Annotated in this window: 50 protein-coding genes and 1 tRNA gene (1 of these 51 running past the window's edge); 27 read left to right on the top strand and 24 right to left on the bottom strand. The window is 43.7% G+C overall.

All coding sequences use genetic code 11. The features are described from left to right. Positions 1-80: 80 nt before the first annotated feature. Together Q0081_RS02265 and Q0081_RS02270 are read right to left on the bottom strand one after the other, a co-directional pair. Positions 81-431 carry a DUF5615 family PIN-like protein gene (locus Q0081_RS02265; protein ID WP_298348758.1) on the bottom strand — a complete coding sequence of 117 codons (351 nt, stop codon included), beginning with the start codon at positions 429-431 and terminating at the stop codon, positions 81-83. Continuing rightward, positions 428-655, bottom strand: a complete 228-nt coding sequence (locus tag Q0081_RS02270; protein WP_298348760.1) for a DUF433 domain-containing protein — start codon at positions 653-655, stop codon at positions 428-430. The genes Q0081_RS02265 and Q0081_RS02270 overlap by 4 nt, the downstream gene beginning before the upstream one ends. A gap of 250 nt (positions 656-905) precedes the next feature. On the opposite strand from Q0081_RS02270, the gene Q0081_RS02275 reads away from it, so the two are divergent. Beyond that, positions 906-3,119 (top strand): carbohydrate binding family 9 domain-containing protein, encoded by a 2,214-nt coding sequence (locus tag Q0081_RS02275; protein WP_298348762.1) that lies wholly within the window; start codon positions 906-908, stop codon positions 3,117-3,119. A gap of 569 nt (positions 3,120-3,688) precedes the next feature. On the opposite strand, the gene Q0081_RS02280 is transcribed toward Q0081_RS02275, so the two are convergent. From Q0081_RS02280 to Q0081_RS02290, 3 genes are all read right to left on the bottom strand, one after another. Beyond that, on the bottom strand, positions 3,689-4,816 hold the full coding sequence (locus Q0081_RS02280; protein WP_298348763.1) for an ATP-binding protein: 1,128 nt from the start codon (positions 4,814-4,816) through the stop codon (positions 3,689-3,691). Positions 4,817-5,018: 202 nt separating this feature from the next. Beyond that, a complete protein-coding gene (locus Q0081_RS02285) occupies positions 5,019-5,414 on the bottom strand; it encodes a type II toxin-antitoxin system HigA family antitoxin (protein WP_298348764.1) in 396 nt (131 codons plus the stop codon). Between the two features lie 16 nt (positions 5,415-5,430). Continuing rightward, a complete protein-coding gene (locus Q0081_RS02290; RefSeq protein WP_298348766.1) occupies positions 5,431-5,733 on the bottom strand; it encodes a type II toxin-antitoxin system HigB family toxin in 303 nt (100 codons plus the stop codon). Between the two features lie 321 nt (positions 5,734-6,054). Between Q0081_RS02290 and Q0081_RS02295 the strand changes: the two genes are divergently transcribed. Next, positions 6,055-6,285: a hypothetical protein gene (locus Q0081_RS02295; protein ID WP_298348768.1), complete on the top strand. Its 231-nt coding sequence runs from the start codon at positions 6,055-6,057 to the stop codon at positions 6,283-6,285. Continuing rightward, a complete protein-coding gene (locus Q0081_RS02300; protein WP_298348770.1) occupies positions 6,264-6,674 on the top strand; it encodes a type II toxin-antitoxin system VapC family toxin in 411 nt (136 codons plus the stop codon). Before Q0081_RS02295 ends, Q0081_RS02300 begins: the two co-directional genes overlap by 22 nt. A 503-nt stretch (positions 6,675-7,177) precedes the next feature. Here Q0081_RS02300 and Q0081_RS02305 read toward each other — a convergent pair. The 14 genes from Q0081_RS02305 to tsaD all read right to left on the bottom strand — a co-directional run bounded on the left by Q0081_RS02305 (position 7,178) and on the right by tsaD (position 22,822). Further along, positions 7,178-7,951, bottom strand: coding sequence for an HNH endonuclease (locus tag Q0081_RS02305; RefSeq protein ID WP_298348772.1), 774 nt, complete (start codon positions 7,949-7,951; stop codon positions 7,178-7,180). Beyond that, complete coding sequence (locus tag Q0081_RS02310; RefSeq protein WP_298348875.1) at positions 7,948-8,127, bottom strand: hypothetical protein; 180 nt, start codon at positions 8,125-8,127, stop codon at positions 7,948-7,950. Before Q0081_RS02310 ends, Q0081_RS02305 begins: the two co-directional genes overlap by 4 nt. Next, complete coding sequence (locus Q0081_RS02315; protein WP_298348774.1) at positions 8,093-8,380, bottom strand: DNA cytosine methyltransferase; 288 nt, start codon at positions 8,378-8,380, stop codon at positions 8,093-8,095. Before Q0081_RS02315 ends, Q0081_RS02310 begins: the two co-directional genes overlap by 35 nt. 648 nt (positions 8,381-9,028) lie before the next feature. After that, positions 9,029-10,189, bottom strand: coding sequence for a Gfo/Idh/MocA family protein (locus Q0081_RS02320; protein ID WP_298348776.1), 1,161 nt, complete (start codon positions 10,187-10,189; stop codon positions 9,029-9,031). A gap of 55 nt (positions 10,190-10,244) precedes the next feature. Beyond that, a complete protein-coding gene (locus tag Q0081_RS02325; protein ID WP_298348778.1) occupies positions 10,245-11,279 on the bottom strand; it encodes a sugar phosphate isomerase/epimerase in 1,035 nt (344 codons plus the stop codon). A 166-nt stretch (positions 11,280-11,445) separates the two neighbouring features. Beyond that, on the bottom strand, positions 11,446-12,657 hold the full coding sequence (locus Q0081_RS02330) for a class I mannose-6-phosphate isomerase (protein ID WP_298348780.1): 1,212 nt from the start codon (positions 12,655-12,657) through the stop codon (positions 11,446-11,448). A gap of 82 nt (positions 12,658-12,739) precedes the next feature. Beyond that, positions 12,740-13,786: an aldose 1-epimerase family protein gene (locus Q0081_RS02335; RefSeq protein ID WP_298348782.1), complete on the bottom strand. Its 1,047-nt coding sequence runs from the start codon at positions 13,784-13,786 to the stop codon at positions 12,740-12,742. A 104-nt stretch (positions 13,787-13,890) separates the two neighbouring features. Next, positions 13,891-14,700 carry an alpha/beta fold hydrolase gene (locus tag Q0081_RS02340; protein ID WP_298348784.1) on the bottom strand — a complete coding sequence of 270 codons (810 nt, stop codon included), beginning with the start codon at positions 14,698-14,700 and terminating at the stop codon, positions 13,891-13,893. Between the two features lie 190 nt (positions 14,701-14,890). Next, positions 14,891-15,718: a sugar phosphate isomerase/epimerase gene (locus Q0081_RS02345; RefSeq protein ID WP_298348786.1), complete on the bottom strand. Its 828-nt coding sequence runs from the start codon at positions 15,716-15,718 to the stop codon at positions 14,891-14,893. 213 nt (positions 15,719-15,931) lie between these two features. Continuing rightward, positions 15,932-17,023 carry a ThuA domain-containing protein gene (locus Q0081_RS02350; protein ID WP_298348788.1) on the bottom strand — a complete coding sequence of 364 codons (1,092 nt, stop codon included), beginning with the start codon at positions 17,021-17,023 and terminating at the stop codon, positions 15,932-15,934. 32 nt (positions 17,024-17,055) lie between these two features. After that, positions 17,056-17,907, bottom strand: a complete 852-nt coding sequence (locus Q0081_RS02355; RefSeq protein WP_298348789.1) for a sugar phosphate isomerase/epimerase — start codon at positions 17,905-17,907, stop codon at positions 17,056-17,058. 84 nt (positions 17,908-17,991) lie between these two features. Further along, on the bottom strand, positions 17,992-18,780 hold the full coding sequence (locus Q0081_RS02360) for a DUF1080 domain-containing protein (protein WP_298348791.1): 789 nt from the start codon (positions 18,778-18,780) through the stop codon (positions 17,992-17,994). Between the two features lie 513 nt (positions 18,781-19,293). Then, the gene (locus tag Q0081_RS02365; RefSeq protein WP_298348793.1) at positions 19,294-21,690 is read right to left on the bottom strand and encodes a gliding motility-associated C-terminal domain-containing protein; all 2,397 of its coding nucleotides are present in this window, start codon (positions 21,688-21,690) and stop codon (positions 19,294-19,296) included. A 130-nt stretch (positions 21,691-21,820) separates the two neighbouring features. Further along, positions 21,821-22,822, bottom strand: a complete 1,002-nt coding sequence (gene tsaD, locus Q0081_RS02370; protein WP_298348795.1) for a tRNA (adenosine(37)-N6)-threonylcarbamoyltransferase complex transferase subunit TsaD — start codon at positions 22,820-22,822, stop codon at positions 21,821-21,823. Positions 22,823-22,903: 81 nt separating this feature from the next. Here tsaD and Q0081_RS02375 point away from each other — a divergent pair, with 81 nt between their 5' ends. The 8 genes from Q0081_RS02375 to Q0081_RS02410 all read left to right on the top strand — a co-directional run bounded on the left by Q0081_RS02375 (position 22,904) and on the right by Q0081_RS02410 (position 34,564). Next, complete coding sequence (locus Q0081_RS02375) at positions 22,904-27,505, top strand: translocation/assembly module TamB domain-containing protein (protein WP_298348796.1); 4,602 nt, start codon at positions 22,904-22,906, stop codon at positions 27,503-27,505. 168 nt (positions 27,506-27,673) lie between these two features. After that, positions 27,674-30,298 (top strand): hypothetical protein, encoded by a 2,625-nt coding sequence (locus tag Q0081_RS02380; protein WP_298348798.1) that lies wholly within the window; start codon positions 27,674-27,676, stop codon positions 30,296-30,298. Between the two features lie 71 nt (positions 30,299-30,369). Beyond that, positions 30,370-31,458: a serine hydrolase gene (locus tag Q0081_RS02385; RefSeq protein WP_298348801.1), complete on the top strand. Its 1,089-nt coding sequence runs from the start codon at positions 30,370-30,372 to the stop codon at positions 31,456-31,458. Position 31,459: 1 nt separating this feature from the next. Then, the gene (locus Q0081_RS02390) at positions 31,460-31,969 is read left to right on the top strand and encodes a hypothetical protein (RefSeq protein ID WP_298348804.1); all 510 of its coding nucleotides are present in this window, start codon (positions 31,460-31,462) and stop codon (positions 31,967-31,969) included. 57 nt (positions 31,970-32,026) lie between these two features. Further along, entirely contained in the window at positions 32,027-32,749 is a 723-nt protein-coding gene (locus Q0081_RS02395; protein ID WP_298348806.1) for an ABC transporter ATP-binding protein, read from the top strand. 27 nt (positions 32,750-32,776) lie between these two features. Beyond that, positions 32,777-33,403 (top strand): type II restriction endonuclease, encoded by a 627-nt coding sequence (locus Q0081_RS02400; RefSeq protein WP_298348809.1) that lies wholly within the window; start codon positions 32,777-32,779, stop codon positions 33,401-33,403. Next, positions 33,400-33,645, top strand: a complete 246-nt coding sequence (locus Q0081_RS02405) for a type II restriction endonuclease (protein WP_298348810.1) — start codon at positions 33,400-33,402, stop codon at positions 33,643-33,645. Before Q0081_RS02400 ends, Q0081_RS02405 begins: the two co-directional genes overlap by 4 nt. After that, positions 33,638-34,564, top strand: a complete 927-nt coding sequence (locus tag Q0081_RS02410) for a Dam family site-specific DNA-(adenine-N6)-methyltransferase (protein ID WP_298348812.1) — start codon at positions 33,638-33,640, stop codon at positions 34,562-34,564. Before Q0081_RS02405 ends, Q0081_RS02410 begins: the two co-directional genes overlap by 8 nt. A 9-nt stretch (positions 34,565-34,573) precedes the next feature. Here Q0081_RS02410 and Q0081_RS02415 read toward each other — a convergent pair whose 3' ends face one another. Then, complete coding sequence (locus tag Q0081_RS02415) at positions 34,574-35,968, bottom strand: S41 family peptidase (protein WP_298348814.1); 1,395 nt, start codon at positions 35,966-35,968, stop codon at positions 34,574-34,576. A 79-nt stretch (positions 35,969-36,047) separates the two neighbouring features. Here Q0081_RS02415 and Q0081_RS02420 point away from each other — a divergent pair, with 79 nt between their 5' ends. Next, positions 36,048-37,073 carry a VPS10 domain-containing protein gene (locus Q0081_RS02420; RefSeq protein ID WP_298348816.1) on the top strand — a complete coding sequence of 342 codons (1,026 nt, stop codon included), beginning with the start codon at positions 36,048-36,050 and terminating at the stop codon, positions 37,071-37,073. Between the two features lie 120 nt (positions 37,074-37,193). Here the strand turns inward: Q0081_RS02420 and Q0081_RS02425 are convergent, their stop codons facing one another. Together Q0081_RS02425 and Q0081_RS02430 are read right to left on the bottom strand one after the other, a co-directional pair. Next, entirely contained in the window at positions 37,194-38,990 is a 1,797-nt protein-coding gene (locus Q0081_RS02425; protein ID WP_298348817.1) for a M61 family metallopeptidase, read from the bottom strand. 16 nt (positions 38,991-39,006) lie between these two features. Beyond that, complete coding sequence (locus tag Q0081_RS02430; RefSeq protein WP_298348819.1) at positions 39,007-39,834, bottom strand: hypothetical protein; 828 nt, start codon at positions 39,832-39,834, stop codon at positions 39,007-39,009. A gap of 74 nt (positions 39,835-39,908) precedes the next feature. On the opposite strand from Q0081_RS02430, the gene Q0081_RS02435 reads away from it, so the two are divergent. The 13 genes from Q0081_RS02435 to Q0081_RS02495 all read left to right on the top strand — a co-directional run bounded on the left by Q0081_RS02435 (position 39,909) and on the right by Q0081_RS02495 (position 54,927). Continuing rightward, positions 39,909-40,550 carry a phosphatase PAP2 family protein gene (locus tag Q0081_RS02435; protein WP_298348820.1) on the top strand — a complete coding sequence of 214 codons (642 nt, stop codon included), beginning with the start codon at positions 39,909-39,911 and terminating at the stop codon, positions 40,548-40,550. Positions 40,551-40,561: 11 nt separating this feature from the next. Beyond that, entirely contained in the window at positions 40,562-42,406 is a 1,845-nt protein-coding gene (locus tag Q0081_RS02440; protein WP_298348822.1) for a glycosyltransferase family 39 protein, read from the top strand. Positions 42,407-42,491: 85 nt separating this feature from the next. Further along, the gene (locus Q0081_RS02445; RefSeq protein ID WP_298348825.1) at positions 42,492-43,091 is read left to right on the top strand and encodes a TetR/AcrR family transcriptional regulator; all 600 of its coding nucleotides are present in this window, start codon (positions 42,492-42,494) and stop codon (positions 43,089-43,091) included. 46 nt (positions 43,092-43,137) lie between these two features. Beyond that, positions 43,138-44,445 carry a TolC family protein gene (locus tag Q0081_RS02450; protein ID WP_298348827.1) on the top strand — a complete coding sequence of 436 codons (1,308 nt, stop codon included), beginning with the start codon at positions 43,138-43,140 and terminating at the stop codon, positions 44,443-44,445. 94 nt (positions 44,446-44,539) lie between these two features. After that, positions 44,540-45,514 (top strand): HlyD family secretion protein, encoded by a 975-nt coding sequence (locus Q0081_RS02455; RefSeq protein WP_298348830.1) that lies wholly within the window; start codon positions 44,540-44,542, stop codon positions 45,512-45,514. 221 nt (positions 45,515-45,735) lie between these two features. Next, entirely contained in the window at positions 45,736-46,656 is a 921-nt protein-coding gene (locus tag Q0081_RS02460) for an ABC transporter ATP-binding protein (RefSeq protein WP_298348832.1), read from the top strand. 4 nt (positions 46,657-46,660) lie between these two features. Next, on the top strand, positions 46,661-47,404 hold the full coding sequence (locus Q0081_RS02465; RefSeq protein ID WP_298348835.1) for an ABC transporter ATP-binding protein: 744 nt from the start codon (positions 46,661-46,663) through the stop codon (positions 47,402-47,404). 109 nt (positions 47,405-47,513) lie between these two features. Then, positions 47,514-48,620 (top strand): ABC transporter permease, encoded by a 1,107-nt coding sequence (locus Q0081_RS02470; protein WP_298348838.1) that lies wholly within the window; start codon positions 47,514-47,516, stop codon positions 48,618-48,620. A gap of 107 nt (positions 48,621-48,727) precedes the next feature. Beyond that, a complete protein-coding gene (locus Q0081_RS02475; RefSeq protein WP_298348840.1) occupies positions 48,728-49,849 on the top strand; it encodes an ABC transporter permease in 1,122 nt (373 codons plus the stop codon). A 78-nt stretch (positions 49,850-49,927) separates the two neighbouring features. Then, positions 49,928-50,605: a response regulator transcription factor gene (locus Q0081_RS02480; protein WP_298348843.1), complete on the top strand. Its 678-nt coding sequence runs from the start codon at positions 49,928-49,930 to the stop codon at positions 50,603-50,605. Beyond that, entirely contained in the window at positions 50,574-51,884 is a 1,311-nt protein-coding gene (locus Q0081_RS02485; RefSeq protein ID WP_298348846.1) for a sensor histidine kinase KdpD, read from the top strand. The genes Q0081_RS02480 and Q0081_RS02485 overlap by 32 nt, the downstream gene beginning before the upstream one ends. A gap of 97 nt (positions 51,885-51,981) precedes the next feature. Further along, positions 51,982-54,429, top strand: a complete 2,448-nt coding sequence (locus Q0081_RS02490; RefSeq protein WP_298348849.1) for an outer membrane beta-barrel family protein — start codon at positions 51,982-51,984, stop codon at positions 54,427-54,429. Between the two features lie 57 nt (positions 54,430-54,486). Further along, positions 54,487-54,927, top strand: coding sequence for a GNAT family N-acetyltransferase (locus Q0081_RS02495; RefSeq protein WP_298348852.1), 441 nt, complete (start codon positions 54,487-54,489; stop codon positions 54,925-54,927). Positions 54,928-54,982: 55 nt separating this feature from the next. Here the strand turns inward: Q0081_RS02495 and glgP are convergent, their stop codons facing one another. Then, positions 54,983-56,629, bottom strand: a complete 1,647-nt coding sequence (glgP, locus tag Q0081_RS02500; RefSeq protein ID WP_298348854.1) for an alpha-glucan family phosphorylase — start codon at positions 56,627-56,629, stop codon at positions 54,983-54,985. 317 nt (positions 56,630-56,946) lie between these two features. Between glgP and Q0081_RS31780 the strand changes: the two genes are divergently transcribed. Both Q0081_RS31780 and Q0081_RS02505 read left to right on the top strand, forming a co-directional pair. After that, positions 56,947-57,177, top strand: coding sequence for a GIY-YIG nuclease family protein (locus Q0081_RS31780; RefSeq protein ID WP_409034039.1), 231 nt, complete (start codon positions 56,947-56,949; stop codon positions 57,175-57,177). Between the two features lie 9 nt (positions 57,178-57,186). Continuing rightward, positions 57,187-57,260, top strand: a tRNA-Ile gene (locus Q0081_RS02505). A 140-nt stretch (positions 57,261-57,400) separates the two neighbouring features. Here Q0081_RS02505 and Q0081_RS02510 read toward each other — a convergent pair. Further along, on the bottom strand, positions 57,401-57,671 hold the 3' portion of the coding sequence (locus Q0081_RS02510) for a hypothetical protein (protein WP_298348857.1). 32 nt of this gene lie beyond the right edge of the window; 271 of the gene's 303 nt are visible here — the last part of the coding sequence; its start codon lies off the right edge, out of view — the gene reads right to left on this strand; its stop codon occupies positions 57,401-57,403.

Below are 57,671 nucleotides of genomic sequence, written 5' to 3' on the forward strand. Positions count from 1 at the left end.
AAATGAATGCATGAAATTTGCCAATCGTTCTGGTTCGCTTATTTCTACTTTCTTTTTCATTTCGCAAAATTGCAATTATTTTAGTTTTGATTCCAAGAAGTTCGGTCGTTCTCTATAATAGTGTAAAAACAATGTTCCTCGGATTTAAAATGCTCTTGCAATGTAGCGAGTAAAAATTGAGAAACTGTCTCATAATCAGGTTGATTATAACGAAGTAGGACGACGGAAACTTTTTTGATATTTTGAGCAAAAACAATATCACCGAAATCTTTGTCTTCGGTCAAAATTAACGCGTTTTTGTCAATGGCGATTTGAGTAACTTCTGTATCAGAAATACCCGCTAAATGTTCCCGTATTGAAAAAAATTCGTACCCATTCCCTGTAAGCAGGTTAATCCATCTCTGTGAAAGATTTTCATCACACACAATCATGCGGCCAAGATTAAATCTTCGTTGGCAATCACATCAGCTGCGTATGCAAGCGCCGCTAAGATTTGTTCGTAACGTAAATGTGGATAATCTTCTAACAATTGCTCAATGGTATGCCCTCCCGAAAGTTTTCGGATGATAAGCTCCACAGAGATACGCGTACCTTTCAAAACAGGTTTTCCCAGCAATATAGCTGGATTTCGTTCAATCAATGGGTGATGATTCATGTTTTTATTGGTCTAATGACTACAATGAAGTCGAAATTTAGTGTTTTTCAGTCACTTTAAAAACAGCCTTTACGAAATGCAGCGCATTACAAACTTTCGATTAGTGAGTTCGCACTTAGGCTGCTACATTACAGACGTCAATCCATAGAAAATCGCCCTAAGGCTACGTTTTCCCATCATTTGGGGGAGGGCGATTTGAGAGAGAAATGCTAACTTGCGGCTCCGTTTGTGTTCAATTTCACTTCATCGTATGAACTATACCTTTACCTTGGCGTTTTGCCTGGTCTCGTTTCTTTGTTTTTCGCAAGACGTACTCCTGTTTAAACCCGATTCCGTTCGTAAAGAATTTGAAGCCGTCAGGGTTTCCAACAACCTCAAAATAGACGGATTACTGAATGATAAAGAGTGGCTGCTGGCCAAACCCAAGAGTGACTTTATTGAAATAGACCCCCGCCAAGGCCAAATTCCGCGCCACCGTACCGAAATGCGGGCGCTGTTTAACCAAAATTATTTGTACATCGGCGTGTTTAATTACGACACGTTGGGAAAGAAATCCATTCGGGTCATTGATTTTAAGCGGGACTTCAACACCCGTACGTCTGATTTTGTGGGCATGACCATTGATGGCTTCAATGACCGCCGCAATGCCATGGTATTTACGACCAACCCGCACGGCGTACAGCGCGACTTTTTGGCTTTTGACGCCAATTACATTGATTTGGATTGGGATGGGCTTTGGCGCGTGCGTACGGCCCGCTCAGATTCGGGTTGGGTGGCAGAGTTTGCCATTCCCTGGAAAACCCTGCGCTATGCCAAGTCGGACTCCACTTTTCAAAGTTGGGGCTTCAACCTTAACCGAAGTCGACGCATGACCAACGAAAACTACGCATTTTCGCCGTTTCCGCGTTCATTCAATGTGTTACGGATGGACTACGCGGGCACCCTCAAAGGACTGCAACCGCCCCCGCCGACGGCCAACGTGCGGATACAACCGTTTTTCCTGACTTCCTACGACCGTTACCGCAACATAGACGGACGACAGCCCCACGATGCCGCTGTGAAATTGGGGGGCGAAGTAAAATGGGCCATCAGCTCGCGGGCCGTGTTGGATTTGACTTTTAATACCGACTTTGCGCAAGCCGACGCCGACCGACAGGTCAATAACGTGACGCGCTTTTCGGTGCTTTTTCCCGAGCGTCGGCAGTTTTTCTTAGAAAACGCCTCGCTGTTTGGAATTGGCGTTGGCCCGGCGGCTGACATGTCGGGTGGTTCGATGCGGATTCAGCCCTTTTTCAGCCGACAAATTGGTTTGGACGGAAGCGGAAACCCCATCCCGATTGATGCCGGGGCTCGTTTTGTGAGTCGTTCGGCCAAAACCAATTACGGTGCCATGTACATTCGCCAACGGGGTACCGACTCTTCGCCGGCTACCAACTACTTTGTGGGGCGCTATTCCGAAAATTTAGGAAAACAAAGCCGTTTGGGGACCTTGGTAACGGTCAAAAGCGACTCGGGCAATACGAATATCGTTGGGAATTTGGACGGGTTTGTGCGGTTCAACGAAGCCCATTCGCTCAACTGGATGCTGAACATGAGCCACGACTCCAAAGGCAACGTCACAGGTGTGGCAGGAGCCGCGCAGTACTACTACGCCACCAACCAATGGAAAATCTGGTGGACACAGTCGCTGATTTCCAAATCGTACAATCCCGCCGTAGGTTTTATTTCGCGTACCGATGTGATTGGGACGACGCCGGGGATTTTTTGGTTTTACCGCGGCAAACACATTCCCTTCAAAAAAATCATTCGTTCGTTTGAACCGAGTTTGTTGGTTGAGTTTTATAATCAAGCGAGTACCGGCCGCCTCATTGAGCGCTCGTATGGCCTGAGCCCTTTCTGGATCATGCTTCAGTCGGGAGGATTTATGGGGCATATCATGTCTCCCACCTACCAGTACCTGACCGAACCTTTCAGTCCGCTGGGGGTGAAAATTGCGGCGGGCGCGTACAACTACACACGTCATGCCATCTATTGGGGGAGTGATGGTTCTAAAAAGCTGAGCTTTACGTGGAATGGCGAATACGGAACCTATTACAACGGAAAACTCAATACCACCAACCTGAGCGTTTTGGTTGCCCCGATTCCGCATATTTCCATCACGGGGCGGTTCAATCGGAATGATTTCAGAAAGGTGGGCGTGAACAGTACCACCAAAAATGTAGACCTGTGGGCCGTAGAGGGACGTTTTGCGGCCAACCCGCGCCTCCAACTCATCGGTTTTTACCAACGCAACACCGACACCAAAGCTAACAACTACAACATCCGTTTGTCGTGGGAATATCAGCCGCTGTCGTTTATTTATATTGTGTTCAACAAGCGAGAATTCCAATCCACCACGCGCCTCGATACCCGCAGTCAGGAAGACCACCTGATTGCCAAAATCAGCTATTTGCGGCAGTTGTAGGTTTATACGACTAAGGGAGGGTTTTGATTAAAATATTCATTTATAAATAAGTGAAAGTCAGCATAGAATTGGCATCTTTGTATGAATAATGCAAAACAGAGGCATAGCCATGAACGCAGTATCAGCAAAACATAAGAAAAAAATAGCTAAAAACACCTCGCGGTCCATCTTCGATATAATGAAACGTAAGTTGGAGGATAAGGAAGCTATTGACAGGTATTACAGGGGTGAAATCACCTTAGAAGAATTGTATGCAAGAGGAATTAAGTTCGTACAACCCCTATAAGTACGAAAGAAAGAGTAGTACCAATGCCTTAGATTATACTTTTGTTACTGACTTTGGTATAGAATATTAGGTTTACTTCATTCATTCTCAGGGCGATTTTCCGACACACCCTCACTTAGACAATCAGACGTACACCTTTGGGTTCGGCCCATTGGTTGAGCACTCTACTCCTCTACCGTGTTACAAACACTCTCTTTATAAAAACGTCGAAGTCACCCTTCGGAAGACTTTGACCAACGGGGGGGCTGCGGGGTTACTACTCGCCTGAGCAACTCAAAAAACGTCAGATAAACTCCCAATAGTTAGAGCGATTGATACACTTAAAGTCGGAATTAGGATAGGCTTCCAGCCAAGATTGGGGCGGTTTTGCTGTTTTATCAGAAAATTTAAACTCAAAACCTGCCAATTGGCCATCGGCTTCTTCTATGTAATCCAGTTCGGCACCCGTGTAAGTTCTCCAAAAGTAGGAGTTGACAAATCGCCGTTGGTACGCATTATTTTTCAGGCGTTCAACCACGAGAAAATTCTCCCAAAGTTGCCCGACATCCGTACGGAAATCAAGCGTATTGAAATTGTTGACAAGGGCATTTCGTACGCCTAAATCGTAGAAATAAATTTTATCCATTTTGACCACTTCTTTCCTAAGATTTCGGCTAAAACCTGACAAACGAAACACTACAAATGCCTTTTCGAGTAAATCTATGTAAGACGCTACCGTATCTTTACTCATTTGAAGCGTATTCCCCAATTCATTGAGCGACACCTCCGAACCCGCTTGGAAGGCCAACAATTGCAGTAGCTTTTTGATTTTATCGGGGTGCTTGATTGTACTTAGTTCCAGAATGTCTTTGTATAAGTACGAGCGAGTCAGTTGGGTAAGAAATTGCACTTTATCGGCTTGATTCGGTAACGAAAATACATCCGGATAAGCCCCAAAGCGCAGAAAAGTCTCCAACCCGTGATTCAGTTCAAAAAGATTTTGTTGCTGTCTGAGCTCCGAAAAGGAGATAGGAAAGAGCGAAAAAGTCCAGGTACGGCCCGTCAGCGGCTCTTGGGTGCGATTGGCCAATTCAAAAGACGAGGAGCCTGTTGCAATGATTTTCAATTCGGGCAGGGCGTCGTGTAAGATTTTGAGGTTGATGCCTATGTCTGGGATTCGTTGGGCTTCGTCAATAAAAAGTAACTCGTAACCGTCGGTGAGCATACGCATTTTCGTCAGGTCACGGCTTGAAAAAACATCGTTGTATTTTTCTTCATCCGCATTGATAGACAGGCTTTTATAAGGCACCTGTGAGAGGAGTTGCTTTACCAACGTTGTTTTGCCTACTTGCCTTGCTCCGTAAATAAGGATGATTTTTGAGGAATGATTGAGCTTCTCCAGTAGCTCATCCAGTAAAAATCGTTGTATCATATTCTCCAAATTAGCGTTAATTTAGCTAATGCATTAGCTAAATTAACGCTAATTTGGAGAATAACAAAGTTAAATGATATTACTCACAGAAATTCTTACGAAATAAAACAGCGTTCCCGGCGCTCGTCGTGTTACAAACACGCTCTTTATGGAAAGGTCGAAGTCACCCTTCGGAAGACTTCGACCAACGGGGGACTAAATTTCAGACACCTACAAGCAAATCTGTGGGTATTCTTAGTTCTTTATGAAGCGTTCTAATTTGAGTTAGGGATAACTGCCTCTTTCCACTAAAGATTTCAGAGACACGATTAGAGCCTAATATCCTCGACAAGTCCTTACGGGTTAAATTCAATTGTTCCAAAGCCTGTTCAATTACTTGCGGCAATGTCAACTCGGTTTTATTAAAATTAAAATTCTTTGCTTCGTATGCCTCAATTAAAGTGCTTAAAGCATCAAGATGAGCAAACTTTTTATCTTCCTCCGCCTCATTTTCAAAAAAAATATCGTCCAATTCTTCCACCCATTCGCAAAAACGAAGGTAGGTTATTTCATCAGTGATAGGTGTTATGGAGTATTTAGCACTCGGGAATTTTTTCATTTTACGGGTCTTTGCTTTAAATAGTGGCAATATCCATTATTTTGTCGTATTCGGTGTGTGTCCCAATAAATCGAATATAGACACGCTGCGCTCTGGGGTGAAATCTAAATTTTGCTACCAGCCTACACTTATTTCGGGCAATATTGAAAACAATACGTTCATTACCGACATAATCTGCACTATTGAACATCTGTATCACCTCTTGAATCGTGAAAAAACTATTGGCATTGACCACATCATACCAAAATCTCAAGGAGGCTTGCGCGTCTGGATACTGTTTACAAAAATCTTCCAATCGTCTTTGAGTGATTATTCTCATCGAGCAAATATAAAAAATATTCCCAATTTGGGAAAGAAATACGGTATTTGTTGTACTTTCAGCACACAAAAAGCCATAGTTTTTTCCTTACTTACTTTGTCATTATAAAAGATGATTCTATAAAAGGGCTGTGGGACACAGCCCACGGGGGAGTACCGCGAGGAATTGTTTGCCCGATTTATTCCCATTGCCACCGCCGGCAGCTATTTGGGAGAAGATCCTATTCTGGGAGCGATGGCTCACAACTTGCCGTGATTGAATACTTTTTTTACTATCTTTGGTTGTTGATTTGCCGAGTAAAGTTAAAAATAAAGGATTGCCATGACGGAATTTAGGATTAGTGTTAAAAATGCCAAAACCGCCTCAGCTTTGCGTAAATTACTGAACGAAATGGTAAATTTAGAGGTCGAAGAAATCGACAATGGAAGAATTGTTAGAGGAGAAGGAGATACTTCTGTTATTGCTGCTCTTTGCGGTTCGTGGGAGAAAAATGCGCCCCGCCGTTCAGCTGATGAAATCCGTAAAACAGCATGGCAAAGAAAAGTAAGATAGTAATTATTGACAGTTGCGTTGTATTTGATTATTTGAAGGGCAGCGAAGTAGTACGTTCTGAAATTTTTGAAAAGATAGGAGTGAATAACGCTTTTGTCAGTACCATTACTATTCTTGAAACCTACTATGGAATGTTGAAAAAAGAAGAAGCCGACACGCGCACATTCTTTCGTCAAATCAATCATTTTGTCATAGATAAAGAGACAAGCCAAAAAGCAATTGAGTTAATGGTGGGGTACAGAAGCCAAAAAATTGGTTTACCTGATTGCTTAATTGCCGCTACCTGTATCGTAAACAACGCCCAACTCTACACTTACAACACCAAGGACTTCGACTATATAGAAGGGGTAAAGCTGTATAAACCTAAACAAAGGCAGTTAAAATTGTAGCTAAATTCAACTTGCCGGACGGAAAACAGCGTTCCCGGCACTCACCGTGTTACAAACACTCTGTTTATTTTTAGTACGGAGTCCTCCTTCGGAAGACACCGCACAACGGGGGGGTATTTGTTATACTTTCAGCACACAAAAAGCCATAGTTTTCTCCTTACTCACCTTGTCATTATAAAAGATGATTCTATAAAAGGGCTGTGGGACACAGCCCACGGGGGGAGAAGACTTGGACGAACGGGAGAGAAGGGGAGCTTTTTATCAATTACTTTGTCATGCCGTAGGCATCTAAATCCTTTTTTTTAAATGAAAGGAGAAGGATGCAGCTCATTGAGAAAGAGGCAACTGTAGATAAGTAGAAACTTGATAGTCGTCACGGCTCGGGCCACCCCGTCGAGGGACGCGAGCGACTGCGGGGATATTTGGGTACTTACCGTGTTACAAACACTCTGTTTATTTTTAGTACGGAGTCCTCCTTCGGAAGACACCGCACAACGGGGGGATTATTGCTTAAATCGAACTTCATTATGATATTTTAGAAATTCAATATCAGGATGGAATCTTGAAGGAAGAATTATGTCTTTATTCTCATATTTTAGAAAATAATCCTCAATTGATTTAGATTTTTTCTGTTTTAATAAAATAGGGGAAATTTTTATTTTATAATCAGTTGTAATTGTTATTAAACCTGTCTCAAAAGCCTTGTCATGAAGTGCATTAATAGCTATTCCATTTTGCAGATTTAATCTATTTTTCTCATCAAGACTCCAAGGTTTTATATGACCCGCTATTAAAAATTCGGGTTGCTGAATTCCCGTAATGCAACATGTATTATTATATGAAGCCAAAATAGAGCTTCTAAAAAAAGATTGATTAACTCTAACTTTCACTAATTGTTCTCTCATTTTTCCTTCTCTTGGTAATTCATTTTCTGAAATATTATATAATTTTTCAATAGTTGTATTTTTCATTTTTGCCAAAAGTTTTTCACTTTCAAAAGGCAAATCCTCCCAATGCTCGAAAAACTCTTTCCATATTTCAGCATCTAATTTACTCGCATTTGAAGCCCCTTTAATACCTCTTTCTTTCAAACTTGGGTCAAGACTTGCAAAGTTTACAAGTTTAAAGGCAACAGAGTTTGCAGTCCTACCAATTACGTTGGCAAGACTAATTACATTTGGATTACGTGCATCTAATTTTCCAAAAGGGGTTATACAATAAAGATTTATTGCTAAAATTAACTCCCCTCTTGTCCAGAGTTTTTGCCCTTCTTTCATTCGTCATTATCTTTTTGTATTACAAATTCATAACCACATTTATCTGACAGGCATTTATGGTGTTGAGTTTGCTCTGGTGTTTTAAATAAATCCAAAGTAATTTCAGTTCTTGAACCGCATTTAGGACAAGTTGCTGGCTGGTCAGAAAAAGTATATATTTCCAGATAATCTATCATGCGGCAAGTTTTGCGTTAGGGCTTGAAGTGGAAATCCTTTTGTGAGGTACGAACAAAAATTGAAATGAAAAGCCTGACCTGATAGAGGAACACCCAAATTTTCATTATTTAAAGGTGTTGCAACAGAGTTTTTAAACTGTTTATACGCTTGATTGTCAGAAACTAAAATCAAAAAATTATCGGAAAAACCTTGTAATCTTACATATTCCCTCGGTGTTAAACGTCTTGTGTTTCTGTATTCTTGTGGAATCAAAATCTCTGCACCGTCTATATATAACTCGCACTCATTGTTCTCGAAATACCATTTAAGTCAGTCATAGTTGCTGTAGGTTTGAAGTATTAAGAAACTCCGTTTTGATGGTTTTGAAAGTAATGCGTTAGGTGTGCTAAATCGTTTTCAGTAGTTTTGTTCACCTCAAATTTCAGTTTTACTTTTATGTCAGAATATTTCTTGCTCATCGTATTTTTAAAATTGCTCGAAAATATACGAAATCTTTCCTTAATGTGAACTTTAAATCCTGAAAATTTAGCCGAAAGTAGAGGTTTTGGTTTGTCAGTATATGTTCGACTGTCGCTACTCAGTGGGCTGTGTCCCGCAGCTTTTTATGACACTATTTGTGCTATCAGACCAGAAGCATAGGCTTTAGTCATTATCCAGTCAAATCCACTGGCTATAAGCCTCCAAAGTGGTGAATCAGGATACTAACTACGGCTACTGTCGATTGCCAAGGGTATCTGACAAGTGGATGAGTTGAGTTATGGTGTGAACACTACCTACGGCTTAAAATCTAACAAATCAAGCTAAAATTCGCTTTATAAACAAAAAAGCGCGAGGCAATGCCCCGCGCTTGTGATTAATGGATTTCAATCGAAAATCGACCATCAGCCATCGAAAATAATATTACCCAATCGCTTCCGCGCCCGTATCTTTCCAGCTTCTTGAATTGGCTGAATCAATGACGGCTTCGCATACTTTTTGGGTTTGTAAGGCATCTCTGAACGTGGGGCCGCAAGGCTCGCCGGTTTCGAGGCTTTTGAGGAAATCGGCTACTTGGTGAATAAAGCTGTGCTCGTAGCCGATGCCACAACCCGGAATCCACCAACGATTCATGTACGGTTGGTCGCCGTCGGTGACGTGGATGGAGCGCCAGCCGCGTACGATGGATTCGTCCTTGTGGTCGAAATATTCGAGGCGGTTCAAATCGTGCAAATCCCAACGAATCGAAGCGTGCTCGCCGTTGATCTCAAACGTATACAGGGCTTTGTGGCCGCGTGCATAGCGTGTCGATTCAAAAAGACCCAATGAACCATTCGCAAAATGGCAGTGGAAAAGGCAGGCATCGTCAATGCCAACGGGTTCTACTTTGCCCGAAATTTGGTGCATCCGCTCTTTGATGAACGTTTCGGTCATGGCCGAAACGTCGGTGATGGCGCCGTTGAGCCACATCGCCGTATCAATGCAGTGCGCCAGCAAATCGCCCGTTACTCCCGAACCGGCCGAGGCCACATCCATGCGCCACAAACCCGTACCTCCTTGCGGTAGGTCGGCATTGATGGTCCAGTCCTGGAGGAAGTTAGCGCGGTAGTGAAAGATTTTGCCCAGTTTGCCCGAATCCACAATTTGCTTGGCCAACGTCACGGCCGGAATCCGACGGTAGTTGTACCAAACGGTGGTTTTCACGCCTGCTTTCTCAGCCGCTTCTACCATTGTTTCTCCTTCGGCCAACGTCCGGGCGAGTGGTTTTTCGCAAAGAATCATCTTGCCTGCTGCTGCCGCCGCCAAAGCGATTTCGGCGTGACTGTCGTTGGGCGTACAAATGTCGATCGCGTCAATATCGTCGCGGGCTACCAAGGCTTTCCAATCCGTTTCGTACGATTCAAAACCCCATTGTTCGGCAAACGCCTGAACATTTGCGAGGTTACGTGAGCAAACCGCCTTCAAAACCGGGCGATATTCCAATTCAGGAAAAAAGTTGGCAATTCTGTTATATCCGTTGGAGTGAGTACGGCCCATCAAACCCGTTCCCACCAATCCAATTCTTATTTGTTTTTTAGTTGACATAGTTTTAAGAAGTTTTAAGCCCTCCCCAAAATGGGGAGGGTTGGGTGGGGCCTATTTATGCTTCGTACCAACCATGCGCCTGACGCACCTTGATCATGGCGGCTAAAATGTCGTTCCAGGTTTGCTGATTGTTCATGACGGCGTTCGGGAACATACAGCCATCCCAACAAATGTGTCTGAAGGCTTTAGTCAGCTCGCCGCTTTCGTCGCGCAGCCAAAGACCCGCGTCGTGCGTGATGTCGAGTTTCCCGTTAGGGTCGGTGGCTTGGCAGTGGCGACCCGTTTTATCGTGTGAGCCGGAGCCAAATACCGTTCCGTCGTTTTGAGCTACGTGGAAGTCAAACGTCCAGGGACGAAGCGCCTTGGTTAATGTTTTTAAGGCTTCTAAGAACGTTTCGCGATCACCCCATTGAAAATCTTCGGGTAAGATGCGATGCTCAGGGGCATTATAACCCAACAGATACAACGTAGTATGCGACATATCTGCCTGGAAACCGACGTTTTTGCGGTCCACGGCTTCGAGGGTTTCGAGCATGTATTTCCAGCTGTGCATTCCCCCCCAGCAGATTTCTCCTTCGGCAGCCAGACGCTCGCCGTAGTCAGCAGCAACGTCGGCCGCTTCGCGGAACGTTTGGGCAATGAGTTTGGTGTTACCCGCAGGGTCGACGGCCCAGTCGTGCGGGCTGCTTGCGGAGTCAATCCGAACGATACCGTTGTGACGAATGCCTATTTCACGCAATTTTTGACCAATGATGCAGCTTTTACGCACCATTTCCACAAATTCAGCCCGTTGCTCTTTGGTGCCCATGGCAGGGCCACCCCAAATAGGAGCAACCAAACTGCCGATTTCGAGACCGTGGGCGGCTACTTTATCGGCCAACCGTTTGATGCCGTCGTCAGAAATATCAAGATCGTAGTGAGGGTCAAAAAGGCCTAAATCTACACCGTCAAACTTAACCCCGCCCACTTCGGCAGCGGCGGTCATTTCGAGCATGGTATCAAGCGCAATCGTAGGTTCTGAATCAGGACCTTTTCCCACAATACCGGGCCATGTGGCATTGTGGAGTTTGGGATAATTATTTTCGGGCATGTTGATAAAAGTATTTAAGGTTTATGTTTATGAATTATCAATTTTTAGTTAAAGTGTTTTTAAGGGACACAGAGTAACTCAGAGCGGTCCGTCGCAGCGGTTCATCACAAAGTTACACGGAGTTAAATTCCCGATTAACGATTCAACGAATAACAGTTAACGTCTTTTACTTCACAACCACTAAATCCGGGTTATTTGGACCAAAGTGTTTTAGAATCACGATAGGGTCATTGGCGGATGGGTTGCTGATCGTTACCCCTTCCATTGCCGCTTTCTCGGTGACAAAAAACTCATCATTGGTCAATTGTCCGTAGCGAATCAGCGCGGGCGTTTCGATGTCCCATACGCCGAATTTGCCGTGTCCCTGCATCACAATGATACCGTAAGCGGCACTGTCTTTGATGGTAACGGTTTGTCCCGGGAATACCGTCAACTCTTTGGCACTGAATGCTTCCGAGCGGTAGCACACCCATACTTCGCTGTAACCTTCCGTCGGTTCGGCCGATACGGGAATGGGGCGCATAAAGCGGGTTTCCAACAGGTTCGGGTTGGTGTTCAAATCCCAGTCAATCACTTCCATCAATTGGTCGTAATCGCCGATTCGGTCGGCAGGAGTACCGTTCCACAACAGTTCTTCGGGGATAACCGCCTCATTTACCAACGATTGATACATGGCAAACACGTCCGACGCTTTTTGTGGCTCGTACGTACACAGGCTTCCCGGTGCGTGGAGCATTCCCGGAGGCACGTCCCAGCCTGTTCCTGGAATCAGCGGAAACGCCTGCGAATACATCGTGATTTTATTATCTCCTTTGGTAAAATTCATCAAACACTCCTTGATCTGCTCTTTGGTGGTGCCGGGAGCAATTCCGAAGAACGTATAAGGGAAATCACCGCCGTGGTTGTTGAGTTGCGGAGGATAGTAATAGGCTTCCGGTTTGCCGAGTTGACCGATTTTGGCGGCTTCTTCGTCGTTGTGGTGAATATGGTGCGGCAAGGGACCCATGTTATCAAAAAACTTAGAGTACATCGGCCAGCTTTTGTGCTCGTCCCACAGACGGTCACCGATGATTTCTCCTTTGAGTTCATCAATCACGTCTTTCAGTAAAACTTGCTCCGTTTGCCCGTTTTCTTCGTAAACCACTTTACTCAAACCTTCATGCTCTCCCGTTAAAGGGCCGTTCTTGGCAGGAGTGGTTGACGATAACCAACGCTCATCAATACCGCCGCGTACGCCGCCCAATACGTAATAATCATCGGGGTGAAGTTTAATACGACGCCCAGGTACGCAAAAAGAGCGGGGAACCCAAGTGGGTGCTAAACGTAAAATTCCCTTTCCTTGCTCTACTGCTTTTTCAGCTAAACTTGAATTTGCCATTGTCTCTGTTGGGTGCTTTCGCCTTTGTTAATAGTTATTCGTTTTTGTTTTATTATAGTTGGATGACAGCCTGTCGGTTCTGTCAGAGGATATTGCTGATTACTTTTAATTCCAAATCATACACGCGGCGCTCTCCCGGTGCCAACTGAATAAGCGTGTTTTGTTCGCGGGCTTTTGCCTGTCCAATGGGCGGATTTGTACCCGGTTCGATGCCTGTTACGTATTCGCCTTTGCCCCAATGTTGCCAATTGATCAACCAAGGCAATTGACTTTTCTGAAATCGGAGCGAAACCTCAAGACCCAATCTTGAATTACGGAGTCCGCAATGGCAGATACCGTTCGGGTCGGCATCAATGTCAATAAAAGCGGCTTCTTCGCCACCGCCACTGTGTTCGTCCAGGGGAGCCGGGCAGGTACGAAAATCATTTCCTTCTCTGAAAATGGGGTTATTGGGGTCGCCGTCGCGCGATTGCCACTTTCCCTGCCAAATTAGTTCCGTTCCTTCGTCTACCAACGGCCAGCCAAAGTTGAAATGATACAGCAGCATGTGAGGTGCTACGGTATTTCCCCGATTGAGCACTTCGTCGTGAATTCGGATGGAGGCTTCGCCCAATGTTCCCGAAATCGTACGTCTTAATTCCAACGCAGGGCCAAAAATTCTGGTTTGCTTGATAATGCCCGTAATGCTCATGTCCATCTTGCCCGCGAAAGGGTCGGGTTGGATAATGGACTCAATTTCGGCCGGAATATTACTAATTTGTCCGTGCAGTCCTCGGGTTCCAAATTCATCCGATTCGGGTCCGCCAATGTGCGACAGCCCGCAGGTGGTAAGCAGCCCGCCGCCAAACGTCCGCAGCCATTCAATGCCTTGGTCGGAGAAAGGTTGCGGCGGTGTAATTCCCAAGTGACTCAGCCAAGCCAAACAGTGTTGGTTGTAAAACGCGTCGGCAATGTCCATCGCTCTGTCAATGACCACTTTATAGCGAAGTCCTGTTCCCGTATTTATCCACGCAATGCGCGTTCCTCGTCCTAAACCATTGTCAATGACCGCCGTTTCAATACCACCGAGTTGGGCAGAATTTGATATTTTATTGGTCCAGTTTTGAGTTGTTACATCTCCGCCATTCATGGAAATCGGTCGTTATCGAATTGGAGCAGTTTAAGAAGGCAAAAGCCCTTTAAAAATGCTTTATAATGGTTTAATTCGGCAAAAATTAGTATTTATGAGATAAATCAGTGGCTCAATAGCCAATTTTTGACTCTTGGGTTAAAATCGTCCAATTGTTCAAAGTGAAAGATATGACCGCTTTTTTCGTACAGATACAGTTCGGCGTTGGGTATTGCTCCCGTCACTTCTTCGGCCATCCACACGGGCGTAAAAATATCTTCCTTGCCTCCAATCACCAGTGTTGGTTGTTGTACGGAAAGAAGGTCCGGTAAAGCATTGTGGTTGATACAGGCAGCGGCTTGCCCTTCCAGACCATGGAGAGGTTGCGGGAAGGGGTCAATAGCCGCAGATTTCCGTCCTTCTTCCAAATCCAAAGCCACTTGTTCATTGTCCCACGAAGCTTTGGAATAAATCAGTTGCTGAATGTACAAACTGAACTCTTCGGGCCTGAATCGTGCTTTGCAGTGCATCATGTGCTGAAAAATCGCTTTGGCGGCATTGTCGCACCGCGCCCAAGGACACATCAGCACTAACGATTTTACTTTTTCGGGATGACGAATGGCTAATTGCTGGGCAATCGTACTTCCCATCGAACAACCCACGACGCTTACTTTTTCAATCTGAAGAGCATCCAACAGCCCGGCATAATCGTCGGCCATTTGGGCGGTAGAGTAGGGGCCGACTGGTTTGTCAGATAGACCCACGCCCCGATTATCCCCAATAATGCACCAGAAATCAGTTTGCCAATAAGAAGCATGAGGCTCCCACACCGAACCGGGTGCCGTGATTCCCATGATCAACAGGAGCGGCTCTGCCGAACTCGACCCGCGCTCCTCGTAGTAAAAGTTAATTCCGTTGGTTTGTACAAAAGGCATAGGTACTAATGGTGAATGACGGGGCCGCCCGTGCGGTGAATGAGTGAATTGTGTATGATGAATAATCTGAATGACGAATAATCCAGCTTTTGAATGTATACCCTATTTTTAATAAGACATTTGAGGTTATAAAAACCTGAATAACAAAATTTTATATTTTCTTATATGCCTTATATGGTTCGCAGATAGTTTATTTTAAATTAGGGATTAGATCATTCTGAATCCAGCGACCATCATGCAGGGTGACAAAATCGGGGTCTTCCAAGGCTTCTTCTCCTTCATCTTCACAAATAATCCAACCACCGTAATTGATGTCTTTCAGCCATTGCGTAATGGACAAAAGGTCTACTTTGCCATTGCCCATTAACGTAAATTCAGGATCGCCGTTCCAATCTTTGTAATGCACGTGGTTGATTAGAGGGGCGTATTCTTTCATCTTTCCGAGCGGGTCCATGCCACCGTTAATGATGTGTCCCACGTCGGGGGTCCAGCCCGTTACTGTTGTATCTAACGATTCCAATACCGCTTTGTAATCTTCTTCGGTACGAATAATGGACGTGTGAGGTGAGTTCGGATGGAAACTGCACGGCACGCCTTTGTCTTTTGCCCGGGCCGAAACCGTATTGACGATATTGACCAAACTGCGACGGCGTTCTTCCAAATTATGGCGGCCGGTAGGGATTTGTACGGTATTGAGCACCGCTCCCGGAAAACGTTCCAAGAGACTGATGGCGTTGTTGGCAACGATACGCTCGCTTTGAGATTCTTCCTCTCCGTTCCATTCCAATGCCAAAGCAACTGCCGCTAATTCAATCCCTTGTTCTTTCAATTTAGCCTCTAAACGGTCGGGGTCAACCAATTCGCCCATCCAAGTGAAAATGGGCTGTATTCCCGTGAATCCTGCTTGGGCAATAATTTCAATCATGTGACCCAAGCGCCCCTGATGAGTAGTGCCGTTGCCGCTCATGAACCAGGTGTACACCTCAGAGCCAAAGCGAAATGGAAGTTTTTCTGACATAGGTAAATGAGTAAATTAGTGAATGACGGGGCCGCCCGTGCGGTGATTTAGTGAATGAGTTGCGTACTTACTTAATTTCTCAGTTAAAAATAGAACGCTGATTTTACAGATAAAACGGGTTAGAACAGAATAAATCTGTGAGAATTCGTTCAATCCGTTTCATCTGTGTTCTATCTTACTATTTGTTTAAATGAACAAAATCGTTTTTCAGGTTTATTTTTTCTTTACGACTTCACCGGGCATAATTAACGAATCCCAACCGGCTAAATCAGAAGGTTTTACGTTGGCTTTGTAACCGGTAAAGTTAAAGGTGGTAGGTTTGTAAGGGCCTACAAAATCCACGTTGTTGTTTGCTTTGATTTCTTTCTCCATACCCATTCCCCAAAACATAGCATTGACGAGCATTCGACGAAATCCTTCGTTGAGAATATCTTCTGATGCTCCGTGGGTAGTGGTAAAAGAGCGTCCGCTTTTTCCGGAGGGGACTGTATAATTTTTCACCCAAGCTACGGGTAGCAATTCTTTGGTTTTATCGGGTTTGGCATCGGCGGTCATGCCATTGAGCACCTGTCCGCGGCCTATGACGGTGGCTTCTTTGGGATAGGCCGTGTAGCCGCCCGATTGCACCCACATATCTTTCACCCCTCGCATAATGGGGTGCTCTTTTTGGTTTTCTTCAATGATTATTTTGGAAGATTGCTTGTGGTTGGTGCCGTAGTGAGATACCCACGTCTCTCCCAAAACCAATTCGCCGAAACCGCCTTTCCACTCACTTTTAGGGCCTTTATAATTCCAGCCGTAGTGCTCCCATTTTGGGTCACTTTTGATGTCAAAAGCGTGGGTAGACGTTCGCAGACCTACCACCAGGCCGCCGCGTTTGAGGTAGTTATCGATGTACTGCATTTCTTCATCTGCAAAATGAGCGAAACGCGTAAAAATGAACAATAAGTCGGTATTTTCGAGTACTTTGAGTCCTTTCAGATTTGAGCCTCCCGGAAAAATATAGCCATTTTCGTCGAGCGCGTAGATAACCGTACAGGTAAATCCGTAGCGCTTTGCCAATATCCGTGCCAAGGCAGGAAGGGTTTCTTCGCCGCGGTATTCGTGGTCGGTAGCGATAAAGACAATATTTTTTCCTGCTCCCGGGCCTTTTCCCCCTTTGTAAACAACGCGGTATTTGTTCTGGTCGTCTTCCGTGCCGGCAGTCGCTTTTATGGCGCCGGGGGTGGGTTTGGCTGAAACCGAACTTATTGACAAATAAGAAAAAATGCTGAAACAGAGCATCAAACTCCAAATAGTTTTCATAAAAAAGGGGTAGTAGGAAGGGTTTATGAAAATCAAAGTCCGTGCTTTGCGCCCATTTCTTTGATGAATGTATAGCCCTGCTCGGCAATATGCCAAGGCTCGTTGTATTCACGCCAAACGCCAATAGCGTTGGCAAAATCAGGGTCATTTCTTGAAAATGCCTCAATGGTCAACCAACCTTTGTAGTTGATGCTCGCCAATCCCGCAAAAGCATCATCAAAAGGCACGTGTCCGTCACCGGGCGTACCTCGGTCGTTTTCGCTGATGTGAACGTGGCTCAATAAGGGCGCTATCAGATGGAGTGCCGCATCGTATTTTTTCTCCTCGATGTTGGCGTGATGTGTGTCAAACATCGCCCGCACGTGCGAGTGGTCAGCCAATGTGACCAAGCGAGACAATTGCGACATGGTATTGCACAAATAACACTCAAAACGATTGAGCGCTTCCAATGCCAATACGATGTTGGCCTGAGCTGCGTATTCTCCGGCGGCGTGCAATACTTCGGCACTCCATGCGTATTCTTCATCCAATGCGGGATGGGCGGCAAAGTGCGCATGGGCCGAATGAAACGGACCGCACAAAATCTGTGAATTCAAATCATAGGAACGGTCAATGACCCACTTGATACGGTCAAGACTTTTGGCACGCACGGCTGCGGATTCACTGATAGGATTTTGGTCAGGGCTTACTACGGTCACAGTCGTCACTCCCAAGCCGAGGTCGCGCGTAAAATTACCGACTTGCTTATACGCGGCTTCGTCGGGCGAACCCACAAAAAACTCTACGCCGTCGTATCCGATTTGTTTTAAGCGGTCAATGATTGGGAAAAGTTCATCTGACATTCCCGCCGACCAAGCCAATACATTAAATCCGATTTTATTCATAATTCTTTGTTAATCTGTTGATGCTATGCTTATTGTTAAATCTTTGGGTTTCTGCAATGAAACCCAAAGATTCATTTTTACTCTTTATAATTGTTTTAAACGGAGATTACGATATTGAACTTTCATCGGTGGGCCAACGTGAACCTGGACGCCGAGCAGCCCTTTTGATTTGCCATTAGCCGCGTCATTATCAGTAACATCACTCATCAGAATACCGTTAACGAAGTGTTGTAGACGATTTCCTTTTACAATCAAATGAAACTCGTTCCAGTCTTCGGTTTTAATTTTTGTTTTTAAAGAATCCGAATTTCCCAAAGAACCCGTTACTTTCAATTCCGTCCAGGCATTCTTCTGCACTTTGGCGCGTACTGACTCAGGAGTGGAGGGTCCGGTTTGGGGGTTGATACTGGTGATTTGACCGCGGTAGGCTAAGGTAGTTCGGCCGCGCTCTTCGTAGTTTTGTCCTGTATAGCGATTTTGTCCGTCTATATCGGCTTGATATCCGCGCAAAGCATAAGGTACATCAGCCAATTTCTCACTGCGGTAATTGATACCGGAGTTACCTGTTTTGGTAATGTTAAACTCTCCTTTTAATTCAAAATCACCAGGTTGTCCGCCTTGCCAAACAATAAAGGAATTGGTTTTGAGCAGGGTAGCAGGCGTAATTTCTCCTACTAAATTGCCGTTTTCCACTCTCCAGTAAACGGGGTCGCCTTCCCAACCTTTCAGGGTTTTGCCATCAAATATTTGCACGAAGCCGTCGGGGCGGCCGTCCGCTTTTTGGCCTTGGCTTGTTACTTTACAACCTACCGACAGCAATACCAACGCTAATAATCCTACTTGAAGGAACTTGAAACTGTGTGTTTTTATCATTTGAATTCGATTTTGAAATTGTTTGTTTTTGGTTTCGAGAAGCTTAATTTGAATCGTTTGTGCAGTCGGGTTTGCAAATCAACTTCTAAACAAGAGCCAAATTAATATTCAAATATTTCTAAAAAGCAGATAAAATACTATCCTACACCTACCTGCTTGTTTCTTTTTTATAGAGTCAACAGAGCTTATGTTGGCTATTTGGTGTTGAAAGTCAGTAGATTAGCCGTTCTAAATTCGTTTAAATTTGTAAAGCTCCTATGAGTAAGGGCGTGCGATTCTGTCTATCGTTTGTTTGATAGATACCCAATAGGCGTTAAAATTGAAGTGTTTTCAGCGGAGGCAGATGCCGGGTTAAGCGTCGGATATAGGCTTAAAAGTTTCATTTGAAAGGTGCCGGTTTAATCTAATAATGAATCAGAAAGACTATTTATTTACGTTTTAAAGCACTTTTTGGGCCATTGCTACCCCTTGTTTCTCTCAAAATCGTAAATAAAATACCCGCCGGATTCGCTATCAGCGCAGCACCCATACTTTCCCTCGCTGCGTATCCAACCCTCCCTGTACATGAGGCACAATCATATAGGTGTATTCACCTGGGGCAACGCGGGCTCCCTGATAGCTGCCGTCCCACGGTTTTTGATAGCCTTTTTCCTGATGAAAAATCAATTCTCCCCATCGATTGTAGACAAAGACTTCAGCCTCTGGAAATTTATCTATGTTGCGAATTTCCCATTGGTCGTTCATACCATCGCCATTAGGAGAAAAAACATCAGGTATAAAAAGTAAATCAACGACAGTCACTTTGATGGTTGCCGTGGATTTACAACCGTTGGATGACGTAACTGTGAGGGTATAAACTGCGTTTTGGGGAGCGTTAACGGTTGGTTGCAACGCTGTAGGATTACTCAACCCCAACGGCGGAGACCATTGATAAGTATAGCCAGTCGGGTTGTCCGCTTGCGCATTCAGTGGCATATCAGTATCTCTTAATTGAGTCAAAGATTTGGGCAAACTGACAACCGGTGCCGCTTTGACTTCCAAATAGCGCGTTTTTTCAATGGTGCAACCTCCGCTTAGCAGAATCTCATAGCGTATGGCATGACGCCCAACCCCCGCTTTTTGCACATTAATTGCATTGGTTTCGACGCCATCGCCCAGAAATCGTCCGCCTGTTGGAGTAGCTTTCAGGGAAATAGGAAGCGAATCGTTGGAACAAACAGCTCTTAACGAATCGAAAACTATAGCATTGGAAGTAGCTTGAGTGATTCGGACAGAGTCAGATAGGGCACTACAGCGACCGCTGTAGATTCGGACTTGATAGGTACCTTCCTGTTTTGGATACAACGTCTTTTGATCCTTGGCCATTAGTTGATTCCCTCGGAGCCATTCTAACGAAAAGCCTGCCTGCAATTCGGTATCCAATTTGACCGAATCCCGAAGGCAAAGTACATTTTTGGAGGCAGTTAAAGGAGGCTTAGTAGGGGTGGGAAGCACCATAACCACAACGGTATCGCGAGTAAGACACGTACTGGCCTGAAAACCAACAGCTACACTATAAGTACCCTGTTGTTTGGTGGACAAACTGTTTTTCGTTTCGTTCGGAATTGCAGTGCCGTCTTTAAACCAGTTAAACGTAAAACCAGTCCCTTGAGTAGCTTGAAATGTGGCTGTTTCACCGTTACAGATACGAATCGAATCGGTAGGAGTGAGGCGGGCAACGGGGCCTTTTCCAGCAATGACCTTGACCAACTGAGAAACAGTATCAACCGCACATTTTTTAGCAAAACTTGCTGACACCTGGTAGTCTCCCAATTGGGTTACTTTCAACGTATTTGATTTTTCATTTGGGATATTGGAACCGTCTTTTTTCCATTGATAGGCAATGTCTACCCCTGTTGTAAATGTCAAATCTACCGAACTCCCTTCACAAAGTTCGACTGTGGTAGCGGGTTGAGTAGTATTGGTACTGGTAAAAACGGTTGGAGCCGGCGGGGAGCTTCCGCTGCAATCAATTACTTTGAGCTGGAAATCTCGCCTTACGGAGCCGATTTTTACGCCATTACGGTATTCTTCCACTAAAACTGTAAATACATACAGCCCCAATTGGGTAGCGGTGACGTTCAATAGTCCTGTTTTGGAATCAATGCCCAGGGCGGGTTTGCCGGGAATGATGTTTGATAATCCAAATCCTGTTTCCCACGTAATGCTTGGGTAAGAACTGTGCGACTGACCTAAACCGGTAGTCATTCCTACAACATTTGAAGTATATCCCTGCAAAGGAGTGACCAGTAAGTAACGCAACTCATCGCCATCGGCATCGGTCGCTTTTATGCTCATTTTGAAGGGTTTATTGATACAGATATAATCACCGTTGGGAATGCCGATATCGGGGGAAGAGTTTTTAAAAAATTGCCCGTTTGAGAGCAACGCAGGAAATTCAAGCATAAAAACCATACCAATTCCCGAAGTCTGCTTTTTAAGATTAGTTACCCCGTCTGTTCTGCAACAACGTTCCCAAATGATATAATACCCTTCCGGGTCATTGAAAAGAGCGGGATTTAACGTTATTTCTCTACTATATCGTAGTTCAACAGTTTTGAGCTCCTGCGTTCCCGCACATGCTTCGTTCTGATAAATAATGTTAGTAGTGGGAGGGGACTGTGGAAAAAGCTCCGAAGTGGCCATCTTCACATGATCTTTTTTACGGAAAAAATGGACTTCGACATATGGATCTGTATTATTTACGGTAAGCGTGTTGAAGTCAGCGTAGATATTCAACGTTAGAATATATTTGCCTTGAGTTGAAGTGGCAGCCATACTGAAATCGCCGCCAAAAATATGATTGGCCCATCCGGTACTATTTGTCAGTACAACCAATAGCGAAACAATTGTCACACGCCACGTAGACATTGGAATCATACTTAAAGGATTATGATAGTGAATAAAGGGAAAATAAAAGTAAAAAATATTTGATTATTAAATACGCCGCTTTGTATCAAAATGTTGTAACGCCCCTAAAAAATATCCTTGTCAGTAAATTTCAGAACACCATCCTCGGCAGTGGGCTAACGGTTTGTTTGCAAAAATCTCCTTTTTCGTACTTAAAATGCGCTGCTATCGCAATCATTGCGGCGTTGTCAGTACAGTACTCAAAGCGAGGGATATACACCTTCCATTGTTCTTTTTCGCCCATTTCCAACAGCGTTTTTCTAAGCCCCGAATTGGCCGATACGCCTCCTGCAATGGCAATTTGAGATATACCTGTTTTCTTTGCTGCCTTGCGGAGTTTTAGAAGGAGCATTTTTATCAGCGTGTACTGCACACTTGCGCATACATCGGCCAAATTTTCTTCCACAAATTGGGGATTCTTTCTGGTTTTATCCTGCAAAAAATACAGGATCGCCGTTTTGATACCACTGAAAGAGAAATTCAACCCTGGCATTTCGGAAAGAGGGAATGTAAACGCCAGAGGATTGCCCTGTTGGGCATATTTGTCTATCAAGGGCCCTCCAGGATAAGGCAAATTAAGGAGTTTGGCAGTTTTGTCAAATGCTTCTCCGACAGCATCATCTTGGGTTTCCCCAATGATTTCCATGGATAGCGCATCATGTACCAACACAATTTGCGTATGTCCGCCGCTGACAGTCAGACACAAAAAAGGAAAAGAAGGAGTCGGTTCTTCAATAAAATGCGCCAATACGTGGGCGTGCATGTGATGAACTTCAATCAGCGGAATTTTTAGCCCCAGTGCCAAGGCTTTGGCAAACGAAGAACCTACCAATAAAGCCCCCAATAAGCCGGGGCCGCGCGTAAAAGCAATGGCATTTAGGTCTTTTTTGCTTACTTTTGCCTCTTGAAGGGCTTTTTCGACGATGGGTACGATGTGTTGCTGATGCGCACGGGATGCCAATTCGGGAACGACGCCCCCGTATTTTTCGTGAATCACCTGCGTTGCTACACTATTGGAGCGGATTTTGCCATTAGAGATAACGGCCGCCGAAGTTTCATCACAGGAAGATTCTATGGCTAAAATAGTTGTCATTTGTTTTTAAATTACGTTAATTGTTGTCTGTTAAGGGTTTATTGAAAATACTTTAAAAACCTTTAACCTATAAAACGGCCTATGAAACGTATTCTATGGTATATTGTTAACACGCTTTTTATTCTCTTTGTGGTGGTCATACTGCTGGCAGAGATGATAAGTTTGGGTGTGCAATTTCCATTAATACAAACTGCTTTGGTAGAATATATTACCAAAGAGGCTTCCATCGAACTTCAACATCCCACTACCATAGGCCGGGTCAATATCAAGTGGTTCAATGCCATTTCTCTCGAAGATGTAAAGATTCTTGACCGTCAGGGCCGCCCCATGATCGAGGTCAAGCGCTTGGATGTAAATCACGATTTCTGGTCGCTGATTTGGAGCAAAGATAAAAAGACTTTCGGCACTTACCTCGATGAAGCCACTTTGTACCGCCCTTCGGTGTGGCTCGTTAAGAATCCGAAGACGGGTGATTTGAACTTAGATGATTTCATAGCCCGCATTGAAGAATTGACTGCTAACCCCGATGCACCCGGCGTAAAAGACCAAAATGTCCCGTTTTACATCAGAAAGGTTCACCTCATTGATGGCTCTTTCCGCTGGGACGACCCGCGTGAGAAACGCATGACGGGAAAAGTGTTTGACTACAATCATTTTACCCTCAAAGACATCAACGGAGAAGGTAAAAACTTCATGGTGTTGGGGGACAGCATCGCTCTGAACATTCGTAAACTTCGCACGTTCGATAAACAAACCAACCTCGCTGTGAAGGAGTTGGATACTCGTTTTTTGTATTGCCGCACCAAAATTGAGCTGGCCGATTTGTACACCCGCATTGGCAATTCCGTGATTGGTAACTACATATCGTTCAACTACGATTCTCCCGCGGCTTTTGGCGATTTCAATCAGAATGTTTTGATGCGAGCTCACATTGACAGTTCGCGGGTACGCTCAGAGGATTTGGGTTGGTTTGCCGATTACCTTTTTACCCTCGACGAAACTTGGCGGGTTCACGGCGATTTTGTGGGCATCGTTAACAATTTCAAATTGACAAAAACCGATTTGCAATTTGGAAAAAACAGCCGTTTACGTGGTGACTTGGCCTTCAAGGGTGTAACCGAATTTGAAACTTCGGTTATGAACTTTGCTTTTAATAATACCCGCGTAGATGCCGCGGATTTGTACCAATATTATCCCGAGAAAAAATTTAACGACCTTGTACAAAAATTTGGAGTGGTTGATTTTTCGGGGAAATACAACGGAACCATTGACCGCTTCAAACTCAACGGTGATTTTCAAACGGCTCTGGGACAGGTGAATGTGAAGGAGTTGGAAATGAATCTTGCTCTTCCTGTACCTACCTATGTAGCGGATATTAAAACCCAAAACTTTGAGTTAGGTAAATTATTGGATAATGATGATTTTTCTCAAATAGACCTGAACGGCAAAATCAGAGGAAAGGGTTTTTCCGTCAAAAATGCTTCGCTTGACTTGGACAGCCAACTACCCCGTTTCAGCTACAATGGCTATGATTATAAAAATGTGCATTTGAGAGGCAACCTGCAAAACAAATTTTTTGAAGGATTGGTCAGCGTTCGCGATTCCAATCTGTTAGCTAACGTGGATGGAACGTTTGATTTTTCGGGAGATAAATATTCCTATCATGCCATTGGAAAAATAGACCGAGCCAATTTAAGGGCACTTAATTTTACCAAAGATTCGCTCCTGATTCACACCGAGTTGGACGTGAATTTAGAAGGGAATTCGATGGATGAGATGGTAGGGCGGGCTAAGTTCTTGAATAGCTATGCCACCCTTAAGAAACGGAATTTGGTTGTTGGTACCCTTTTGGTAGATTCGCGACTTTCCGAAGGACTGCGGAGACTCCTTATTTCTTCAGAATTTTTTAATTTCCAAGCCGAGGGAAGATTTGAGCCGACCAAAGCGGCAGTGGATTTGGCTCAGCTGTTTGATGAGTACCAAATGTACTTTTTTGGGGATGAAAATGCGCGAACGGCTTATTATGAAAACAAACAGCTCAAAAAAGCGTTAGGCAGTCGTTACAGCGTGGATTATCGGCTTGGCTTCAAAAAAATGGACCGTTTTCTGGCATTTCTGTATCCTGCCGGTTACGTTTCAAGCGGATCCAAGGCCGAAGGTGTATTTAACGTAGACAATACTTCTATTTTTTCGTTGACGGGACAATTTGATACGCTAAAAATCGGGAACAACAGTTTTTATAACTCAGAATTGGACCTCAATACGTCTAAATTTACCAACAGTCCGGAAGTGTTGGCGTCGGCCATCATTAACTCCGAACAGCAAAAATTAGTGGGAATTGCTCCTACTGAAAAAATGGCGATTGAGGCTGCTTGGGAAAAAGACCACATAGATTTTAGAAGTAACCTGCGCCAACGGAATACCTCTAACCGTGCTACACTCAATGGCGAATTGCGATTTGCGGGTGATTATCTGTATTTACAATTCAAGAAATCAAAACTGCGCTTGCTGAATGATGACTGGAATTTGGATGCCAATAATCTCATTACGATTATGGGGCCAAATGTCACGCTTAGTAACGTGATTCTCAAGCCCAAAGACAAGGATCAGCTTATTTCGCTCAACGGTGATATTTCTACCGATTCACTTCGAGTGTTGGCTTTTGAAACTCATAATTTTGAATTGGCAACGCTCAATCCGGTTTTGAATGTCAATTTGGCCGGAACGGCCAACGGAAGCGTGACTATGCGTGATTTGTACCGTACTTTGATTTTGGACAGCAGGGTGAATGTTCAGAAATTGACGTACAATAATTTTTTAATGGGTAATCTTATCGGGACCGGAGAATGGGACCCTATTGATGCTCACTTGCACGTAGATATTCATTTGGATAAAAATGAAAAACGTGAAGTGTCCGTCAACGGAACGTACACGCCTGATTTGGTAAACAATGAACTGGATTTAACCGCGACTTTTAACGAAACGGACCTCAATTTGCTCGAACCGTTTGCGCGGGGATTGGTATCTAACTTGAGCGGCCGGGCCGTAGGTACGGTGTCCATCAAAGGGCCGCCGATTGCTCCCGTGTTGGATGGCACCGTAGATGTCAAACGCGGTCGACTGACCTTCGATTACCTAAAAGCGGTCTTTTCGTTTGAAGATAAAGTGTATTTTGGAGAAAGCGATATTCGCGTCAAGAACCTGCGGTTGACTGACCCAGAAGGTAATTCGGCTACGCTTCGCGGAGGGGTGTACCATGACGGTTTCAATAAATTCTCGTTGGGATTTGATGCCGACATGCGCAATTTTAAAATTCTCAATACCACAATTCGGGACAACGAATCTTTTTACGGGAATGCCTACGCAACGGGAAAAATGGAAGTGTTTGGTCCCATCAACAACCTCAATATCAACGCAGATTTGACGAGTAATCGTGGTACAAAAATTTATATTCCTTTGGACGGTGCAGCTGAAGTAGCTTCCGAAGATTTTGTGCAGTTTGTTTCGCCAGAAGTAGATACCACAGAGCAGACAATGGCCAAAACGGATAAAATTATCCCTGCTCAGGAAAGCAATATCAAGATGGATTTTCGTCTGAACATGACGCCGGATGCCTACTGCGAAATTCAGTTTGACCGCCAAACCGGAGACGCCATTAAGGCCTACGGGAAAGGATTAATCAATCTTAAAATTGATACTCGCGATGTATTTGATATGACGGGTTCGTATGAAATTCAGAATGGAGATTATCTTTTTACTTTAAAGAACCTTATCAATAAGAAATTTCAAATTCAAAAAGGCAGCCGAATTTCCTGGACAGGGGATCCTTATGGGGCTATTCTTGATGTAAAAGCCAACTACGTTTCTAACGTGTCATTGGCTCCGTTGTTGCAAACGGCCTCTGTTACGACTACACAAACGAACAATGATGGAGTAACCACGCGGCGGTATCCAGTAGAAGTGACCATTTCGTTGAGTGACAAAATGCTGTTGCCGCAGATCTCGTACGGATTAAAATTTAAAGAATATCCTTCTGATCGCTCCTACGCCATTACGGCAGTGGAAGAACGTCTCAAACGTGACGAGCAATACCTGTCTCAGCAAGTGAGCAGCATGTTGTTGTTTGGACAATTGCTTTCGGATCAAAACAATATTTTGGCACAATCGGTCACCGGACTCGGAAACAGCATTGGAGAAATGGTAACGAGTCAAATAAATAAATGGGGGTCTTCCTTGAATGAAAACTTAGAATTGGGCGTTTCCGGTCTGAATTTCAATATTAGTGACCCTTACAATAATGCCCTTAATAACCTACAACTTCGCTTTTCGTATCGGTTCTTAAACGACCGTTTTCGCATTACTCGCGACGGACGTTTGTCATACGGTCAGAACCAATACGATGCTACGAGCTTATTGTTGGATTGGACGTTGGAGTATTGGCTTACCGACGACGGCAGCCAACGACTTCGGATGTACAATCGCAACATTCAGAACCAATTCAATTCTACTACTACCGGCACGCCCAATGCCGTTTCCTACGGAGCCAGTTATTTGTTTACGCGCAGTTTCAATTCATTCAGAGCCTTGGGCCCAAAAGAAACCCGTTCTGAACCTGTTCCCAAAACCAAAACTGATTCAGGACGGTTGACCACGTATCGCAATCAGAGCGAGATAAAGAACTGATTTATAGGAATCTGTTTTCCTATGTCTATTTACTCAACAGTGCCTCAGTTTTATTCGGTAAATATTCCAAACGCTTTTTGATTTTAACCGCAATGAAAAAATAACTTATGAGGTGCAGCGTTTCTAAATCAGCACATTGTAATTTTGCCGTCAGCTATCTAACTTTTCATGACTTCACTCTTTTTTTGGCAACAATGGAACCGTAGCCAACGGTTTTTGTACCTTACTTCTTTAGGATTATTAAAGTTAGGATTGATTACACTTCTATTTTTTCATTTTCGAGGTCTCGAAAATACCGTGCAGTGGCAGGTATTGAGTGAGTTGGACGAAGTACCTGTGCAGTTGGATAGTTTACAGTTGGCCACGGGCGGTTTACAGTCTACAGTTGACAGTTCACAGTCTATAGTAAACAGTTCACAGTCCTCAATAGGCCGTGTTCAGCCCGACAGCAATGGACAATCAACAATTGACAATCGAAAATCGAAAATCGAAAATCAATCAACCATTCCCCTCTTAGGGAAAGCATACCTACTCAAGGAACAGTTTGTGCCCGTACAAATAGACGTGCCATCGTGGCTGGCTTGGGGGTATTTGGGATTTGTGTTGGCAGGGTTGGTGCTTTTATTAAGTGCTGTTTCGGCTTTGCCTCGATGGTGGTACCTGGGTGCTATGGGCGCTTTTATTGGGTTTTTGGCCGGTTCGCATTTGGAGATATTGGAGCTTTTTGGTTCGGATAAAGCCTTTGGTTTTGGCATTACTATCCTTGTATTGGGAGGAGTGAGCTACTATTTGCACGCTTTTCGAGAAGATGTTTCGATGGAAAAGCGCCTCTTTATATTTGCAGGTTTGGTTGGGATTCTCGCCATCAGCTTGCCTTTTTTTACTAAAATTCCCCTTGTGGCGCTCACGGTTACGTCTTACAGTTTGCTGCCGGTAATCGTTTTGGCGGTTGTGTTTGTGGGTTGGCTTTCGGTGGAGATTATTGCGGGGTTTGTGTATGTGGTCACGAATCCGCGAACGGGATTTGGTAAGAACAGTTTGGTTAACTTTCTGTTTTTGGCAGGACTTTATCTTTTCAGTATCCTGCTTCTTTATATGAAAATCACCCGGCAAACCGAGAATAATTTTTGGTTTGTAAGCCCCTTTGTGCTGTATGCAGTCAGTGCTGTTTTGGGCGTGTGGTGTTTTGCCAAACGCACCGAAAGTTATCTACCTTTTCGCGAAATTGGGGCTTGGCTGTATGTTGGGTTTGGGTTAATAACCACAGCGGCGATGGCTTTTGTACTGTTTACCCAAAACAATTCGCTCATTGAGGTATTCGAAGACGCCGTTGTGTATAGCCAATTGGCCATCGGAACGATTTTTACGGGCTACATTGCCCTTAATTTTTGGCCGATTTTTAAACAGGGAAAAGCGGTCTATAAGATAATATATAAACCCATGCGTATTTTGCAGTCGCAAGCATGGCTCATTGGTGGAATGGGTGTGGTGGCATTGTTGGCCCTTAACCGCTTTTTTACCATTGACCAAGCCCGTGCGGGACATTACAATGCACTTGGAGACCTTCATGCCGCTACCAAAGAATACATTGTCGCGGAGCAATATTACCAAATAGCCATTGATTTAGATTACCAAAACCACAAATCAGGTTTTGCGTTGGCATCACTTGCACTGACTCAAGGCGACCGCATGGCAGCCGGCGCTTATTTTCAGCAAGCGTTACACAAAGACCCGAGTCCGCAGGCGTATGCAGGACTGAGTCAGGCGTTGTTGAATGAAAATCTATTTTTTGACGCGATTTTTAACTTGCGGAAAGGTATTCAGGCGTTTCCGAATAATGGGGAATTGCAAAACAATTTAGGGTATCTCTACACCTGGACCACCATTGCCGATTCAGCTTACTATTATTTTGAAGCCGCCCGCCAAAGTATTCAAAACCCCGAAGTACCCGAAACTAACTTGCTGGCGTTTTGGGGGAAAGCATTGACTTTTTCTGACGCGAAAAATCCAACTTCTTCTCTTGGTCTTACCAAAGCGGATTTTAAAGAGACCTATTTGCTGAAAACCCAATCAACTACGCTCTCGCACGAAGCCAATCGTTTGGCCGTTGCGCAATTGATAGGTGAAAAAACGGACGCGAATCAGGTGAATCCGGGATTGTCAAAAGATTCAGCCCTGAGTGTCAATAACTTTGCGTATTTGTACAACTACGGGCAATATACCCGCGATAGCAGTATGGCTCCGTTATTTCATAAATTGGTCAATACCGGTACAAATGGAAATTTTTACCACGAACTTCAATTGGCCGAAGCGTATAGCGAATACGGGCGTGATAAAATAGCTGCCTTAGATATTTTGGCTTCGCAAACTGTGGCTGACACCTCCCAAAAAGTGGCATTGGCGCGGCAAACGTTGCAGTATTGGTTGCTGAAAGAAAATTCGACCAAATCAGCAATCGGACCATTGAAAATAGAAACTGATTTTGTAAATGCACTTGGCCAACATCCGCTGGATATATCGCTTTTACAACAAACTGTAAATTTCTTTAGCAGGCAAAAAAAGCCCAAAGTAGCCTACCAATCTCTGCTCAACGCGCTTCGTTTTCGTCGCGATTCACCCGAATTGCAGAAACTCTATATTCTTCAATGCCTGCATCTGCGCCTTACCGAATTCGCTGAAGACGGCTTGCGCGACTTGTTTTCCATTACTGCCGATGCCGATTATCAAGCATTTTTGAAAACCTATCAAGCCCAACGCGCACTCATCGAAAAAGAGCGTAAAAATTTTCGCTGAAAAGCGTACTTTTACCTATTGGTTTTTTGCCCTACAAACCAATTTATAACCTTATAAACTCACCACTTTTTATGTGGAAAATACTGGCCACTGGCTTAGGAATTTTAGCTGTTTTATTCAGTTGCGTTTTTGCCTATTTTTATTTTACATATTTACGTTACGAAGATGATTTTGTAGCAGAGTACTTGCTCAAGAACCCTAAAAAATGCGCCATTTATTGGGTTCGCAATGATTCCGTTTTAGTGAGCCATCGTGCCGATACGCTGATGCCGTTGGCAAGTACCGTAAAGACCATTATTGCTATAGAGTTTTCGCAACAGGCTGCCACCGGAAAAATTAAATTAGACGAGAAAATCCCTCTTGGGGAGTTATCGCGTTTTTACATACAGGATACCGACGGCGGAGCACATCCGGCGTGGTTGGAAGGTTTGAAAAAAGGGAAGTTAATTCAGAACAATGCAGTGCCGTTGCTGGAAGTAGCCAAAGGCATGATTCAATACAGCAGCAATGCGAACACTGAGTATTTGATGTGGAAATTGGGCCTGAATACTATCAATGCCAACCTCCCGAAACTAGGATTGACAAAACATCAGGCATTGTATCCGTTTGTATCGGCATTGTATGTATGCTCTGACGAACATTCCGCCATGGGGATGAAAAAAATGCCGATGTCGCTTTATCTCCAACGGGCCAATACGTATTTTGAGCTGTTGAAAATAGATACGACGGCAAAGGTGAAATTTAATCTGGCCAATATTCCTTTGCCTGTGCAGCGGGTGTGGTCGGATCGGTTACCTGCCTCTACTACTCGTGAATATGCGGGTTTGATGCAGAAAATCAACAGCCGTACGTATTTTGATGCTCCAACCCAAGCCGTCTTGGACCAATTAATGGAATGGCCCATGCGTATGAATCTTAAAAATAAGCAGGGATTTGCCCACTTTGGGGCGAAGGGAGGTTCCACGGCATTTGTATTGAATTATGCGCTTTACGTCACTGATAAAAAAGGAAACCGGACTGAATTCGTCGTTTTTACGAATAATTTAGGAGTTTTTGATCAAACTCTTTTACAGGCTGAATTCCAGGTCTTTGTAAAGAAAATTGTAGAAAATAATGCTGAAACCCGCGCTATTCAACTCATTTTAAAGCAAATAAAGTAAAATGGACAAATTACCAAGCAAACTCAAATGGGTCAATGAAGCTTTTAGTTTTACAACTCAGGTTATTGATAACAACAAGGTAATAGGGGAACTTAAACGCGAGGCGTTTAGCTCAGACGTAACGGCTTGGCTCTATGATCTGAGACTTCGTTTTGATGTACACGGTTTTTTGCACCGAAAAGTGAATATTTATGACCGTAACGACGATGTCATCGCTACGCTGGAGGTACACATGGGGAGAAAAGCGACGCTGCATTTGCACGGAGAAACGTACTTATTCAGCAAAAAAAGCTTTTTGTCGCGTGAGTGGTTGATTATTCATGATCTTCCCAATACCGATCAAGACCCTGAGATGGTGAATTATACAACGACTCGAAGATTTTTTAAGGACGAAGGAGAAATAAATGTATTGGAAGATTCCGAAGATGAAAAGATATTGATGTTGACGGGTTTATTTCTAAGACGTTATTTCATTCGTCGCAGGCAGAAGGCCGCGGCAATAGCGGGTTAACAAAATAATTATTCAAAAATAGTATATAATTGAACGACAACTACTAATTAAGCAGTCATGAAAATCATCGAAACCTCCCACATTGCCAAACGCTACGTCATGGGCAGTGAAGTCATTGAAGCACTCAAAGACGTAACTATTTCGGTAAACAAAGGCGAATACGTCGCTTTCATGGGGCCGTCTGGTTCGGGCAAATCTACCTTGATGAACATCATTGGCTGCTTGGATACCCCAACGTCGGGAAAATACGTATTGAACAACAAGGATGTGAGTGATATGAGCGAGAACGAACTCGCTGAAGTGCGTAACAAGGAGATTGGGTTTGTATTCCAAACGTTTAACCTGCTTCCGCGCATGACCTCACTCGAAAATGTAGCACTTCCGCTCATTTATGCAGGCTTCACCAAGGCGCAACGTACTGAACAAGCAATGCTTGCGCTCAAAAACGTAGGGCTTGAAAACCGTGCCGGACACCGTCCTAACGAGTTGTCAGGAGGGCAACGCCAACGGGTGGCCGTTGCCAGAGCGCTGGTGAACAGCCCAAGTATTCTTTTGGCCGATGAGCCAACGGGGAATTTGGACAGCCGTACATCCTACGAAATCATGGATTTGTTTGACCAACTTCACTCCAAAGGCAATACCATCGTAGTAGTAACTCACGAAGATGACATCGCCAAATACGCTCACCGCATTGTACGCTTACGCGATGGCTTGGTAGAAACCGATATTATCAACGCGAATCCAACGAAAGTAAAACTGGCAGAACTGAAAGCGGAATAGTAGCTTTGTCGCTAAAATTAAGCGAGCATGACAAAAGACGAACTATTAGTAGCCCTTCAAAAAGAAGTTGAAGGTTATAACAAAATAATAACAACAGAAAAGGGCGATTGGATAGTAAAAGGCTTTATTGACATCTATAAAAACGTCTACACTATTTCTATTGATACAAAAGTCGTTTCGAAAGTCATGGAGCTTTTGCTTATCCCTGCCTTTGAACGCTTTGCCCTGAATAACGACTTAAAACTTGAACTTCCGCCACAACAAAACTTCTATCCTGACCTGACATTTACTTGTAATAAATCAGGAGAACGATTTGCAGTTGACATCAAAAGCACTTTTAAGGATACAGCAAACAAAATCAAAAGCATGACATTGGGTGCTTTCACAGGTTACTTTCGCAACCGTGAAAGTTCAAAAAATACGCTTTATCCGTACGGCTCCTATTCTTCACATTTAGTTTTAGGCGTCATCTACTCACAGATTGATGAGAACCCGAATGAAAAAACGATTTATACCATTGACGAACTGGATAAAATTGAATCGGTTATCAAAGATTTTCAGTTCTTTGTTCAACCCAAATACAAAATTGCATCTGCAAGCCCTGGAAGTGGTAATACAAAAAATATAGGTTCTAAAATAGTATTGACCAATTGACCAAAGGTAATGGCGTTTTTTCAACCTTGGGCGAAGAAGTTTATGATGATTATTGGATGTACTATTTGACAAATGACATGGCAAAAGCCTTGGAAATTCCACGCCCTTATACTAACTTGAAGTCATATCTTGATTATAAACAAAAAGGAATCGCCGTTCTTGAGCAACACAAGGAAGAAATTGAGAAGCTAAGTGCCGAAGATGATTTGCAAGCTCACAACGGTGAAGAAAACGATGAATAAGAGAATAATAATTCCGCCAATAAAAAGTCAGGGCATTAAAACTAAACTTGTGCCTTGGATTATGGAACTTGTACCTGCAATAAGCGGCAAATGGATTGAACCGTTTTTAGGGACCGGCGTTGTTGCTTTCAATGCTAATTTCAAAGAAGCAATATTAAATGATACCAATCCGAATATTATCAGCTTCTACAAGGGCATTCAATCAAAGGAGATTACGGCACCTCTAATGAAGCAATATCTTGAACAGGAAGGTGAGTTACTGAGTGTTGCTGCAGACAACGGCTACGAACATTGTCGCAACGTCCGCTCCCGTTTTAATGACGGAAACTATTCGCCTTATGATTTTATTTTTCTTTCCCGTGCAGGTTTTAACGGCATGATGCGATTTAATAATAAAGGACATTGGAACATTCCTTTTTGCAAGAAACCTGACCGTTTTGCACAAGCATACATAACAAAAATCACTAATCAGGTTTCTATGGTCTCAAACAGTATCAAGCCAGAACCTGCATGGACTTTTCATAATACTTCATTTGCTGATATTATTCCCCTTGCTACAGAAAACGATTTTATTTATTGCGATCCCCCCTATTATGGAAGGTACGTTGACTATTATAACGGTTGGACAGAGCAAGATGAAGAGTTATTGTTTACGTTATTGAGCAAAACAAAAGCAAAGTTTATTCTTTCCACATGGCATCATAATGATTGGCGTGAAAATGAGATGATTAAAAAGTTTTGGAACAAGTTTAATATCGTAACAAAAGACCATTTTTATCATTCGGGAGGTAGTATTGAAAATCGTAAAACAGTGGTAGAAGCACTTGTTTGTAACTTTGACCTTGCTCATATTCAAGAACATAATCACGGGTTAAAAGAAAAAAATAAAGTGGAACAATTGACCTTTGAATGGGTGTAACACTAACCCTCAGTGCGACAGAGGGCGTACAAACATCTCAGTTTCAATTCCTTGCGGAGAGATTCTAAGACGGTCTAACTCGGGGGTTTCTGCGATGCCGCGTCGGGCATTGCGCGTACCCGTAATTTGGAAATAGGCTTCTGAAAACAAAGGTTCGCGCAAATCACCAAAAGCATACAAAGGCACAGAGATATTTTCTTTGACCAATACGTTAGGGCTAAAACCGGCCGTATAGTCCGATTTTCCTGCGGAATTGAACGTTTTCAGAACAATGGGCATCATGCCTTGGACAAAGCGATTTTTTGGGTCTTTAATTACGATGGACCCTACATTTTTGCCAACCGTTACATCTCCAATTAAAAATACCTCCATAAAAGGCTTTAAGGCATTGATAACCAATTCGCTGGCAGAGGCGGTTCGGGTGCTGGTCAGCACATAGGCACGTGACAGGTTTCCACCGATATTTTCTGGTTTTGCTTTGAAATAATTGAGGTTAAACTCTTTTCCCTGATTTTTTTCAAGGTCAGGAGAGACTTTAGAATTGTATTCGTCGCGAGACATGACGGTTTTGTCGGAGACACCCTTGGCAATAAAACTGGCTAAAGTAACCGCAGTAGAAATGAAACCGCCACCGTTGTAACGTAAATCCAACACAAACTCATTGATGCCTGCGGCCTTAAATTTGCCAAAAATTTGGGCCATTTTTTGGTCATACAGGGCTTGGTCGCTGTTGTTGGGCTTGGAATAAAAGCGGTTATACACCAAATACCCAATCTTTTTACTGCCTTTGGTATAAATGCTGTCCAAGAGCATGGGGTCTTCCTGAAGGGCCTGAGCGGTTACCGTTTTCGTTTGGTCGGTGGATATAAACGCTTTGTCGTAACTACCAACGTTATACACATAGTTGGTTCCTTCGGCAAACAGTTTACTATAGTTATCGACTGTTGCGACTTGTCCATCTACGGTGATTTTGCCAAAAATATCTCCGCGTTTGATACCCGCCTTTTGCGCAGGCGACCCGGGCAATACGTACATCACAAAGCCGGCAATGTTATTATTGTTGTTGTATAAAGCCAAACGCGCACCCGTCACTTTACTTTCTCCCGAGAGCGAAGCTTCCGTTTCGGTCGCATTGGTTAAAAAACGGGAAAACCGATCTCCATCCGGGCGGGATTGTGCATCAAAAGGATACAAAAGTGAGTTAAAGTAAGCTTCGGGAGCCAATGCTTTATTGGAATTTGGTGTTACTTTATCTCTCCAATAGTACCAATAATCCATGTTGACCGCAACGAATTCGTTGACCAGGGCATCGCCTGTAGCAACATCCTTAGTTCGACATGACCATAATAAGCCTGAGCCCGTTAAGGCAATGAAAATGACGGATTTTAATACGATTTTACGCATAGCTCTTTAAGTTTTCCTTTATAAAAACGTTACAAACAGCCTTTTGTTTTAACTATATTTACGACAAATATAATTCGCAATGAAATTACTATTTCAACTTTTTTTCTTCTTAATCATCTCATTTGTCACATTTTCTCAATGGATACCCCAAAATAGCGGGACAGATGCTCATTTTCGTTCTATTTCGGCCATTAATGAAAGCGTTGTATGGGCAGGAGGCTCCAAAGGTACCGTTTTGCGTACGGCTGATGCCGGTGCAAATTGGGAAGTAATCAAAGTGCTGGGGGCGGAAAAATTAGATTTTCGGGGCATTAAGGGAATTGACGAAAAAACAGCAGTTGCTGTTAGCGCGGGCTTGGCTGAAGAAGGACAGGCGCGAATTTATCGTACCGAAGATGCCGGAAAAACGTGGCAGCAGGTATGGCAAACGGACCAAAAAGGTGTATTTTTGGATGGCATCGCATTTTGGGATAAAAAGAACGGAATTATTTTTGGTGACCCTATGGATAATCATTTGTATCTGCTCAAAACCTCCGACGGTGGAAAAACGTGGGAACGTCTTTCGCCTGCGGGTTTAGCTGCTAATTTGCCGAATGAGGCTTCTTTTGCCGCCAGTAATTCTACAATGGTGGTTCAGGGCAGTAAAAATGTATGGATAGGGACAGGAGGGGCAGATCATGCACGGGTGTTTTATTCTTCTGACCGTGGCCAATCGTGGCAAGTGGCCAATACGCCCATGAAAGCCAATGCCTCTTCGGGGATTTTTGGCCTGAGATTTTGGGATGCGAGCCACGGCATTGCCGTAGGCGGTGATTATAAGGCAGACAAAGAAGCGTTTGAAAATGTCATTGCGACCCAAGACGGAGGAAAAACGTGGAAAAAGACGACTTCTACTAACCCCACAGGTCTGAAAGAAGCAGTAGTCAAACTGAAAAATGGAACTTTGGTAGCCGTTGGTCCCGCAGGAACTTGTTTGTCAAAAGACGAAGGACTTTCTTGGCAACCGCTTACGGGTGCGGCCGCGGGTCTTCATGCGCTTACTTCGGTTGGAAATACGTGTTGGGCGATTGGTTCGAAAGGACAAATTGTGCGATTCTCCAACTAAACCGAAACTTTCTGAATCCAAAATAAATGACGAGTAACGAATGACGAGTGAACGAATAAGTTTGCTTATAACTATTTACAGCCTGAAGCTTGCGTCAAAATAAATTCAGTTTATTAATTTTCAATGTACTTTAGACCAGTTTTGAAAAATTTGCTGTTGCAAGGCAGTTGGATTGGGAAGGTGTGTTATTGGAAAACTCCGTTCGGACTTTTGTTTGGTTGGGACTGATTTTTGATTTTGGAGTTTGTTTCGCAAATAAACCAGTTCGAGAGTTGCACCTACCTGCTTGGCAAAAAGCACTTCTTTCAACGTGTTTGGCGTTGGTTTTTGGTGGTCTATTTCAATTAACACATCATTTCTTCGTATTCCGGCCTGCCACGCGGGCGATTCATAATCTACCTCAGAAACAAAAATGGAATCATTTCGGGTTCGTGTTGAAATACCGACCCAAGCTCCTGGCAAAAGTTTCGAATTTGTATCTACTGCAAGACCTGCGAAGGCCAAATAAGGGGTATAATCAATTTCTTTGGTGGTGGAAATGTACTCAAAGAAGTCAGTTAGAGGAATACTGGCAATTTTCTCACAAACTTCTCGAAATTCACTCTCGGTAAATCCTCTTTTTTCCTGTAAATAGTATTTCTGATACAGTTGGCGCATTACATCATCCAACGATTTTTGATTGTTGGTGCTGTTTCTGATTTTGAAATCCAGCAACAAACCCATTACTGGACCTTTATCATAATAAGAAATGGTTTTGTTGAATTCATCTCCGGTTCGGCCAAAAGGCCCATCGGACCATGTTTCGTAACTTGCCTGTACTAAGGATTGGTACAATCGGCCCGGTTTGTTTTCAAAAGCGACGATATTGGAGCGAAACGAATTCAGCAACTGCTCATCGGTCGTAATACCTGCCCGTTTCAGAATCAAGTATTCGTAGTACACCGTTAACCCTTCCGAGACCCAAAGTAGATTGGTGCGATTGCCATTTTCATAGTCAAAAGGTCCCAACTCAACAGGACGAATGCGTTTGACATTGTAATGATGGAAGTATTCATGCGCAAGGAAATTCAACAGTCGAATGCGCCCTTCCAGTGTGTTTAGAGCAGAGCCATCAAAGCTGATGGTTGTCGAATTGGAGTGTTCAATTCCTCCCTGTCCCGGACCGATAGCGATAAATGTATAGTGTTTGTAAGGAATATCCCCGATAATCGCCGCGGCTTCGGTAACCATTTTTTGCAGGTCATTTACAAATTTCTCACGGTCAAAATTGCCGAGTTTATACCCAATGAAGCGATGAGGAATACCTTTCACCGTAAATGCAGGAAGCTCCTCCAGATTGCCAACAAGAAAAGGACTGTCGTAGAGCGTATCATAGTCGGGAGCAAAGTATGTATTGGGCTTACCAGTTATTTTATCCAGGCCAGTGGTGACGGTATTCCATTTTGAATTGGGAAGAATGGTAATTTCAACCGAAGATTTCAGTTGATTGGCGGGATACATAAAAACACTCGTTGGAACAATATAGCCTCGATCTTCGTCTAAGTAACTGTTAGCTACGAATTTACGATTGGCCAATACGTCGTAGCTGACCGTTAGTTCAGTTGCTTTTCCAGTTTCAATCGTCCACGTTGTATTATTGGTATGCGCCCATGGGAGGTCTTTCCCGTTTTTATCTGTTACTCGAAAATTGTCAACATTTTTAGGATAATTCATCCGTTGGTAATACCCGGGCGACCAGTTCGGCATTTTTAACTCAACGGTGCCTGCTTTCAAGGCTTCATACTGAAGCTTTACCTGAAACTTCTGAATGGCAGGATTATCCATCGACACCGTAAATGCAAGTTTTTGTGCATGTACAGTGAGATTAATAAACAGTAAACAAAAATGGAGGATTGGAAGCCGGTAAAATGATTTCATACGTTAGGAGAATCCGCTACTTTTTGGCGGGAATTTCTCCTAAATCTAAATGATTTTTGTCTTTGTTCCAGTAAAGACGGTACTTTTTCCCTGAATCTATTTTGTATTCTTCGGTCACTTTATCAAGGGTGCTTACTCGCATATATACCTGTGTATCAGCCAGCTTAAACTCGGCTTTCTTTTTGGTCGGCAAGAAAAACGATTGCCAATTCGTACGGTCACCGCTTATTTCATACGACACTACATCACTGAGTTCGTTTTGAATGGAGAACGGAAAGCGGTCATTGATGGGGTCTTCGATGACGTCGGCCAAAGCCACGATTTCTACTTTTATAGAGCCTAACTTGCCTTTCCCAAGGGGTTTCACGGCTACATAGACCGTTTCACCGCGACAGCCGGTGATTTGGCCCACGCTGCTTTTGGTACTGTCTATTTTGAAACAGGGACTTCCTTCTTTTCCCTCCAAAAATTTTTCTGCTGAGGAGGCATCGTTAAAGAATTGTACCGAAACGTTGAAGTTTCCGTTGGTTTCTAACAGATGTTTGTTGAAATCATAGCCTTCTTTCAATAAGGTATCGGGATTGACCAATCGGATCGACTCGTAAAAGCGAGTATAGGTATTGACTTTCTCGGGTTGAAATACCGTGACTCGGTAATAAGCCGCGCTTGTTCCCTTTAAAAGCGATACTTTAATGGGTTTATTTTTCGCCGTTATCTTATTCACCATGTTTGCGGGAAGCAAATTGACGTAGTCCACAATTACTTCTTGCAGCATTTTTTGGGCGCTTGCATTGAGTGTTACCAAAAAAGCGCTTAACAAAATCAGGATGGATATTTTTTTCATAAAACAGTGTAGTTATAAACGCATACACAACGTAAAAATAGGGATTTTATTTTCCGACACCCTATCTTTGCACCATGAACTTTCTCAAGTTGCTTCGTACCAATTGGCCTTTTGTGCTCCCGTATGGGGCGCTTTTATTCGGGTTGGGCGTTTACCAAATTCTTTATCGGCAGGGTATTATCCTATTGGAAATCAATCGGTACTATAGTTTTCAGGCCGATGTATTCTTCAAGTACTTCACTCATTTGGGCGATGGGGCTTTTTGTATTTCGGTTGGAATTCTGTTGATGTTTTGGTCGCGAGCCAAAGGCATCCTGATTTTGATTTCGTACGCGGTTTCGGGTATTTTGGCCCAACTGATTAAGAATTTCGGTTTTCCAAGAGAACCTCGCCCTGCGGAGTATTTCTCAAGAATGATGAACTTGCTGCACACGGTGTCGGGGGTAGAATTGAGTCATTGGAACAGTTTTCCTTCAGGACATACAACTTCGGCTTTTGCCTTTTTTGCCCTGATTGCCGTTTGGGTCAAACATCCGATGTTGAAATTCCTTTGTTTACTGTGTGCCGTAACGGTTGCTTTTTCACGAATGTATTTACTTCAACATTTTTTAGTGGATGTGTACGTAGGTTCGTTGCTGGGTACCATAACGGCTTGGGTACTTCTTATCAACTATATGCCTGCCATTGAAAAAATAAAGATGCCTCTGCTTAAGTAAAAAGAAAACAAATGCAAAAAATAAAACTGGAAAGTCCGTGGGTGGTGGCTGTGCTCGCCCTCCTATTTTTTATCCCTTTTCTGGGAAGAGTTCATTTGTTTGATTGGGATGAAATCAACTTTGCGGAGTCGGCGCGTGAGATGCTGGTGACGGGAAATTATCTTCGGGTACAGATTGATTATCAACCCTTTTGGGAAAAACCTCCGCTGTTTATCTGGCTACAGGCGCTTTCGATGAAAGTGTTTGGTATCAACGAATTTGCAGCCCGTTTCCCCAATGCAGTCATTGGTGTGATTACTCTTTTGACTTTCTATTATTTGGGCAAACGTCTCATGGACGCCCGATTTGGCTTATTATGGGCTTTGGTTTATTTAGGCTCCGTGACGCCTCATTTGTATTTCAAGTCAGGAATTATTGATCCATGGTTCAATTATTTCATGTTTTTGAGCGTGGTAAATCTTGTTTTGCCCGATAAAAAATCGAGCGGGAAAAGCTTTTTTTGGGCAGGACTGTTTGCTGGTTTAGCGGTTTGGACCAAAGGCCCAGTAGGAGTGGGAGTGCCTACGTTGGTGCTGGGAGCTTTATGGGTTATTAATTATTTTCGGTCAAAATCGTTGAAAGCGTCAGTCGGTTTTGAACGGCAGACGCCCAGTTCGACTGACGGTTCGCCCATTACCGAAAATTTTACCTTGAAAAACCTGCTTATTTACGGATTTACGGCAGGTTTGCTCACATTAGGTTGGATGTTGGCCATTATTTTAGAAAGCGGTTGGGCTACTTTTGTGGCTTTTCTGGAATACCTCTATCGCTTGGGGTCTACCTCAGAAGCCGATCACGGCCAACCTTTTTATTATCATTTTGTCGTAGTACTGATTGGCTGTTTTCCTATTTCAGTCATTGGTTTGCCGTTTGTGAGTCGTATTTTTCACCCTTTGCTTCGGAGGTTTAGAAAGCGAAGGAGTGGGATTACAAATCCGGAACAGCCGAAGCACGGGATTGCAAATCCCGCGCAGCTTCCTGACCGCGCGGCGGACCGTTCCTCACTCCTCACTCCCGGCCGTGCGACGGACCGTTTCTTCAATTCGATGCTCTGCCTATTTTGGGTAGTAATGATCGTGTTTTCGATTGTGAAGACCAAAATCGTGCATTACAGCTCCATGGCCTACTTTCCGCTGTCGTTTTTGGCGGCCTTGTGGCTTTATAAATGGCTTAAAGGAGAGATTGTTTGGCCTCGATGGATGACGGTCCTATTGGTAGTGATTGGTTTTGTATTGTCGTTGGTGTTGACGGCTTTGCCATTGGTAGGAATGTATGCTGCTGAATTTATTCCTTACATTGATGATACGTTTGTCGTGGCCAATCTTCAGGCACCCGTCGAATGGGCAGGCAATGAATGGTTGTACGGAGTGGTTTATTTTGGAATGATTGTTTTTGCAATGATCATCTGGAAGCGTCGAAAAGAGTTGGCAATCAGAATGTTATTTTTCTCAACGGCGATTCTGTTGTTTTTTTATACTTGGGTGGTGGTTCCTAAAATAGAAGGATATACCCAACGGGCGGTGATTAATTTTTATGAATCCAAACGCGGTCAGGATGTGTACGTGTGGCCGATTGGCAACCGAAGTTATGCTCAGTTTTTCTACTTTAAAAAGCCAATGGGTGTGCGTCCTGAGGCAAGCGACGAAAATTGGTTGCTCAATGGTCCCGTGGATAAACCTACATTTCTGATTTCTCGCATTGACCGTGCGGAAGAGTATCGGAAAAACCCCAATTTGGAACTCCTGAAAGAAGAAAATGGCTTTGTGTTTTTCCGAAGAAAACCGGATTATCAAAAGATTTCGGAGTCGCTGAAATAATTTTTTTCAAATCATTTGGAAATTAAAAACACAAGTTGTTGTTTTGTCTTAGATTTAACCAGATGGTTAAACTTTTTAGTTAAATATGGAAGAAGGAATATCCACCGAAGAGAAGATTTTAAAAGCAGCGGAAGAAGTTTTCATACGTGACGGCTACGACGGGTCGCGGATGCAGGACATTGCCGATGTGGCGGGTATCAACAAAGCGTTGTTACACTATTATTTTCGTTCAAAAGACAAATTGTTTGAAAAAGTATTTGATGCTAAAATTCAGGGATTCTTTCCGCAGGTAGATGAAGTTTTTAATCAGGACATTCTCTTTATTGACAAAATCTATTTTTTTATTGAAGGCTATATTGAGCTGCTCCGTAAAAATCCCTACTTGCCTCTGTTTGTGCTGAATACTGTTAATAGCAAAGACAAATCGGAGTTTATAAAAAAATTGCCCATTCAGTTGAGTCGCAAAGTGGCGGAAAGCTATCAAACTGACCTCAAAAAAGGAAGGGTAAGGATGCTAAACCCTGCCCAATTTATTATTTCGTTGATGGGAATGTGTATTTTCCCCTTTTTAGCAAAACCTATTTTACTGGATATGTTCCAAGCTGACAATGTAACATTTGATGCCTTAATGCAAGACCGCATTCAGGAACTTAAAACGTATATAAAGCTGATTTTGCAACCCTAACTATTTTTTTGTCTCATTTTTAACCAATTAGTTAAACCATCAGGTTATGCGAAGTTGTATCCTATACGTTGGCTTATGGATGGTGCTTCCGTTTATTGGTCGTACTCAAACGCCTTTATCACTGGAAGAGTGCTACCGACAAGCCGAAACCCACAGCCCGCAAGCAGGGCAAACGCGCTTGATTCAGGAAGCAACCGACCTTCAAATCAAGCTGTTGAATCGCAATTATGTGCCCCAATCACGCCTCAATGGACAGGCTACCTGGCAGTCTGACGTAACGAGTGTGCCGATTAAGTTGCCCAATTTTGAGATTTCACCGCCCCCCAAAGACCAATACAAATTGACCTTGGACGTGACGCAATCGATTTGGGACGGCGGACTAACCGAAAAACAAAAATCGGCAGCGTTGGCCAATCAACAGGTCGAGCAACAAAGAGTAGTGGTAGATTTGTACCAGATTCGGGAACAGGTCAGTAATCTGTACTTTGGGGCACTTTTTGCGGAGCGACAACTGCGTAATTTTGAAATTATTCAAAAAGAATTGAATGCTAAACTCCTCAAAACCAAAGCTTCGGTTCAGAACGGTATTGCAATTCGTTCCAATGTGTTGTCATTGGAGGTACGAATCTTGGAAATAGAACAGCAATTGCTGGAAACCCAAAAACGCCGTGCCTCGGCCTTGGAAGGGCTTTCGTTATTGACAGGAACGACAATTGATACGAATACAAAATTTGTGGAAACGCGCGTAGAGACGCAACATCTTGCGTCTCTACAAATTGTGCAAAATACGGCGTCCCAACAGGCAGAAATTACCCGCCCCGAATTGCGTTTATTTGATGTCCAAAAACAAAACTTGGCAGTGAATGAACAACTTATCAAAGCAAAAAACCTTCCTAAATTATCGGCCTTTGCTACGGGAGGTTACGGGCGTCCGGGACTTAATTTTTTGGCAACGCAGTTTAAAACCTATTTTATCGGGGGAGTCCAATTGCAGATTCCGCTGACGCATTTGTACACCAATAGTCAAGGCTTGGAAATTCAACAATTACGAGTCAATCAGCAACGCATTGAGCGACAACGCGAAAGCTTTTTGTTGGCGACTCAGGTGCGTTTGGCAAGTCAGCGACAGGAAGTGGGTCGCTTGCAGGCATTGGTCGAAAGCGACCGAAAACTGATTGACATTCGCGGTACGATTCGCAAGGCTTCTGAATCCCAATTGGACAACGGAATCATCACCGCCAGCGATTATCTTACTGAATTGGACAACGAAGATACCGCCCGCCAAAATCTCATTTTACACGAAATTCAACTCCTTCAAGCCCAAAATAATCTGAGAATTACTTCGGGAAATTGAAAAGATAAACGATTGTAGATTTTCGATTGAAGAAAATTCACAGAACGATTAACCAATAACAGATAACGATTAACGACCATTAGCATTTATAGATATGAAACGTACCTATTTTTCTCTTTTCTTACTCATTAGCTTGACGGCGTGCAAAGGCAGCGACCAAGAATTTGACGCCAGCGGTGTTTTTGAGGCCGATGAAGTGGTCATTTCTTCGGAAGCGGTTGGAAAAATTCTCCGATTTGAAGTAGAAGAAGGCACTTCTCTGAAAGCAGGCCAAGTCATTGGAAGCGTTGATTGCAAAAACCTTTCCCTCCAAAAAGCCCAAGTAGAAGCAAGTATTGGTGCTCTTGGCCAAAAAACCAACGATGCCGCTCCGCAAACGCAGATTTTGCGCGAACAACTCAATTCCCAACAACGTCAGATTGCCACTCAGCGCGAGCAGTTGCGAGTACTTGAACGTGAACGCAAACGTCTGGATAATCTGGTAAAAGCGGAAGCGGTTCCTGCCAAACAATTGGATGATGTGGAAGGACAAATAGATATTTTGAAAAAACAGATTGAAACCACGGAAAGCCAATTGGCTGTGGTGAATCAACAGATTAAGTCGCAGCAACAGCAGGTTTCGATTCAAAACCGCGGCGTATTGAGCGAGCGGAAGCCTTTGGAAGAACGCATTGCGCAATTTGATGATCAACTCCAACGCTGCAACATTACCAATCCGATTGAAGGTACAGTGTTGGTGAAATACGCTACTGCCGACGAAATGACTGCTACCGGTAAGCCTTTGTACAAAATTGCCAATCTTTCCACCCTCACGCTGCGTGCTTACATCACAGGCGACCAACTCAGTAAAATAAAATTGAATCAGCCTGTGAAGGTGTTTGTGGACAATGGAAAAGACGATTACAAAGAAGTAAGCGGTACGGTAACCTGGATTGCGAGCAAGGCAGAATTTACGCCCAAAACCATTCAGACCAAAGACGAACGCGCCAATTTGGTCTATGCGGCCAAAATAAAAGTTAAAAACGACGGCTATTTAAAGATTGGAATGTACGGTGAAGTGAAGTTGTAAAAAGAAAAAAGTCCTTGTGCGTTTAGAAACTTTTGCCAGCGTGACGGTCGGCCGCTGCCGTGCGCGTAAAGTTTGTGCAAAGAAGCATTGGCAAAAGGCCCCTTTTCTTTGACGGTCCGCCGCGCGGTTCGTTTCTTTTGGGGAAGCAAAAGAAATGAACGCGCTCACCAAACAATAAATTGCTGTATCGTTGCTCCGAAGCAAAAAAGGAAATAGTACACATGGCAACAGTCCACGTAGAAAATATAAAAAAAACGTACGAAAAAGGAACCGTCACGGCGCTGGAAAACGTCAGCTTTGACGTAAAATCGGGCGAGTTGTTTGGACTTATCGGCCCCGATGGTGCGGGTAAAACCTCCCTTTTTCGGGTGCTTACTACACTGCTTTTGCCCGACGAAGGGCAGGCACAGGTGGCAGGCTTTGACGTGGTGAAAGACTTTTGGGAAATACGTCGTATTGTTGGGTACATGCCCGGGAAATTTTCGTTGTATCAGGATTTAAGCATCGAAGAGAACCTCAACTTCTTTGCGACTGTTTTTAACACCACCCTTGCCAAAAATTACCACCTGATTGAAGAGATTTACGTTCAGATTGAGCCCTTTAAGAAGCGATTAGCGGGTAAACTTTCGGGCGGAATGAAGCAAAAATTGGCCCTTTGCTGTGCACTCATTCACGAACCTAAAGTACTGTTTTTGGACGAACCCACCACGGGCGTTGACCCCGTGTCGCGTAAGGAATTTTGGGATATGCTCGACCGCCTCAAATCCCGAGGCATTACGATTGTAGTTTCCACGCCTTACATGGACGAAGCGAGTCGTTGCGACCGCATTGCACTCATTCAGAAAGGAAAAATTTTGGAACTGGATACGCTGGATAAAATCTTGGGTCGATATACCCAAAACCTCTACGCGGTAGATGCTGACAATCGCTATCAGTTGATGAAAGACCTCCGTATGCCGGCCGAAATTGAAAGTTCATTCGCTTTTGGGGAAGAACAGCATGTAACGCTCCGCACTCAGGAAAACGGGGAACGCTATCTGACAAATTACCTGACGGAACGCGGTCATACGAGTATTACAGTCCGTCCGATACTACCCAACATTGAGGATACTTTTATTAAACTCATGCTCGAAAATCAATAAAACAATGGCACAACCGGTGATTCATACGCATCAACTAACCCGCAAATTCGGTGATTTTGTGGCCGTTAATGCCATTTCATTTGATGTACAGCCCGGGGAAATATTTGGGTTTCTGGGAGCCAACGGTGCCGGGAAAACCACGGCCATGCGGATTTTGTGCGGGTTGCTTTCTCCAACTTCGGGCGAGGCAACGGTAGCAGGCTTTGACGTTTATCGCCAAAACGAAGAAATTAAAAAGCACATTGGCTACATGAGCCAAAAGTTTTCTTTGTACGAAAACCTTACCGTTCGAGAAAATATTCAATTTTTTGGCGGGATTTACGGCCTTTCGCGTCAGGAATTAAAAGAAAAAACCAACAATCTCATCGAGCGTGTTGGCCTCCACGACGAAGCCGACAAATTGGTCGGTTCGTTACCGTTGGGTTGGAAACAAAAGATTTCCTTTTCGGTAGCGATTTTGCACCGCCCTAAAATCGTGTTTTTGGATGAACCTACGGGCGGCGTTGACCCCATTACCCGACGTCAATTTTGGGACATGATTTACGATGCTGCCCACGAAGGTATCACCCTATTTGTCACCACTCATTACATGGACGAAGCCGAATATTGCGATCGCGTTTCCATCATGGTAGATGGTGCAATTGCGGCCTTAGATACCCCCGCCGGTTTGAAAAAACAATTCAATGCAACCAATATGGATGAGGTATTTCTGCAATTGGCAAGGGGCGCAAAACGGAGTGACGGGTGATAAAAGTGTAGAGTGGAAAGTGCAGAGTGTCGAATGAGATTACCTTAGCTAATCCTGATTTTGACTACAGCGGATTTGTAATCCACAAAGCGTACTAAAACATAGGAGCATGAAAACCTTTTTAGCTTTCATTACAAAAGAATTCAGGCACGTGTTGCGCGACAAACGCAGCTTGCTGATCCTCTTGGGATTACCCATCGTTATGATGATTTTGTTTGGCTTTGCGCTTTCGAGTGAAGTTAAAAATTCTAACGTGGCCGTACTTGACTATGCTCAGGACGACGCTTCTCATTTATTGATTGACCGAATCAATCAGAGTCAGTATTTCAGCGTGCAGCAATACCTGCATTCCGAAGCAGAAATTGAGCGTGTTTTTCGGCAGGGGAAAGTGCGATTGGTGGTCATTTTTCCACAAAACTTTCAGGAAGATTTGCTGCACACCAATCACGTTCAGGTACGACTCATCGGCGATGCTTCCGATCCCAATACGTCCAATATCGTGGTCAATTATGCGTCCAACATTTTTAGGGATTATCAAAATGAACTTTCGGATAACAAAAAACTGCCTTACAGTATCGAAACCGAAACACGGATGCTGTATAACCCACAGTTGAAAAGTTCTTACAATTTCGTTCCGGGTGTGATGACGCTGATTTTGATGCTGTTAGGTGCCATGATGACCTCGGTTTCCATTGTAAAAGAGAAGGAAATGGGGACAATGGAAATTCTGTTGGTTTCGCCCATGCGTCCGTTGTTGGTAGTGTTGAGCAAAGCCGTTCCGTACATGGTGCTGTGTTTTATAGATGTAATTATTATTCTGTTGTTGGCCGTTTTTCTGTTGGGAATGCCCATTCGAGGCAGTTTATTGCTGCTTTTGGCCGAAAGTCTGTTGTTTATCATCACCACCCTTTCATTGGGTTTATTGGTTTCCACCATTGTGGATTCGCAACAAACGGCTATGTTTTTGTCGTTGGTAGGCTTTCTGATGCCTGCGTTGGTGTTTAGCGGCTTTATGTTTCCGATTGAAAACATGCCGTTGCCTTTACAAATCATCAGCAACATTGTGCCTACCAAGTGGTATTACAGCATCGTACGAGCTATCATGGTCAAAGGATTAGGGTTTTCGTACGTCATTAAACAAACCCTGATTTTGGTCGGAATGACCGTCTTTTTTCTGGGCGTAGCCATCCGCAAATTTAAAATACGTTTGGCATAAATAGCCTCACCCCCGCATTTCCTTCCTTTCAGTACGGAATGCGACCCCTCTCCAATTTGGAGAGGGGAACGAGCGAAGCGAGGGGGTGAGGCTCAACCACTATAATCATGAGAAACCTTCTCTTTTTACTCCAAAAAGAATTTCGGCAAATTTTCCGTAATCCCACCATTTTACGGATGATTCTGATGATGCCGATTATTCAACTCATTGTCATTCCGTTGGCGGCCGATTACGAAATCAAACAGATTTCCATCAGCGTTGTGGATCAGGATCATTCGCCTTATTCGCAAAAACTGGTTCATAAACTGACCGCTTCGGGTTATTTCCAATTGGTTGAATACACCCAATCGTACGCCCAAGCCTCCAAAACGGTCAACAACGGAAATACAGACCTCATCCTGACCATACCTCAACATTTTGAACGCGATTTGATTAAATCCAACAAAGCACAATTGCACTTAGCGGCCGATGCCGTCAATGGCGTACGGGCCGGCTTGGGCACTGCCTACGCTGCGCAGATGATCGGTGATTTTAACCGCGAAGTGCGGGAAGAATGGATGCTGTTGCCAAAGTTCAACGAAATCCCGCAAATCGAAATCACTTCTGCCAATTGGTTTAATCAACACTTTGATTACCATTTGTTTATGGTGCCAGGTATTTTGGCGATTTTGGTCACGATGGTGGGCTGCTTTTTGACTGCGCTCAACATTGTAGCCGAAAAAGAAGTAGGAACCATTGAACAAATCAACGTATCGCCGATTAAAAAATATGAATTTATTTTGGGAAAACTGATTCCGTTTTGGGTGTTAGGAATGGTCTCCATTACCCTAGGAATGGTGTTTGCTTTCCTGATTTTCAGAATTATACCCGTAGGTTCTTACCTGACCATTTATGCTTTTTCGGCGGTGTATCTGTTGGGCGTTTTGGGGATTGGGCTGCTCATCAGCACCTTTGCCGATACGCAGCAACAGGCGACGTTGTTTTCCTTTTTTTGCATGATGGTTTTTATTCTGTTGGGCGGCCTCTACACGCCTATCGAAAGTATGCCAGAGTGGGCACAGTGGCTGACTCGTATTAACCCGCCAGCTTATTTTATCAAGGTCATTCGGGCTGTATTTATCAAAGGAAGCAGTTTCTCTGACCTCATTCCCGATTTTTTAGCCATGATTGGTTTTGCGATTTTGTTTAATGCGTTAGCGGTGTTCAATTATCGCAAAAGAAGTGCGTAAGTTGTTTCTGAATCAATACGTTTGGTATTCACCACAAAATTCAAAATTCCTTCAAAATCATTCGCGTAACTTCGGCGAATGAAAATCATAATCATTGAAGACGAACCTGAATTGGCCAAAAGCATTGCCGACTACTTAGCCAGCGAAAACTACCTGTGTGAGTTTGCGACCTCCTTCCACGAAGCGCTGGAAAAAGTAACGACCTACGAATACAACTGTATTTTGCTTGATTTGATGCTTCCGGGCGGCGATGGAATGAGTATTTTGGAAGAACTCAAAAAGCAAAATAAGCAGGACGGAGTCATTATTATTTCGGCCAAAAACGCCTTAGACGATAAAATCAAAGGCTTGCATCTGGGGGCAGATGATTACCTGGCCAAACCCTTTCATTTGTCCGAATTGGCCGCCCGGATTTACTCGGTCATTCGTCGCCGACAGTTTGCCAATGCCAATATTATTCAACAAAATGAGCTGCAAATTGACCTGTTGGCCAAAACCCTGCTGATTCATAATACGCCCGTTGTCCTCACCAAAAAAGAGTTTGGTTTATTGCTGTTTTTTATGGGCAACAAAAACCGGGTTATTTCTAAAAATGCCCTTGCTGAACATTTGTCGGGCGACTTGGCCGATATGCTCGACAATCATGATTTTGTGTATGCGCACATTAAAAACCTGAAAAAAAAACTGACCGAAGCAGGCTGCGAAAATTATCTAAAGACCGTCTATGGCACAGGCTACAAATGGGAAAATGACTAAATTACTGAATACGCCCCTGAAGGTGTTTACGCTCTACGCATTGGTGGTGTTGGCGGGCAGCATTCCTGCGTATTACTACATTGTCAATCGGATTTGGTTGAGTGAAATAGATATGCACAATAAATTTGTAAAAAGGAAAATTGAAAAAGAGCTGAATACAATAGCTATCAACGATACCATTCTTGCCCAGAATATCCGTCTTTGGAGTCATATTGAGCCAGGAATTAACCTCCAACCCGTTGCTGAATCTACGAGAAAAAACGACAGTCGTTACACCGTCATGAAAAGTACGGTTCTACATTCAAAACGGCTTAATCGTTTTCGCGGGCTTTCTTCTTATCTCACCATCAACGGAAAGTGGTACCACCTTACGGTTGAAACCAACGTCGAAGAAACCGATGAGGTTATCAGTAATATTGCTTTTGTAACGATAGGATTTTTTATTCTGTTGGTCATCGGATTTATTGGACTTAACCAACGTATTTCGGCCAAATTATGGCAACCGTTTTACAACACATTGAACCAAATCAAGACCTTTGATTTGAGCAGTCGAGTGCCGATAGCGTTTGAAAAAACCAATATTGTTGAATTTGAAGAACTGAACAACAGCCTTCAAAAACTGATTGACAAAAATAGAGCTACTTACCAAGAGCAAAAGGAATTCACGGAGAACGCTTCGCACGAATTACAAACGCCCTTGGCCATTATCCAATCCAAACTGGATTTGTTGCTCCAAAGCAAATCGTTGACCGCTAACGAATCCGAAATCATTGAAGCTGCTCACAAGGCGTTGGCGCGAACTTCAAGAATTAACAAAAATCTGCTGTTACTGTCCAAAATAGAAAACCAACAATTTGTAGATACTGAGATGATGAACGTAAGCCAATTGGTCACAGATAGTCTTGCGTTTTTAGCTGAACACAGTGAGACAAGAAACATTGTGATAGAAATGCGGGTAGAAGAATACGTCTATATGGAAGGCAATCGTATTCTGCTCGAAATTCTGATTAACAATCTGTTAATGAATGCTGTACGTCACAACAAAGATAATGGTCTTATACGAGTTGATTTTTCTAAACAGGGTTTTATTGTTGCAAATACGGGCATAAGCAACGCACTGAATGAAGCAAGCCTGTTCAAACGTTTCAGTTCGTCCTCTTCTCAAACGCCCGGCAGCGGCTTAGGATTGGCAATCGTTAAACAGATTTGCAGTCGCTATCATTGGCAAATCGGGTACAGTTTTGACAATGGATTTCATACTTTTTCTACTTCCTTTTAAAATTCAAAATTTCTTCCAAATCAGACGATAGCTTTGTTGCCTGCTATCACCCCTGATAGAAATAAAAGCCCACAAAAACCATTATTCGATTTGCTTTATGTTGAAAAACCTGCTTTTTAGTATTTTTTTAGTAACCACCGGTGCAGTAGCCCAGCTTTTGCCTTCTCCCAAAAATGGAAAAATAGTGGGTAAAATCATGGATGCAGCCACCAACCAGGCATTGCCGTTTGCGACGGTCAGTGTTTTTAAAATTCAAAATAACACTGACTCGCTCGTTGGCGGAGTGACTACCTCCAAAACGGGAGAATTTGTGGTTAATAATCTCCCTGTGGGTAAATTGACGGTAAAAGCTTCGTTTATCGGTTATCAGACGATAAGCCAAATTGTTCAACTGACCGAAAACCCTCTTGATTTGGGAGTCCTCAAGTTGCTTCCCGATGCCGCGATGCTTAAAGAAGTGCAGGTAAAGGGTGAAAAAGATCCGATTTCGCTGGGAATGGACAAGCGGGTGTTTAACGTAGGAAAAAACCTGACGACCATTGGCGGAACGGCGGAATCACTTTTGAGAAGTATTCCCTCCATCAACATTGACGAAAACGGCAATGCAAGTTTACGGAATATGGCGACCACCATTTACATCAACGGCAAACCTACGCAACTTACACTGGCACAAATCCCTTCCAATCAGATTGAATCCGTTGAAGTAATTTCAAACCCTTCGGCGCGGTACGATGCCTCTACTTCGGGCGGAATTGTGAATTTGGTGTTGAAGAAAAACCGTAAAACGGGCTATAACGGCACGGCAAGCATAGGAGTGGGAAATAATGCCCGCTTTGACGGGGCACTGAATCTGGATTACCACGAAGGAAAATGGAATGTGACGGCGCTCTACAACATGAACTCGACCAAGAATCCGCTGACGGGCTACGTCAATCGTATCAATTATGCCAATGGTTCTCCCGTCAGTTATTTCAATCAAAATACCGATATTAGTCTGGACAATATCTTTCAGAACGGTCGTTTGGCGGTCGATTATACGCCCAACAAATACAATACTTTTTCGGTGGCAGGTAACATGGTAGGTGGTAGCTTCAATACCGTTACAACTCAACAATACAACTACCAAAATGCCCAACAGGGCATTACAAGTTTCGGGGGGCGCACCACGCTGCCGGCCAATGCGTTTACCAACGTCGGGGCGGAATTTGACTGGAAACGTACCTTTGCCCGAAAAGGTCGAGAGTTGAATTTGGTTACCTCTTACACCCGAAATAACGTCTCAAACGCTGCCGATTGGCTTACTACTTCCCAAAATGCCGATGGTACCAACCAAGCGGGTTTTCCCGAAAAAGACAAGATAACGGGACGCCAAATTGGGAATCAATATTTGTTTCAGTTGGATTATATTCATCCTCTCAATGATTCTTCTAAAATTGAAATGGGCGTGAGGAGTTATACCTTCGGGCGCGACCAGCAATACCTGTTCAACCAACTCAGCAACGATACCCAAGCTTATAAATTATTGGTCAATTATTCGCAGGATGCCGATGTGTTGGAAACCGTCAACGCGGCCTATCTTCTTTATAATCACCGACTTCGCAATAAAGTGACCATGGAAGCAGGCCTGAGAGTGGAACAATCTTTCTTACACGGACTTTCCCGATTCGACAACTCTACCTTTGGCTACAATTACCCCTCATCCGATGGCAAAAATTGGTTTCAGGCGTTTTTTCCATCGTTTTCGTTGGCTAAAAAATTCAGCGAAGATTCTGAAATCGGCTTTAGCCTGAGTCGCAAAGTGGGGCGACCCAATTTTCGACATCTGTTCGTTGGGATTCAGGCCAACGACCGTCAAAATATCACCATCGGTAATCCCAAAGTACAACCGGAATTTATCAATACGGCCGAGTTGAGTTATAACCAAAACATCGGAAAATTGAGTTGGTTGTCGTCGGCGTATTACATTTACGAAGACCACACCATCAAACCCTTCGTGCAACCGTCGGCCACCGATCCTACTATTTTGGTCACTACGTTTATCAACGTAAAAGCGGATATTCAGTACGGGATTGATAATACCCTGAAATACGCAGCGGGGGCGTTTACGGCCACGGCCAATGCCAACGTGTTTAATTTCATTTTGCAAACCACTACGCTCCACAAAGAATTGATTACGGTACGGGCAAAATTGAACCTGACCTATCGCTTGCCTGCTAATTTTTCAACGCAGCTTAACCTGAACTATGACGGTCGCTCGCCTGCTTTGCAGGGGTTCAGATTGCCCGTAAAAGCGGCCGATTTTGCCCTTCGGAAGGCATTTATGCAAAACCGGGCGAGTTTGGTCTTCAGCATCAACGACATTTTTAATTCCCGTAAGTACGTGACCACCTTTGAACAGGCCAATACGACCTATCAGTCCACCATGAATCGTCGGGAAGTACGTTTCTACAAATTGACATTGCAATTGCCGTTGGGGAAACCCGATGCAACGTTTAAGCATAAAGAACGTAAATTGGAAAAACCGGATGTGGATTTCAGTAATTAGCCACGAATTTGTGAGAATTTTGTTGTCCGAGAACCGGGCTGACTGTAGATTTGTAGTATGAACATTATTATCAGAAAAGGAACGCCTGAGGACTTTCCTGCCATTTTTAAGCTGATTCAGGAATTTTCTGTCTTTCAGAAAACACCCGAGAAAGTAATTATTACGCTCGAACAAATGCTGGAAAATAAAGAACTTTTCCAGTGTTTTGTGGTGGAGTACGAAGATACCTCCATCATTGGATTCGCCTCTTTTTTCATGGCCTATTATTCATGGTCGGGCAAAGCGCTGTATTTGGATGATTTGTATGTGAAGAAAGAATACCGAGGGCATCAAATCGGAACCCAATTGCTGGACAAATTGATTGGTTATGCCAACTTGGAGCAGTGTACCAAAGTTCGTTGGCAAGTCTCGAATTGGAATAAAGAAGCCATTGAATTTTACAAAAAAATGGGCCCCAACGTAGATGACACCGAAATCAATTGCGATTTGTATTTGTAAATTCGCATAAATTTATAAAGTCTCCCCCATTTGGGGGAGATTTAGTGGGGGCTGCTTATTTATAAACCTTCTCGTAATATTCCGTTACCATACGGTCAGAATTGAAAAATCCACCGACTTCGGTCATGCTCCGCAATACGGTCTCGTACCAGTCGTTTTTTCGTTCGTAGTACAAAGGCAAAATTTCGTTTTCCAACACGTCTAACATATTGGAAATATCTTCCCCATCCCGATTTTCTTCTGAAGCTACCGGAACAATGAATGAATTCTCGCCGTGGCGAGAAAACTCACACACCCAACCATCATAAGTAGAAAAATTTAGACTTGCGTTCATGGCCGCTGTCATGCCGCTGGTGCCCGAGGCTTCACGCGTCACAATGGGTGTATTGAGCCAAATATCCGAACCCTCCTTCAACTGCTTGGAAAGCGCCAATTCGTAGCCCGTCAGCACTGCCATGTTGGGGTACAGATGACTGAAATAAAATAATTGATTGAATGTATAAATCGCTCCTTCGTCTTTGGGGTACGGTTTTCCTGCCCAAATAAACTGAATCGGAAAATCTTTGTTGTGCATGAGTCGGTCAAAACGCTCACGGTCGCGCGTCAGCAATTCGGGACGTTTGTAGCCGGCAAATCGTCGAGCCCAAACAACCGTCAGGATGTTGGGGTCAAACAGTTTACCCACCTGATCGGCCACTGTTTTGAACAGTTGACTTTTCAACTCTTTTTTCCGTTTTTCAATGCCATTCAAATCTCCAGCTATACGTGCCTGTTCCAATTCTTTGTCAGCCCAAGAGGCTTTGTGCTGCGAATTAGTGACGTGAGTGATGGGGGCAATATCGTTAGCCCAACCCCACATTTTACGCGACACATCTCCATGAAGTTTAGAAACGGCATTAGATTGATGGCTCAACCTCAAAGCGGCCAACGAATGGTTAAAAACGGTATCCATAATACCGGTAACCTTTCGGACTACAGGGAGAGGAACCCCCGAAAAGAAACTCAATTCGTTCAAGAAGTTAATGTCGTGCTTTTCATTTCCCGCTTCTTCGGGCGTATGGGTCGTAAAAACAATTCGTTTTTTGACAGAAGCGGCCTTTCCCAGTTTTTTGTAGAGATGAAAAACCGACGATACCGCATGGGCTTCATTAAGGTGATAAATTTCCGGTTCGTAACCGAGTTCGTCCAAAAATTTCGCCCCACCAATTCCCAACACCATGCACTGCATAACTTTCACGGCTGGTGCGGCATCATACAAGTGGTATGAAATGCTCCGAGCCCAAGCGTCATTGCCGTCGGTATCGGTAGTTAAAAAGAACATCGGCACTGTACCAAACAGTTTGGGATTTAAAAAATAAGAAGCTACCCAAACAGGTTTATCGGAAATCATAATTTGAAACCGAATGCCCGTATCTTTCAGGAAACTATACATTTTTTCGCGGAATTGCGGCACCATGCTATTGTCCTCAGCACGCATTTGATCGTAGTAGCCGTGTTTCCACAGCATTCCGATTCCGATAAGATTTTGGTGCAGGTCGTGCGCGCTTTTCATGTGCGAACCCGCCAAAAAACCCAATCCGCCTGAATACGTTTTGAGGGCTTGGTCAATGGCAAATTCCATGGAGAAATAAGCAACTGATTTTTTGAAACGAGGGTCGAAGGCGTATGGGTGTGCATACGCAGCAGGAAGTTTTTTAGCCATAATAGTGCTTGATCATAGGTTATTGAGGTTGCTAAACTAAAAAAAAATCCCTTAACATGCGGTAATGGCTTGGTTTTCTTAGCAAGAGCGATTTCAATTCCCTATTTTAATTGAGGTGAAAAGTATGTATACTACCAACCAATAAGACAGAAAAATCTGTTTTTGACAAGGACTTAGCGTAAAAAATCTGTGCCGGCTTTGTAAATACCGTCGTATTTCCTACTTTTGCACCCACAAAATGCCGTGAGGTATTTCGGGCCCATAGCTCAGTTGGTTATCCCGAAGCAAGTTCGGGATGACTCATTAGAAACAGTTGTATGTATTTTGTTTATATTCTCTATTCGCAAAGAATTAATAAATATTATATCGGCTGCACCGAGAACCTTGATAAAAGGTTAGAAGAACATAATGCAAGTCTTTCTAACTTTACAAGTAAAGGAGTGCCTTGGGTTAGGGTCTATTTTGAGCAATTAGTTACATTATCAGAAGCTCGAAAGCGCGAAATAGAAATTAAAAAAAGAAAAGTAGAAAGTATATTGAGTTTTTAGTAAGTAATCGGGCCCATAGCTCAGTTGGTTAGAGCATCTGACTCATAATCAGGGGGTCGTAGGATCGTGCCCTACTGGGCCCACATTGAAAATCAAGCAGTTACGTTAATTCGTGGCTGCTTTTTTATTTTAGTGGCACCACAACTTGCACCACAAAAAGACGGGTTCCCCTATGCAGTACTATTAAGGCTACAAAAAAAACAGTCCTGTTGAGGTGTTAAAATTAGCCATTTGCAATTTCCCTTAATTCGGCCTCTGATAACTTCGTCACGTCAAACCCTTCGTTGTTATTGCTTATCTTGGCATCAGCATCAACGCCAACTAATTGAAGTTTTGGTAGTGTGTACTGTAACAGTTTTTCAAAGAAGGCCAAACGCTCCTTTGGCTCTAACTGGTTAAAGTCTGCCTCCACAGTTTCCCATTTGGCATTCACAAAATCCTTAACCCGATTACGCATATCAGCAGTAGTTTTATTGGGCGTTCCTTTTGGCCGT

It is taken from the genome of Runella sp., from assembly GCF_027484545.1.
In the GTDB taxonomy this organism is placed as follows: Bacteria; Bacteroidota; Bacteroidia; order Cytophagales; family Spirosomataceae; genus Runella.

Bases quoted from the DNA above. Each gene is read 5' to 3' on its own strand.
- Q0081_RS02265 (WP_298348758.1), bottom strand. From the start codon at position 431: ATGATTGTGTGTGATGAAAATCTTTCACAGAGATGGATTAACCTGCTT.
- Q0081_RS02270 (WP_298348760.1), bottom strand. From the start codon at position 655: ATGAATCATCACCCATTGATTGAACGAAATCCAGCTATATTGCTGGGA.
- Q0081_RS02275 (WP_298348762.1), top strand. From the start codon at position 906: ATGAACTATACCTTTACCTTGGCGTTTTGCCTGGTCTCGTTTCTTTGT.
- Q0081_RS02280 (WP_298348763.1), bottom strand. From the start codon at position 4,816: ATGATACAACGATTTTTACTGGATGAGCTACTGGAGAAGCTCAATCAT.
- Q0081_RS02285 (WP_298348764.1), bottom strand. From the start codon at position 5,414: ATGAAAAAATTCCCGAGTGCTAAATACTCCATAACACCTATCACTGAT.
- Q0081_RS02290 (WP_298348766.1), bottom strand. From the start codon at position 5,733: ATGAGAATAATCACTCAAAGACGATTGGAAGATTTTTGTAAACAGTAT.
- Q0081_RS02295 (WP_298348768.1), top strand. From the start codon at position 6,055: ATGACGGAATTTAGGATTAGTGTTAAAAATGCCAAAACCGCCTCAGCT.
- Q0081_RS02300 (WP_298348770.1), top strand. From the start codon at position 6,264: ATGGCAAAGAAAAGTAAGATAGTAATTATTGACAGTTGCGTTGTATTT.
- Q0081_RS02305 (WP_298348772.1), bottom strand. From the start codon at position 7,951: ATGAAAGAAGGGCAAAAACTCTGGACAAGAGGGGAGTTAATTTTAGCA.
- Q0081_RS02310 (WP_298348875.1), bottom strand. From the start codon at position 8,127: ATGATAGATTATCTGGAAATATATACTTTTTCTGACCAGCCAGCAACT.
- Q0081_RS02320 (WP_298348776.1), bottom strand. From the start codon at position 10,189: ATGTCAACTAAAAAACAAATAAGAATTGGATTGGTGGGAACGGGTTTG.
- Q0081_RS02325 (WP_298348778.1), bottom strand. From the start codon at position 11,279: ATGCCCGAAAATAATTATCCCAAACTCCACAATGCCACATGGCCCGGT.
- Q0081_RS02330 (WP_298348780.1), bottom strand. From the start codon at position 12,657: ATGGCAAATTCAAGTTTAGCTGAAAAAGCAGTAGAGCAAGGAAAGGGA.
- Q0081_RS02335 (WP_298348782.1), bottom strand. From the start codon at position 13,786: ATGAATGGCGGAGATGTAACAACTCAAAACTGGACCAATAAAATATCA.
- Q0081_RS02340 (WP_298348784.1), bottom strand. From the start codon at position 14,700: ATGCCTTTTGTACAAACCAACGGAATTAACTTTTACTACGAGGAGCGC.
- Q0081_RS02345 (WP_298348786.1), bottom strand. From the start codon at position 15,718: ATGTCAGAAAAACTTCCATTTCGCTTTGGCTCTGAGGTGTACACCTGG.
- Q0081_RS02350 (WP_298348788.1), bottom strand. From the start codon at position 17,023: ATGAAAACTATTTGGAGTTTGATGCTCTGTTTCAGCATTTTTTCTTAT.
- Q0081_RS02355 (WP_298348789.1), bottom strand. From the start codon at position 17,907: ATGAATAAAATCGGATTTAATGTATTGGCTTGGTCGGCGGGAATGTCA.
- Q0081_RS02360 (WP_298348791.1), bottom strand. From the start codon at position 18,780: ATGATAAAAACACACAGTTTCAAGTTCCTTCAAGTAGGATTATTAGCG.
- Q0081_RS02365 (WP_298348793.1), bottom strand. From the start codon at position 21,690: ATGTCTACGTGGCGTGTGACAATTGTTTCGCTATTGGTTGTACTGACA.
- tsaD (WP_298348795.1), bottom strand. From the start codon at position 22,822: ATGACAACTATTTTAGCCATAGAATCTTCCTGTGATGAAACTTCGGCG.
- Q0081_RS02375 (WP_298348796.1), top strand. From the start codon at position 22,904: ATGAAACGTATTCTATGGTATATTGTTAACACGCTTTTTATTCTCTTT.
- Q0081_RS02380 (WP_298348798.1), top strand. From the start codon at position 27,674: ATGACTTCACTCTTTTTTTGGCAACAATGGAACCGTAGCCAACGGTTT.
- Q0081_RS02385 (WP_298348801.1), top strand. From the start codon at position 30,370: ATGTGGAAAATACTGGCCACTGGCTTAGGAATTTTAGCTGTTTTATTC.
- Q0081_RS02390 (WP_298348804.1), top strand. From the start codon at position 31,460: ATGGACAAATTACCAAGCAAACTCAAATGGGTCAATGAAGCTTTTAGT.
- Q0081_RS02395 (WP_298348806.1), top strand. From the start codon at position 32,027: ATGAAAATCATCGAAACCTCCCACATTGCCAAACGCTACGTCATGGGC.
- Q0081_RS02400 (WP_298348809.1), top strand. From the start codon at position 32,777: ATGACAAAAGACGAACTATTAGTAGCCCTTCAAAAAGAAGTTGAAGGT.
- Q0081_RS02410 (WP_298348812.1), top strand. From the start codon at position 33,638: ATGAATAAGAGAATAATAATTCCGCCAATAAAAAGTCAGGGCATTAAA.
- Q0081_RS02415 (WP_298348814.1), bottom strand. From the start codon at position 35,968: ATGCGTAAAATCGTATTAAAATCCGTCATTTTCATTGCCTTAACGGGC.
- Q0081_RS02420 (WP_298348816.1), top strand. From the start codon at position 36,048: ATGAAATTACTATTTCAACTTTTTTTCTTCTTAATCATCTCATTTGTC.
- Q0081_RS02425 (WP_298348817.1), bottom strand. From the start codon at position 38,990: ATGAAATCATTTTACCGGCTTCCAATCCTCCATTTTTGTTTACTGTTT.
- Q0081_RS02430 (WP_298348819.1), bottom strand. From the start codon at position 39,834: ATGAAAAAAATATCCATCCTGATTTTGTTAAGCGCTTTTTTGGTAACA.
- Q0081_RS02435 (WP_298348820.1), top strand. From the start codon at position 39,909: ATGAACTTTCTCAAGTTGCTTCGTACCAATTGGCCTTTTGTGCTCCCG.
- Q0081_RS02440 (WP_298348822.1), top strand. From the start codon at position 40,562: ATGCAAAAAATAAAACTGGAAAGTCCGTGGGTGGTGGCTGTGCTCGCC.
- Q0081_RS02445 (WP_298348825.1), top strand. From the start codon at position 42,492: ATGGAAGAAGGAATATCCACCGAAGAGAAGATTTTAAAAGCAGCGGAA.
- Q0081_RS02450 (WP_298348827.1), top strand. From the start codon at position 43,138: ATGCGAAGTTGTATCCTATACGTTGGCTTATGGATGGTGCTTCCGTTT.
- Q0081_RS02455 (WP_298348830.1), top strand. From the start codon at position 44,540: ATGAAACGTACCTATTTTTCTCTTTTCTTACTCATTAGCTTGACGGCG.
- Q0081_RS02460 (WP_298348832.1), top strand. From the start codon at position 45,736: ATGGCAACAGTCCACGTAGAAAATATAAAAAAAACGTACGAAAAAGGA.
- Q0081_RS02465 (WP_298348835.1), top strand. From the start codon at position 46,661: ATGGCACAACCGGTGATTCATACGCATCAACTAACCCGCAAATTCGGT.
- Q0081_RS02470 (WP_298348838.1), top strand. From the start codon at position 47,514: ATGAAAACCTTTTTAGCTTTCATTACAAAAGAATTCAGGCACGTGTTG.
- Q0081_RS02475 (WP_298348840.1), top strand. From the start codon at position 48,728: ATGAGAAACCTTCTCTTTTTACTCCAAAAAGAATTTCGGCAAATTTTC.
- Q0081_RS02480 (WP_298348843.1), top strand. From the start codon at position 49,928: ATGAAAATCATAATCATTGAAGACGAACCTGAATTGGCCAAAAGCATT.
- Q0081_RS02485 (WP_298348846.1), top strand. From the start codon at position 50,574: ATGGCACAGGCTACAAATGGGAAAATGACTAAATTACTGAATACGCCC.
- Q0081_RS02490 (WP_298348849.1), top strand. From the start codon at position 51,982: ATGTTGAAAAACCTGCTTTTTAGTATTTTTTTAGTAACCACCGGTGCA.
- Q0081_RS02495 (WP_298348852.1), top strand. From the start codon at position 54,487: ATGAACATTATTATCAGAAAAGGAACGCCTGAGGACTTTCCTGCCATT.
- glgP (WP_298348854.1), bottom strand. From the start codon at position 56,629: ATGGCTAAAAAACTTCCTGCTGCGTATGCACACCCATACGCCTTCGAC.
- Q0081_RS31780 (WP_409034039.1), top strand. From the start codon at position 56,947: ATGTATTTTGTTTATATTCTCTATTCGCAAAGAATTAATAAATATTAT.